The sequence below is a fragment of the Enterovibrio coralii genome (assembly GCF_001559595.1).
Classification (GTDB): domain Bacteria; phylum Pseudomonadota; class Gammaproteobacteria; order Enterobacterales; family Vibrionaceae; genus Enterovibrio; species Enterovibrio coralii.
The window spans coordinates 1-56385 of sequence record NZ_LNTY01000030.1 but is presented as its reverse complement, the minus strand read 5'-3'; the positions used below and the strand labels follow the sequence as shown (position 1 = coordinate 56385).

Here is a 56385-nt window from a genome sequence, read left to right as displayed (position 1 = left end):
GTTTCATCCAACGCATCATCTTTAGTAAACCACTCTTTTGGCGTCAGTTCTTCGAACCAGAATGTCAGTACGCTTCTGTACATTATCATCTCCTTGGCAAGCTCAATTACCTCAACTCTACCTTATCTTTTGCGAATTTTCTGTTACATCAAAGAAATAGTCGCATTGCGTTCACGCATTAATGATGGGTCTGTGGGTGTCCATTTCGATTCTCTCACTAATGGCACAAAGCCTACGCTGATAACTCCGGTCTATCGCTTTCGTGAGCAAAATAAAAAGGAATGAATCATGGATGCAGTAACAAGTTGGGCAACGCGCCTATTGGAAGTAAGTGCCGCGTTGTTCGTGTTTTTCATTGGTTGTGCCGTTTTAACGGTTATCTACGTTTACATTCGCGACATCACGCAAACACAACAAGCGATTCGACGAAACTATCCGGTGATTGGTCGCTTTCGCTATTGGTTTGAACACATGGGCGAGTTTTTCCGCCAATACTTCTTCGCCCTCGACCGCGATGAGTTGCCCTTCAACCGTGCTCAGCGTAGCTGGGTATATCGCGCCGCCAAGAATGTCGACAGTACCGTCGCTTTTGGCTCGACACGCCCCTTAAACCAACCGGGCGATGTGATTTTCCTCAATTGCCCGTTTCCGACGCTGTCTGAAGATGCCGTACCTGCCAGCACCGTGGTCATCGGTGAAGGCGTTGCGCGCACGCCCTTTGCCACATCGAGCTTTTTCAATATTTCAGGCATGAGTTTTGGTGCACTTAGTGTGCCCGCCGTGCTTTCTTTGTCTAAAGGGGCGAAAAAAGCCGGTATTTGGATGAACACGGGAGAAGGTGGCTTGTCGCCTTATCACCTTGAAGGCGGTGCCGACATCGTTTTTCAAATCGGCACCGCGAAATATGGCGTACGTGATGAAGACGGTAATTTGAGTGATGAAAAGCTCAAAGAAGTGGCTGCGCACGAACAAGTTCGCATGTTTGAAATCAAGATGAGTCAAGGTGCAAAGCCCGGTAAAGGCGGTATATTGCCGGGCAAAAAAGTGAATGCTGAAATTGCCAAAATTCGCGGCATTCCAGAAGGACAAGACTCCATCAGCCCGAATGGGCACACCGACATTCGTAGTGTCGATGAACTACTCGATATGATTGCGCGAGTCCGAGAAGTCACGGGTAAGCCGGTAGGGTTCAAAATCGTACTGGGTGCCTATGGCTGGCTGAACAACTTAATGGAAGCCATTCACGCACGCGGTATTGAATCTGCCCCTGACTTTATCACGCTAGACTCTGCCGATGGCGGTACAGGCGCAGCACCTCAATCTTTGATGGACTTTATGGGGCTGCCAATCAAACGAAGCCTGCCCATGCTCGTTGATGCGCTAGAGAGATATGGCCTAAAGCAAAGAGTGAAAGTCATTGTTTCCGGTAAGTTGGTAAACCCTGCGGAAGTCGCGTGGGCCATGTGTATTGGCGCGGACTTTATTACCTCCGCCCGTGGCTTTATGTTCTCACTGGGCTGCATTCAGGCGTTGCAATGCAATAAGAACACTTGCCCGACGGGCATCACCACTCACGATCCTAAACTCCAAAAAGGTCTGGTGGTGTCTGACAAAGCAGAACGTGTCGCCCACTATGCCAAGAATCTGATGTATGAAGTGGGTGTGATTGCGCATTCTTGTGGCGTGCAAGAGCCACGGAAGTTGAAACGCTTCCACGCGCAGATGATCAACGATCATGGCTTACCGCAATCATTGGATGAGCTGCACCCACCCGTAGAGGCGAAACCTGAATATCAAAGTAAGCTTTCTTGATTGCTTGGGTGCAGACAAAAATAAGGCCGCTCTTGTCAGCGGCCTTTTTACTATTTGAGGAGTGTTTTCAGCATCTCAATCAAGCGTTCTGCATGAACTTTCGCTCTACCTTCCACCGCATCTAAGGTGTTATAAACCCCTTCGATATACACCATGCCATGTGTGTAAACGGGGGCGTGATAGTTCATCTGCGTGAGATATGCCGTTTGTTGAAGCGGCTTCATCAACTCTTCAATTGGAAAGTGGTTAAAGCCCTGCGGATCATAAGACTCTTTCGGACCACCGATGGTGAACGACAAAACCATATCTTTGCCTTTAAGTTTGTCGCCTTGCGAACCATACGCGAAGTTGTAAGCCAATACATCATCAATCCACTTTTTCAACAATGCGGGTACCGAGTACCAATAGAATGGGAACTGAAGCACAACAATGTCTGCATCAATCAAGGCTTGTTGCTCTGCCTCAATGTCAATTGCATAGGTCGGATAGAGGGTGTCGAGACGGCGAACTTCCACGTTCTCCATTGACTCCTTCAATTCGTTGATAATAAGGCTATTCGTGTTGGATGCTTTTAAATCAGGATGACCTGAGATAACCAAAATCTTGCTCATGACTGACTCCATTGACGATGAATTCTGAATCGATGAAGCCAGTCTATCTGTCAACCACCCAAACTTTTAGATGAAAGATACCTAAAAGATTATTAGGCTAAAGCTAATAATCAAAAAGGGTAACAGCAGAGATGAACGGTGCCACTTACAACCAACTCGTCATGTTTCACACCATTGTTAAAGAAGGCAGCATATCTCAAGCAGCCAGAAAGCTAGAAATAGCACCACCTTCGGTCAGTCAGGCGTTAAAGACTTTAGAGGCCCAACTTGGGCTTCCACTTTTCACTCGCACCACCCGAAAGATGGAGCTCACTGAAGCTGGGCAATTGTTGTTAGAGCGCACCCTTGCGGCAACCTCAGAGCTTGCTGTTGCAGTTGAAAGCATCAGAGACTTGAGTATTCAGCCTTCGGGTAAAGTCAGGCTCACAACGCCACGCTTCTTTTATCAATACTGCTTAAACCTATCTACGCCGATTTTTGTAAACAGTATCCGGATATTCAGTTGGAAATATCTGTCTCTGACGCCGCTGTGAACATCATTGATGACGGGTTTGATGTCGGGATCCGATTTGGACACAAAATCGAAGAAGGCATGATTGCAAGGCCCCTCACTAAAGACTGTCGCGAAGCCCTGTTTGCGTCTCCCGCTTATGTTGAAAAACACGGCGCGCCGAAAACCTTGCAAGACTTGCAGCAGCACAAACAAATTCAATACCGCTTTATTACCTCCAATCAGCTCGCGCCTCTTGTACTCACTGACAATGGCGAGCAAGTGACCGTTGCGATGCCAGCCTCGCTGATCGTCAATGACACGGATTTGATGGTTGATGCCGCCACAAAAGGGCTCGGTATTGGTCGCTTAGTCGAACCTGTCGTTGAAGAGCAATTGAAGCAACAAACGCTTATCCCGATATTGGAGCAACACTGGCACACCTATCCTGGCATGTATGTGTATTTCCACCAGAACACTCAAAAGGCTAAACGCGTTAGGGTACTAATCGACTTTCTGGTCGCACGCATGAACGGATAAAAGAGGATATGAGAAGTTAAAAGCCAGTACTGGTACGTACTGGCTTTTCTCGCGTTACGGCAAAGCGATGAACTCACTGGAAACGAGCACTTTTTCACACAAAGTGCACAAAGCAAATCCCTCTTGAACCGCATTGGCAAGCAGAGTGCGGTCACCGCTTGTCGTCCACACGCTGCTGTTTCCGCCTGTCTGCCACCCGCCCGATTCACCCACAAAATTCGACAGTAACACTGGCATACTTGTCTGCTTCGCTATGTCAGAAAGTATCTTCGCGTCTGCTTCAAACCCACCGACAGAAATCAACGCGCTGACGAGATAGACATCGGCATTCTCTGCGATGGCATCCTTTTGGTGCTGCGGATGCGTAAAGTCCGCGCAAATCGCTAACGCGACTTTTACTCCATTGATAGCGATAAAACAGTTACCCTCGCCCGCCGCAGCATAAACCTCTTCACCACTGTGTAGATACTGTTTGGCATAGGTGGATGTTTGGCCGTTTGGGCACGCGATAATCGCACCAATAAACGGCTTCCCCGAGTCGTTTTGAAGTGGCGCGCCAGCAATGATCATCACGTTAAGATCTTTGGCTAATTGGCCGAGGTCGTGTTCCACATCACTGTGAGCAGGTAATGCATTGTTTTGCAGTAAAGCGAGCTCATACCCTGTCAAAGAGAGTTCGGGAAAAACGACAATATCTGCGCCGTGATCGGCAGCGTTTTGAGTAAGTTGTCTGTGCTTAGCGAAGTTGGCGAGCATGTCGCCTTTAGAGGGGGAGAACTGACAAAGTGCGATGGAGACTGTTTCGTTAGACATCCTATTTCCTTAGCGGGAAAGCGTGGAGTCTAATAGAAGGAAATGACATGACTACCGACTTACTCTCGAAGTGAGGGTTCTGTCATGTAAATTCCCGTCTTTATAACCATTGATAACAAGCCACTATCTTCCTGTTACAAAAGGTAGTCGTTTCGCTTTACCGGGTCATCAGAGAGGTACTCGATAAATTCGAATTCAAGGTTATTGCCGTCGAGGTAATAAACACTTTTTCGATAGGGATGCTCACCGCCCATGTGGTCGATTTCATACCCCGCAGTCGTCAAACGTTCAATGACATCATCAACACTCGGCACCACGATCCCAAGGTGTTTCACCCCCGCCCAATGTGCTTTCCAGTCACCGATTTCGCCTTCACCACCGCTTTGCAGTGTCACGTAAGAATCATCATCACCTACGTGATACCACACTACCGGTTTTCCAAACCAATCAAGGTCTCCCTGACCACGAATCGACCACTCGGGTATTGCAGACGTCAGAAAATGAATCGATGCCATCGGGTCGGCCAGTTGGATATTTGCATGCTCAAAGTAGCTCTTCATCGCCTATCTCCTTATTATTTTTATTAAGTAAAGCATTTAATTTACCAAATCCAAATAGCAAGGCATGTGAACTCGGAATCGCTTCACAAAAGAATGAAAAGAAAAGCAACAACGCTTCTGACGCTAATCAACCACAAACAGCGTCGCACCTTCTTTGGTGGACGAGCGATGCGCTTCAGCATTATCCGCCACTTGGTAACTCATGCCTGGCTTTAAGACATGCACGCTACCATCATCAAGCTCGGTGGACAGCTCACCAGACAGGCAGAAAAGTACATGTCCTTTTAAACACCAATGATCGGCTAAATAGCCCGGCGAGTACTCCACAATTCGAACGCGGATATCACCGAAATGTTTGGTTCGCCAGAGTGCAAATCCCGTTTCGCCTTGGTGCTTTGTTGGCTCAATCGTATCCCAATCGGTCACATTGAATGGAATGTCCGTCATTTTCATTGCTCGCTCTCCTTAGCAAAAATCACAGTGTCGGCTGTCGCCTCTCTCAGTCAACATACCGCGTTCAGCACACGACGTTGAGTATGCCGCTCCATGTTACATGTTTGCATTTCAGGCTTGTGCAATGCCGCAAAGCAATCAGGTTGAACGTGTTACAAGGCAGTGGAACAATGCAAAAGATAGGGAAAGTCTAGATATTTAGTCGTTGTTAGCGATAAACACCGAACACATATAAGGAAAGGAATGACAGATAGACGCGCCGAACTCTTGCTTGTACTCACCACCATACTCGCTGCAGGCGGATGGATTTTCAGTAAAGAATCCCTGGCTGAGATGCCAACGTTCGCTTTTCTCGGATCACGCTTTTTTCTCGCGTCTCTCATATTATTGGCTTTTTGCTACAAGGACTTACTGAAAGCATCCTTACAAGAACTCCGAAAAGCCTTTGGATGCGGCCTCCTGCTCGCCATCGCTATCTTGCTTTGGATTTACTCCTTGTCGATAAGCGATACGCTAGGTGAAGGGGCGTTCATCATGAGCTTAACCATGCTCTTCGTCCCTTTTATCGGCTGGCTTCTGTTCAAACAACCGCCTAATGCGTCGTTTTGGATTGCATTGCCTGTTGCACTTTTAGGGTTAGGCTTTTTATCACTGGCCAATGGCTGGGAGTTGGCAAGCAGCCAAGTCTGGTTTTTAGCGTCTGCTTTTACCTTTGCCTTTCAGTTCAACATTGTCAGCCGCGTCGCCAAAACCCTACCGACCATGTTACTGACATGCATTCAGTTGTTTGTAACAGGTATTCTTGGGCTGACCTTGTCATTCCTTTTCGAAGAAGTGCCTACGAGCATTAGCCCCGATATATGGTTGTGGTTTGCCATGAGCATCGTACTGGCGACATGCCTGAGATTTGTTTGCCAAACACGAGGCCAGAAAGGCACCACCGCCACCAATGCGGCGTTTATTATGATCCTTGAACCCATTTTTACAGTGATTTTTAGTGTGCTCTGGTACAGCGAACCCATGCCGCCACAGAAGGTCATTGGATGCCTACTGATTCTAACCGCCTTGATAGGCTATCGCGGCGGGTTCAGCTGGATTGGCAAGCGGATGTTAGCTGCGCGGGGAAGTTAGCTGATTTTTTGCCAACGCATGTACTTATGATCGGCCAAAGCAGCATGGCAAGATCTTCGTCGGTATCCCCATAGGCATACACAGAAACGTATTGAGATAGATTGACGCGATGTTTTATTCGTTCAACCTTTCTCGCTTTACTGCAATCACCATAAACATACCGACCTGTATAGCGGCCATCCACTGCCTCAAGTTCACTGCAAATCAGTTCAATGCCATTTTGCTGACACCAAATGGCAAGGTAAGGGTTTAACGAAGCAGAGACCACATAGATGTCATCACCGTTTTCTTTATGCCACGCCAAACGTTGTAAGGCTTCCTCTCTCATTACATGAGCTAAGAATTCATCAACAAACTGCTTAGCTTGGACATCGACGGTCTCTACCTTTCGACGCCAAAATGCTGCACCAGCTACAATCGGGCGTGTCTTACTCGCAGGCAAAATACCGAGCTTATAGAGCAGAACCACTGGCCAAATTAACGCAAAACCAGCGAGTTTCCGCTTTCCGGACGTAGCAAAGAGCACAAACGCCGTAAAGCAGTCATCGTTTGTCACCGTACCATCAAAATCAAATAGGGCTAGGTTCGCCATTTCATTACTATTACTTCTTCGCTTAGCGTTGTCTCTTAGCGAGTACCGTCTTTTTGCATGCGCGAAATATATACCCAAACATCAAATTTTACTTTCTTAAAATATGCGGCTCTGTCATTCTGTAATGCTGCGCTGATTTTACCGCAGTGGGCTGTTGCACAGCTTTCTACTTCTAATAGGTAAAATATGAAATATCCACATTCCCTTCCTCAAGCCCATAAGCAGCTATTGGACGACATTATCCGCGTTTTTTCTGCTGATCCGCGTGTTGTTGGCATTGGTGCCAGCGGCTCTTTCGCCTCTGATTCAATGGACGATTATAGCGACCTCGACATTGTTATTGCTGTCGAGCCCACGCACTTCGACGGCGTCATGAAAGAACGCTTCCAACTTATCGACAAAGTGAATGGCCGCGTATCAGGTTTCACTGGCGAGCATGTTGGCGAACCTCGCCTTATCATCACCATGTTTGAGCCAAACACACTCCATGTTGACTTCAAATTCGTCTCACTCCCTGATGCAGCAGTGCGCGTTGACGATACCCAAGTACTTTGGGAGAAAGACTCTTGTTTGACTGACACCTTTGCAACCCGAGAACCTCATTATCCGCAGCCAAATGCACAGTGGATTGAAGACAGGTTCTGGACTTGGATTCATTACGCCGGCACCAAAATAGCACGCGGTGAATACTTCGAGACTTTAGAATTTATCTCGTTTCTTCGTCATGTGGCGTTGTCGCCGCTGGCTCTGCAACAAGCAGGCTTAACGCCCTCTGGCGTAAGAAAAATTGAAACCAGACTGCCTGATTTTGCAGAAAAGCTTCGTAAAACCGTTGCCCTGCCAGAGAAAGCATCTTTGATCAGTGCGATGACGCAGTGTATTGAGATCTACCGCGAGCTAAGAAGCAAAGAGTCCGTGAAAAAGGATACCGATGCGGAAACCGCAGCAATGGCATTCTGGGACAAAGAATTCTCGAAATAAGACCATCATGAGGGGAGCAACTTGCTCCTCTCATTTGTTTACCTTCACCAGTCCAACCTATTGTGAACCAGGCTTCACATCTGTCTAAGTTGTGAGGCAGAAACGAAGATTTTTCCTCTCATCACCTCATTGAAATATTTACTTTTTTCTCGTGCTACACCACTATTGCGCACCTTTTTCTTTAGTTCCTCTTTTATCCGGTTCTAAAACACATTTTATGAAATCGATTAAGCTGAAAATCAGTGTCTTCACTGGTGTTGCTACCCTTGCCGCAATCAGTGCGATGACGGCCTTCTCGCTCTATTCCTCTTCCCAGTTGCAACAACAATCAAACCAACGCAATCAAACCCTGTTATTGGATATGTTTGATAATGGCTTGGAAGCAGAGCTCAACTTCGCAGCCCGTATCATTGCCTCAGAGCTGTCAGACAGCTTTCTTCAGACCGCATTGGTGGCCGATGCTTTTGCTCGCCAACAAGCGACCAGTTCGTTGACAACAAAAGGTGCTTTGCGCGAGAGTTTGAATTACCAGCTTCAAGGTGTTCTCAAAGCAAACCCGAACACATTGGGCGTATTCACTGCATGGGAACCAAACGCGCTGGATGGATTGGATTACCAATACAAAAACATGACGGGACACGATGAAACGGGCCGTTTCATTCCTTATTGGAACCGCGACAGTTTGGGTAACCCACAACTGGAAGCCTTAGCGGGATATAACGATGAATCCCGTGCGAACAATGGCGCGCGTGTGGGTGAATATTACCTTTGCTCGCGCGATACGCGTCAAAATTGCCTGCTGGAGCCTTACGTTTATCCGGTAAACGGCAAAAGCGTGCTGCTGACCTCTGTTGTTTCACCCATTATCGTGAACGGCCAGTTTGCAGGCGTCACGGGCTTGGATATCTCACTTTCCGCGCTCTCAGAAGTCGCTGAGTCGCTAAGCCAGCGACTGTATAACGGCCAAAGTCATGTCATGTTGGTGACAAACCAAGGCACGATTGCCGCAGACAGCAACGACCGCGCCTTGGGAGACTCGCTAGAGTCATTGGGTGTAGAAGCGAATCAATGGGCCAACAAGCTGGGTAGCAGTGACTTCCAAAGCTTTACCAGTGAGGATGGCCGTCGCATCACCGCCATGATCCCTGTTAACCCAAACAAGGATGTTGCGCCTTGGACCTTGATAGTGTCACTGGATAAAGAGCTGGTATTAAGCGAAATCGTTGCCCTCCAGTCAGAAGCAGACAGCGACCAAAAAGAGCAAACGCTGCTGTCTCTCGCCATGGGCCTGTTGGTCTTGGTGGTTAACCTGCTTCTGATCCAAGTGATTGCAGGACGCATTGCATCACCAATCCGTTCAACGTCAGATTTTATGCTTCAAGTCGCCAATGGTGATTTCACGCGTCGCTTAGGTAAAGAAGCCGAAGCGGATGATGAGACGGGTGAGCTGGCACGTGCGTGCAATACCTTCTTGGATAAAACACAGGAAGTGATCAAGCAGGTATCCGCAACCAGTCTGGCGGTGTCCGATAACGCGATTCAATCTTCTGCGGTTTCTCAACAAACCCTGGATGGTGTCAGTCGCCAGCTACAAATGGTCAACCAAGTATCAACGGCGGCGACAGAAATGAGTGCTACCGCGCAAACCGTTGCTGCACATGCTGGTAGCGCATCCGATGCGGCTCACTCTACCCAACAAGCCGCTAACCAAGGTCAGTTAAAACTAAACGACGTACAAGCAGCCATCGAGAAGCTGGAAGCGGAAGTTTCTGAAGCAGCAGTTGTCATCACGCGTTTGGGCGAGAATAGCCAGAGTGTGCACAGCATCATCGACGTGATCAAAGGCATTGCTGACCAAACTAACTTACTCGCGTTAAACGCCGCGATTGAAGCTGCGCGAGCTGGTGCAAATGGCCGCGGCTTTGCGGTGGTGGCTGATGAAGTGCGTTCACTCTCACTTAGAACGCAAACGTCGACGCAGGAAATTTACGAGCTGATCAACCGCCTACAAGCCGATGCGACAGAAGCCGTCACTGTGATGGAAAATGGCCGTCAGAACGCTCAAGATTGCGTCTCTCTGGCGAACGAAGCGGCGGAGCAACTTAATCAAATTACGGTTGAAGTGGACAACATTTCACAGTTAAACGATGAAGTCGCGAGCGTGGCCGTTCAACAAAGCATGGTGGCAGAGCAAGTAAACCATGACTTAGCTGACATCAACCAAGTAGTGAGTGAGCTGGCAAGTGCGGCCAGCCAATCCCAAAGAAGCAGTCAAACGCTTAAGGAAAGTGCAGCATCACTCGATAACATGGTGAGTCACTTTAAAGTGTGATGACGAAAAGGGAGGCTAAGCCTCCCTTTTTTGTCTGTCCGGAGAGGCAATAATACGGAAAAGAAAAGTCAATAATCTAGTGATACTTATAAGAATTAGTCTGCGCTCCAAATTTATCAACGTCCTTGTTTCCACCTTTTAGCAAATCCCCTCAACGCCTTTCACATCTTCATTTCGTGACTAAAACCACATGTATCCTTCTGATTTAACGCTTTTGCTTAGAAGATCACACTCCTAAACGAAATCCATAATCACTTGATACTTTTTTCTATCGAATGTGATCAACCACTCTATAACCCCTTTTTGTTTAAGTGTATTTTTCCATCACATTTTGTAAGTATCACATGATTACTTAATCAGAGGTTAGTATGGAAAAGGTAATGCGGTTCATCGAAAGTCGAATGATGCCGATTGCGGGCAAAGTTGCTCAGCAGCGTCATCTTGGTGCCATTCGCGATGCGTACATCTCGTTTATGCCCTTCATCATCGTGGGTTCGGTTCTGCTGGTCATCAGCTCGTTCCCAAGTGCTGGCTATAAAGAATTCATGGCATCTGTGTTTGGTCCAAACTGGGGTTCAAACATTGAAATTCCGTTCTCTGTTATTTTCTCAGGCATGTCTTTATTCATTGCCTTTATGGTCGCTTACCGCTTGGCTGAGCGTTACAAAGTTGACCGTATTTCTGCTGGTATTCTCTCTCTTTCAGCATTCATGGTGCTGACGCCTTTTGCCAGTGTTGAAGGTGTAGGAACGGTTATCCCAACGGAATGGTTAGGTTCTAAAGGCCTGTTTGTTGCCATGATTGGTGCGCTGCTTTGGACCGAGATCTTCCGCTGGTTCATCGAAAAGCGCATTACCATCAAAATGCCTGACGGCGTACCACCGGCTGTTGAAAAGTCTTTCGCGGCACTGGTACCTGCAACCGCTGTACTTTGTTTGGCACTGGCAATCCGCCTTGGCTTTGCGAGCACCCAATACGAAACCATCCACCAGTTCATTTATGAAGTGCTAGCAACGCCGATTCGCTCTCTGGGTACCTCTTTCTTCGGCGCGCTGATGACATCTCTGACCATCACATTGCTTTGGTCTGTCGGTATCAACAGTGGCTCTATGGTTAACGGCATCATGCGTCCAGTATGGGCTGAAAACCAACAAGACAACCTGACTGCGGTAGCGAACGGTATTGCACCACCACACGTAGTGACAGAGCAGTTCTTCGACATGATTTGGATGGGCGGCGCAGGTGCAACCTTGTCTCTTATCATCGCCGTATTGATTTTCGCGCGCTCTCAGCACATCAAGAAAGTCGGTAAGCTGGCTGCGGGTTCATCCATCTTCAACATCAACGAACCTGTGCTGTTTGGTCTGCCAATCATCATGAACCCAATCATGCTGATCCCGTTCAACTTGGTACCGCTGGTTCTGGTGACCTTCCAGTACGTGGCAATGTCAGTGGGTCTGGTTTCTACCACCACAGGCGCATTCATTCCTTGGACGCTGCCTCCTGTGCTCTCTGGCTTTATCGTCACCGCCGACATCACAGGTTCCATCATGCAGATCGTCAACCTGACCATAGGTGCGATGATTTATCTGCCGTTCCTGCGAATCATCGATAAGCAATACCGCGCAACGGAAATTCCGGTTGAGCAAACGCAACAAGACACCCCGCTACAACCAGCTAAGGCGTAAGAAATGGACAATAAAAACTGGGGCATTATCGCCACGTGGAGAATGGCCTTTGATGGCATCACTGAAGGCGCAACGATGCTCCAAGACAATAAGTCAGCGACCGATGCAGTCCTGACAGCAGTAACACGGGTAGAAGACTACCCGTATTACAAAAGCGTTGGCTACGGTGGTCTTCCAAACGAAAAAGGCGTTGTCGAACTGGACGCCGCCTTTATGGATGGCACCACCATGGCATTGGGTGCGATTGCAAGTGTGAAAGATGTCGCTAACCCAATCCTGGTGGCAGAGAAACTCAGCCGTGAACGCTTCAACAGCTTCATGGTAGGTGAAGGCGCAGAGCAATGGGCCTTTGAACAGGGTTTTGAAAAGAAAGAAATGCTGACTGAGCGCGCGCAGCAGCACTACATCAAGCGTTGCCGAGAAACCTTGTATCGTGGTCTGTCCCCCTATACGGGCCACGATACGGTAGGCATCGCTGCACTGGACTTAGACGGCAACATCAGTGTTGGCACTTCCACCAGCGGCCTGTTTATGAAACGTCCTGGCCGTGTGGGTGACTCGCCGGTATCTGGCTCGGGTTACTACGCGGACAGTGACATTGGTGCCGCTACCGCAACAGGCCTCGGTGAAGACCTGATGAAAGGCTGCATCAGCTATGAAATCGTGCGTCGCATGGGCGAAGGCATGACACCGCAACAAGCGGCTGACAGCACAGTGAACGATTTAGAGAAAAAGCTTATCGCTCGTTACGGCAGAGCTGGCGACCTATCGGTCGTTTGTATCAACAAAGACGGTGATTTTGGAGCCGCGACCAATATCGACAGCTTCTCGTTTTCTGTCGAAACCTCCAAGCACCCAGCAACGATTTACGTGTGTGAGCGCAAAGGTTCTGAAACGCATTATTCCCCAGCAACACAAGAATGGCTGGACGCGTATCAGGCGCGCATCACTGCACCTATTGAATAGTCCAAGGAGTACACAATGAACAAAATTCTACTTATCTGTGACATGGGTATGTCTACTAGCCTCGTTGTTAAGCGCATGCAAGAAGCAGCAGAAGCACAAGGCATCGAAACACTGATCGAAGCGAAAGGCTCTCAGGACTTTGAAGATTCTGCAGCAGATTTCGACTGCTACCTGATTGCCCCACAGATCAGCTACAAGTTGTCAGATTTCCAAGGTGTTGCTCAGTCACACGGCCGTCCAATCGCGCTCATCAACATGATGGACTACGGCATGACAGACGGTAAGAAAATCTTGGCTCAAGCACTGACAATGATGGAAGCGTAAGAACGATGGATCACGCACAATACGAAGAATACGTAATGACCCTGATTGTGCAGGCAGGCCAGTGCCGCAGCATGCTCATGACGGCGATCCGCGAAGCGAAGCAAGGCAATTTTGACGCCGCCGATACGCTTGTCGCACAAGCTAAAGAAGCCTTGAAAGACGCACACCACATTCAGACCCAACTGATTGAATACGATGAAGGCGAAGGCAAACTGCCAGTTCACATCGTAATGGTGCATGCCCAAGACCACCTGATGAATGCAGTACTGCTAATGGACTTGGCGGGCGAAATCATCGACCTGCGTCGCGTCACTCAGCAGTAAGCAGTACCCGTAAAAACAAAGGGGAGCATCAGCTCCCCTTTTTCCTGTGGATTCCACATCCAAAACCTCTAATCCACACCTCGTCAAGACACGCATGTGAGAACTTGACGAAGGCACAATCCAACTCAACACGCTTTCACAGCGCAACAGTCATTACCTTTTGAAATAACACATTAGATGTTTTTAGATTGAGAGATTGGCGTTCTTGATATTCCGTAAAATCCCACCTTAGTACTCATTTCCAAGACCAATATTTGGTGTTTGGTAATTCCACAAAAATTAAGAAACGGGAAGCAATATGACATACAAGTCACTCGCCTTGTATTTGGCTATTTTGCTGGTTGGATGTAACAACCAAGATAGCAATACCACACAAGTGACTCCTCCTATAGAAAAGAAAAAGGAGGAGATTTTTATAACATCTGAAAAAACAACTTATTCTAAAAATGAAAAAATTACACTGAATACCACTGAAAAGACCAATGATATCACTTGGTTTTTTTCTAACCCTTCTTTGCTATCGAAAAATACAGATGGAAGCTACTCAGCAAACCAAATAGGGAGCACTGAGGTTTACGCAAAAAAAGGAGACACCAAGAGTAATTCAATTCAGATTTCAATCAATGAACTTGTCACGTCCAAGACAAGCTCAACGCTAACGTTCAACCTCGACATTGAAAAGCCATCAAATACAGAGATAAATTTGGTGGACAGCAAGCCCGTAACGTACTCGAACATTCACCTTTTTTCGGACATTTACTTCACTAGAGATGGCGAGAAAGTCTATTTAGTCAACAACACACTAGGCCCCATCAACACCTTTTACGTATCCACATCTGAAAGCAACGGCGGCAAACGCTACTCAAAACTGACCTTGAATTCAGCACTCGATGCCAAACATGTTGCAGAAGTCGAAGGGGCCGTATTTTTGGAAGTGTTTGCGAAAGGAAACTTACCGAATATACATTTGCAAAATAGTTTGTTTTCGCCCAGATTGACGATTGGTCCAGAAAACCAAAATGCACAAGTATCAGATTACTGTTCAGATATAAGTGTAAGGTGTTATCGGCCTGTTCTTGGTGATGAAATTAATGATTATGCAGTCATGGCCGTTAACATTAAGAATATTTTCAACAGAAAAAGTTTTTTAGATACCGCTAGAGAGTATCTGAAAAGCCACTGCTCAGGCTTCCCTGATTGTGTAAATTATACAGGCCAACTCGATCATGACCTTTATACTTACCTCACCATGTCAACCAAAACACAAAATGTCATTTGGCAGGTGTTCGGTAATGTGTATGGAGCCCCTCAAGGTCTGGGCGTTGGTTACAAACCGACGTTAATGAAAACATACAATGACTCTTATTGTCTTTTCAATGTGCGGAGTTGTTGGGCATCAGTTCAAGATAGGTTTGTAGATAAAACATCCTCTTTTTACAAAGATCTCAACTTTACCTTGTATAACTACATTCTCCATGAAACCGCACATGCCTATGACCTAAACCATGAGAGTGGATGGGCCTATGGCATATCCGACGAGTTGGAAAATTATCTTCGGGATTACCTATCAACTGAGAAAGCCCAGAGCCTAAACAACATTGAAGTGGCCAAACATCTTATCCAAGTGAAGGAAGTCAGTGATAAAAAGATAAAATTCAATATCCTCAGTGAAAACGATGCGTTGGCCGAAGTGAAACTTATGTTGATTTCCGAAGCACCGGTCACGTATAGCGCTGATTTAGACGTAATGGGTAATATCACGCTATCGCTCAGCGAAGCACTGACTGCACCGCTTTACCTTATTGCTAGCGTTGGTGATGATGATTTCTTGACCACGTTAAGGTTTAACAATGAAGGTATTGGTTTGCAAAAAAATACATTTACGATAGGAAACCAAACCTTCTATGTCATGAACAATGACAATGAGGAAACTCAGCACCTAACGCCCCCACAGTTCTTCCAAAAGTGTCTGATTGGTGGAGGGAGACCTGCCTACAAGTCAGATGTGTTTAAACTGTATGACTTTGTGAAGGCAAACTTTCAGTCTTCTGCCCCTATTTCATACAACACAATCATTGCAGCGGATGGCCCTAGCAACAACAGGTTCCATTACATGCAGATTAGTGACAGTGGCATTGACTATCATCACTACTGGACCAACTCCAAAATTGGTGCTGATAAGTCCATCATCTGTATTCAGGAATCAGATGTTGTGTCTCTATCAAACACCCAATAGCCGCAGTCCAAGACGACGAGAAGGTTAGTGAAAAAAGGGGAGCATCAGCTCCCCTTTTGCGTTTTGCAGTAGCCTTGCGGCGTGGCATTTTTCAACCGATTGCGAAGCACGCGTTTGTTCAGCAAGTCTTCATAGCAAAGCAAAATCGAAGGAAGACCCAATCGCGCATCAAAGTATTCGCCAGCAAGGTATTCGCTAACGGGTTGCTCGAAGTCCGCTTCGGATTCTAACGCAATCTGAATAAGTTCGGAGGCGTCCATCTGAGACCATTCAATGCCCATTTGGTTGACCACATTTTTGACAATCTCATTATCCGCAATCACTGCTCGCCTAATACCGTAAGGCAGTGCATGTTGCAGGAAATCTGCCATACGCGTTACAGACTCTTGGCCTTCCGTGCCCATCAGCGCAAAACTCACATGCGTTGTAAAGGCCTCAGTGACCACAAGAAGATGCGTCGCTTTCGAAGAGAGAATCTGTGGCAATTGAATGCAATCGATCAACACCTCTCCAAACACATCAGGCGAAGGCTTTTTCACGCGCGGCACCTGATATTTTTTCAGGCAGCGGTTGAGTACGGCACGTGACAAATCTTTGTTGATGAGCAGTTGCGAAACTTCCAACAGCTCGTCTAAAGACAGCAACAATCTGGAGCGCAGATAGACGATCAGCAGTTCTTGTTCCGCACTCAGCCTGCGATGAATGACATTAGGACGGTGAGATTTATCGTAAACATCACTTCGATTGCGCCACTTTTTGACGGTATCGATAGAGATGCTCAGCTCACTTGCCAACTCAGCATCTGTCTTATCCGAATTCTTTATGTACTTGCGTGTTCTTGGTGTTGTACTCGCATTGGAATGCAGTTTGATTTCCATTTCGGGTAGCTGGCCACACTGTTTATATCGTGGGTTGATTGTATCACTAGATTATCGAGAGGTGGGAAGTAAAAACGGTAACAAACTTAATGACACATGTCGCAACATCATAATTTAAAAAGATTTTATTTAAATAACAGTTCAAAAAATCAATTACTTGATGGCATGAGACTTTTTAAAGCGTCGCACTTTTGTACGCATATTCTTCATGGGCGATGACGTGTTGAACTGAATCATCCTGCCCATCGTCCATTGTTCATACCATGGCTCACCATAAAGTGAACGATTACTCTCTGATGCAATGACCAAAAGGATGTCAGCGACAACATTTCTCCATTCATCCAGCAATGCACCATAGGACCAGGTTTCATAACGTTGATGAAAGTGCGTGGCGAGTTCGCCAAGCTGATTCCACTTGTACCCTGTTTCGGGAAAATCGACAGCTTGATTGGCTTTTTTCAGGGCATGCCATTTCAACACCAAGTGCCCCCAACCGATGAGATACGCGAGGGTATCGCAAACACTGATCTGTGTACCTTTGATGTTCCCTTCAACTTCCAGCAATCTCGTTCTTTCGGCAGGAATTGAGACGTAGTCTTTCTCAAGTTTTATAAAGGTATCTCGAATAGCGATTTCTAATTCTGATTTCGTGGTGGGTATAGACATTCTCTTTTCCCCTTCATATTCGTTCTATAAATATACAAAAATCAAAAAGGCGAATATTTAACCCGCATCGAATTTCCATTCATCATCTTATACAAAATGCATTAATTTTAACCACCCTAGAAATTTACCACTATTAACTCATTAACATGTGCAAACCTCTAAAGAGAAACATAATGAATTTATATCAATCACTTACAAAGGCCCCGTTGGCATGAATTAACAATTTAGATTGCAAATCAACCACTTGTATCCAGTTGTTGCACGCCACTCCTGTCATACAACAAACAACCCAACTTAAATAGCAAAATTAACAATTACAAAATAATTAGTGTGATTCATTTTTAATCAATGTATTACAATGTTTTATGCAACTCACACTTACACCTTTTATTTTCCTTTTCTCATACCGTTATTAATCGAATTAAAAATAAGATGACGTCAACCAAGCAACATTAAGATGCAGGTTTTTCGAGCATCTTCAGGTGGCTTGGCGTTATCCGTTAGTAATACATATAGGTACAATAATGGTTGCAATTCTCGCGCTCCCCATCATTTTTGGGGCTGGCTATCTGATTGTTAAAAAATACAATACGCAGGCAGCACTTTTCGGTGCAGGTATTCTGATGATGATCATCGGAGCTCTGGCTGGTCAAACTGACTTTCTACCGAAAGGCGTTAGCCCATCAGGTGCAGTCGTCGTCGATTTTTTCCTTGTTATCAAAGCACTTAGCTCTTCTACACTCGCCACGTTAGGCCTCATTATTATGGCAGTGGGTGGTTTCTCGAAATACATGGGTCATATCGGTGCTGCTAACGCACTGGTTCAAGTCACAACGAAACCTCTCTCTACCATCAAAAACCCTTACGTTATCCTCGCTTTCACCTACATTCTTGGCCAGTTCCTGAACGTCTTTATTCCAAGTGCTGTTGGCCTAGCAATGTTGCTTCTTGTCGCGCTATACCCAGTACTAGTCAACATTGGCTGTACACCTGCGTCTGTCGCTGCCGTGCTGGCAACCACAGCCTGTTTGGATTTGGGTCCTGCTTCTGGTGCATCGAATAAAGCGGCGGAAGTCATTGGCGTAGATGCTGCAACCTACTTCGTTCAGCATCAGTTGACCGTGGGTATTGCCGCAGCCATCGTGATTGCTATTCTGCATTTCTTCTGCCAAAAGTGGTTTGATAAGAAAGACGCTGAAAAGGGCGTGAAATATGAGTTGAATAGCACCCAAGACAGCGCGCGTGAAGCACCAACTTGGTTTGCCATTCTGCCAACACTGCCACTGGTTTTGCTGCTGGTATTCAGTAAGTTTGCTATCACATCTATCAAAATCGATGTGGTTACCGCGATGTTCATCAGCTTGGCTGTAGCGATGCTGTGTGATTTCCTCTACACCCGCAATGGCCGCGGTGTGGCGGACTCACTGAAAGTATATCTGCAAGGTATGGGCGACGTATTCGCAGGCGTTGTATCGCTGATCATTGCTGCACAAACCTTCGTGGTGGGTCTAAAAGCGATTGGCTTTATCGACGGCCTGCTAGGCATGGCCTCGGATCTGGGCTTGGGTTACACCCCAATGTTGCTGATGCTTGTGACCATTATTGGTCTGACGGCGCTGCTATCAGGCTCTGGTAACGCAGCATTCTTCAGCTTCTCTAACTTGGCACCTGACGTTGCAGCGCAAGTAGGTGTGGCAACAGCAGCAATGGCGATGCCAATGCAGCTGGCTGCGGGCATCTTCCGTTCATTCTCGCCAGTAGCGGGTGTAGTCATGGCGTGTGCGGGTGTTGCCGGTGTTCCACCTACTGAGCTGGTAAAACGTACCGCTATCCCAATGATGGGCGGTTTGATCACCATTTTGATCATCACCATCGTAGGTGCATAACGTGCACTCTCTGTATCGCTGATATGCTTTGGCTTAACTGCGAACGTAAAAAACCGGCTTAGGCCGGTTTTTTTATTGCGAAATTGTGACTAGGCCGGCGACTTTTCAATAAAGCCCATCCCCTCTTTAATACGTTCTACATTGGCTTTAGAGGTGAGCCTTTCCACCACCGCAAAAGCGACGTCCATAGCGGCACTTGGGCTTCTGGAGGTGATGATATTGTCGTCGATGACGACTGCTTCTTGGATAACGTTAACACCCAATTCGCGCAGTTGATCCTGACGAGTCTCACTCAAATGGTACGTTGTGCCATTTCTTCCTTTTAGCACACCACTTTTCGCGATAGGAATTGCGCCGACACAGACAGACGCTATCAGCTTTCCTGCTTCATCAAATTGTCGAATTAAAGACAGAAGCCGCTCGTCAAACGCATCTTCGTAAAACCCCGAGCGTGTCATTCCACCGGGGATCAGTAAGGCATCAAACTCTTCAATGTCGATATCATTCAATTGATACTCAGGCTCTATGGTGAAATTCCACGCACACTTAATCTTTGGCCTGATACCGACAGTAACCAGTTGAATCGGCTCTAGCCCATAGGTTGTGGTCCAACCCAATGCATCGGTGAATACGCTGGCTTCGTATTCTTCGAGCCCCTGACATAAAAAGAGAATGGCTTTTTTCAACGTAACGTCCTTCAATACTTCAGCTGTCCGTGTGCATCACGCCAGCAAGGGGGCAGGTTTGATTCACAATCTTTATTCGTTTCAATGCGGAAACCGCGAAAAGAGATAGCCAGCAATTTTAACCTGTTCTCAGTAAGAGAAATGCGGTGTTTGTCGACAACCAAAAAAGCGAAAAGCCGGGGCATCACACCCGGCTTTTCTCTCGAAATAACGTCAATCTATATACACTTACTTTATAGGCCATTCCCCTTCTGCTAGATACTTAGCCACCGCACGCACTTCCTCTTCGGAGAAAGGTTTCATCGCCGTTTCCATGGTCATGTAGAGACCGTTTTTGCGCTTACCGTTTTTGTAATCCATCATCTGGTTGAACAGGTACATTTCGGTCTGCCCACCAATTTTTGGATACAAAGGAATGACAGGGACATTGCCCCCTTCACCGTGGCAATTGATACAACCACCGCGTCCCGGATTCTTGTAAAGTTGCTCGCCAGACAAGGCATCCGCAAACACTGGCGAAGCCATCGATAGCAGGCTCACTGCCGCCAAAATATTTAACGCCTTTTTCACCCATTTCATGCTGACACTCCCAAGCATTGCAGCCATTGGTGAAGTTCACCTGCAGGCGTTTTTAAGTACCCTGTTGCGTGAAATTCCACTGCTCCATTCACCGTCACTAAGGTTGCTGGAAGGCCAACAAACCCCAACTCCCTGACCGCATCAAAATCATCAATGTGCGCATTGGAAAGGTTGGTAATAGAAAGGCGGCTGAACATGCCGTTGATGGCTTCATCGTTATCGCCAACATGCAGGTTTTTTACATCAAATGTTCGGCTTGAAGCGGCTAACTCACTCAGCATCGGCAGCTCTTTTAAACACGGGCCACACCACACCGCCCAGAAGTTCACTAGGCTGACATTTCTATCGCTCTCGACCGGTAAATTAGCAGGCAATGCATACGGTTTTACCGCATGAAATTCGGTTGGGAGTTTACACTGTGAATCGAACGCATAAGCCGAGCCGGACAAGAGCCAAAGTACCGCTGATAAAGCGTAACCTTGACGCACGAGAAACGTTCGCCTCATGGAATATTCCTTGAGATGTCAGCCGCTATTTTGTCACTACCCATGCCATAGCCGTAAACGTCCACCAGCATGCCCTCTGGGCTGTAGAGATACACATAGGCAGAGTGGAACACTTCGTATTGTTCAGGTAGTGGTGGGTAAACCGGTTTACCTTCTACGGAATAACCATACGTACCGCGCAGGGATTTCATGGCCTGTTTGGTTTGTTCCTCATTACCAACCAAGCCCACCATGTTCGCGCTAAAGAATTTCACATAGGTATCCATGTACTCTGCGGTATCTCGGTTCGGATCCACGGAAATAAAGAGCGGTGTCACCTTGCTGGATTTCTCGCCCAACTTACTGACAGTGGCCGCCATGTCGATCACTGTCGTCGGGCAAATATCTGGACAAGAGGTATAGCCGATGCCTATCAGCAAATATTGCCCGGGCCAGCTTTTCTCCGTCACGTTTCCGAGGGTGGCGTGTTGTAGGTCGAAGTCCAAATTCGCCAGTGCATGACCTGACACAAGCGCACACAGAAGAGCCGAAGAGGACAGCAGCTTTCTCATTGTTTCACTCCTAGTGACAGATAGTATTGGTGATACCCATGACCATGTGGCGTGGCTGGGTGAGTCCGGTTTCGATAGAAGAAAGCTGTGCTGCTGTGCGAATGTCATACACAAACAAAGAGGACGATTTCTCTTGGGTCGCAAATAGCGTTTTCGAATCTGACACCACTACAACGTCTTCCAGTGGAGCGTTCAGTGCCACGGTTTTCTCGGGTGTAGATTGGGCAATATCGAAGACGGACAGCGCACTATCTGACGACACGATCCCAATCGTTTCTAGCCAGCCAGAGCGCAGCGCGCCAGGGTTTGCGCCCACTTTGATATCACGCACTTTTTCGCCACTCCATGCATTAATCACCACCCCGTTTCCGTCGTCGGCGGCAAGAATGATGTGCTCACTGTCAGAGCTGACATAAGGACGATGTGGCGTTGCAGGCATCTCGAATTTGCCAAACTCCGCATCCATGAACAGATCTCGGACATACACAGAGTTGTCTTTGTATTGCGCCACCATGCCGAGACGCGCGTCCGGCGACAGGGTGATTTCAGACACACGTCCTTCACCTAACTGCATTTGAGAGCGATGGCCATCGTGAAAGCGATAGACAAAGGTATTTCCAGAGTCTTGTTCGGTAACGTAGAGGTTGTAGCCGCCGTTATCGAAGTTCAGGCTAAATGGGCTGTCGACGTCTTCAAACGTACCCATGATTTTCTTGTCGAGCGGCATAACAAAAACCAGCGCATCGTTGCCGCCAACCGCCAGTTGCGCGCCATCGGGATGGAACACGATTTGATTTGGTACGAAAGACAGCGGCATCTCGGTATGCTTTTCGTTAGCCAAGTCATACATGTACAAAGACGGCGTTTTTCCATCGATGTACACCAATAAATCTTGTAGGTCGGAGACTTCAAGTTCCGTAGGGATCGCGCTCAGGCTCAGCGTATCGACATGCTTTTGCGTAAAGGTATCCACCACCGCCAATTTCGTTGAAGCAGCATCCGACACAAACGCCCAGCGCGCACCATCCACGTAACGTTGTTCTTCCGCCGAAACCTGCGCGCTTAACGCGAAGGTAAGAGGTAACAGGATCTTCTTCATAGGGAAAAGCCCTCAGATTGTTAGCCTGAGGGCACTCATTATTGTTATGGGTTACGGATACAACGGGCGTAGAACAGGTTGTCTTTGGTCATGCCAAGACCTGAACCAATCAGGTAACCCTGAGCCCAGCCTTCGTTATCTCCGGTATGGCGAAGATCCAGCATTTCAGGGGTCTGATCTTTCTTGCGAAGACCCAGAGGACGCATGTGGATGGTCGGTCCCGCTACATCAGACGAGTTGGTCCAGAAGAAATACTTCACCGGAGTGTTCGGGAAAAACTCTTCATCAATCGACGGTGAGGTTTTGTTGTAGTTAACAATCGACACTGCTTCTTTGATGTTTGGCAAACGCCAATCGTCGTACCCTGCGTAGTTCAGGTTTTCACAGTACTGAATCGAGTCTTCCCAATTACGGCGTTGGTAATCGATGTTTTGTTGCCACATACGGTCTGTAATGCGCTCCGTCACCGTTCCATCTTTGTTATCGACATAATCCATGTTGTGGTAAGCCGCACCATTGTCAGCACGTACACAACGCACCAGCTTGGTGGATGCCGTGTGCTGACCCATGATGTGCGCATCCGGGAAGCCTACGTGCCAAACGTGGTCAGGGTGATCAGAGACTGGGAAGGTCCAGATACCTGAGTTCGCACGCGGCATGTTGGCAAACACATCGGTGTTGATGGCAGGACGGAATTCGCCCATGTCCGCAATACTCTGCAGCTCCTTCATCAACGGGTAACGCCAGTCGGTGTAACCGTCCAATTCCAAGCTGTCACAGTATTCCTGACCTTCTACCGCGGTCATCCAAATACGCGAGCTTTCACGTTCCCACATCAACTTAGTGTTGTTATCGAACACGGTTTTGCCAGATTCGCTAATGGTGTAGCTCATTGGGCTTTGCGGGTAATCGCTGTCTTCCCCTTTGATGTCGGTAAAGTTCTGGATTTGACCCGTATCCGGCAGAACAAAGTCTTTTACTGGCGGCATACCAATACCCGTGATGTATTCGCGACGCTCAACCGCACGGTACTCTTTGCCAGACACATACGCGATGATGTCTTTGTAATCCTCTTCGCTCAGCATACGCGCAAACGGTGCCATGATCGGCCCTTGGCGGTTGGTACGTTTGCCGTCACGATACGCCGTCATTTGTTCGAAAATGTATGCGGGCATCTGACCTTTCAGGGGCGGGTAAGCCGGATTGGTGCTGGCACCTTGCTCGCCATGACACATCTTGCACGATGCGTCGTACTTTTCCTTACCACGCTTGAACGCATCGCTTGCCAATACCTCAGGCTCTGGGTTGTAGGACATTTTTCGCTCGCCCAAGACCACCGCTACCGACGCCATGTCATGCGGAGAGTACTGATAAACGATTTCCTTCATCTGCGAAGAAATACCCGCTTTGCGCTCGTTATCCATATCGACCCATTGGTCATAGAAATACTGCGGGTCAAAACCTTCAAGTTTAGGACTCAGCGACTCGGTGACTTCTTCTCGCGCTGGACGGTGACACCCCATGTAACAGCCATAAATAATGCGGTTTGCGATGGCTTTGTCTTTTGGCGACATGGTCTCGAAGGTGCGGTTAATCGTGTAGTCTTCGTAGCCGTTATTAATGTCTTCCGCGGCCATCAAAGGTGACGACGTCACCAGCGACAAAACGGCAGCAGTCAGCGTTTTCATGCGCAGGCTCATGAGTTTGTTCCTTCTTGCAGAGCAGCCAGCGTCTCAAGAAGCTTTTCTTCTCTCAGGCGCATGTTGCGTTTTAGACCCGGGTGAGCAATGTCGTAGTGACAGGAAGAACATTGGAAGTTGGCGTCAGTCTCTTTGCGATTGAATGCCAGTTGGTGCGTTTGGTCAGCAATGGAAGATGCTTCCGTCGCTGCCACAGCACGTGGTTCGATTTGTTTGTGGCAACTTTCACAGCCGGAGTCGAACACAAAGTCAGTGCGCTTCTCATGCAGAGCTTGATAGTCTAGGTTTTCCATCCCCAGCACATACTCCCCCCAAAGGTGGCGCATGCCCGACGTACCTTTAACGTAAAGCTCCTCAACCACGTTAGACTTTGGCAAGTGACAATCCACACATTCCGCGACAAAGCCTTGCGAGTTATTACCGCCATGAATCGACTGCGCAAAGGTTTCTGCCATTGGCTCCATGGTGTGACACGATGAACAGAATTCATTGGTGCTCAATGCATGCATCACTTCTGTTGCAGGCAACGCAGACAACAAGCCTAAACCCATGCCCACTGCAACCAGCAAAGCGACCACGGCGCGCTTTACATTGCGCGCTTCAGCGAATAGCTTTTTCACTTGGTCGTCTCCTGCGCGGTTGCAATGTCTGCACTGCTCTTCACCACAGCGTCACATTGCAGATCTTCGGTGTAAGTCATCCACACCGTCACAGGGTAAATATCACCTGCTTTAGGCTGCGCCTTTAATCCCTTCAGCATGATGTGATTGCCACCAGGCTTTAGTGCGTTATCGCCTTCCAAAATTTTGATTTTGGGTACACGACGCATCTTCATCACGCCGTCAGCCATCTGCGTGGTGTGCAGCTCAACGATACTGGCCAAATCGCGCACTTCCGCACCAACCACATCTTCGTTAGCAGGCATACGAAGTGCCTTTATTTCGTCGGTGTTTTCAAAGTGAATGTTCAGGTACAACGCCGTCATATCCTTACCCGGCGCAGGCTCTCTGATCACGCAGTCCGACACCGTTAATCCCGCATGAGCCCCAAACGATAACGCTGAGGCTGCCAGCAACACTATCTTGCGCATAACAGCTCCTTAGAAGTGGGCAACAAGACCGACATTGATCTTGTCGTTTTGAGAATCTTCGAGGTACTCCGCCACTTCTGCGTAAAGCGATGCATTCGGGTGGAATTGGTAGGAAACGTTGGCCAGAAGAAGTGTTTCGTCTTCCTTGTCCACGTTCTTCGCATCGTCTTCCCATTGCTTGGTTTGGGCACCAAGGCGATAAGACATTTTGTCTGCGGTATATTTGCCTGAAACGGCGTAAACCCAGCTATCGCCGAGCGGATCTTTCTCGTTGTACTCAACAAGACCCGCCAAATACGCATTACCCATTTTGTAGCTTGAGGCTAATGCCCAGCGGGTATAACCCGTTGCGACTTGCTTTTCATCCATCTCAGCGCGGTTCAATACCAAGCTAAAGTTTTTGGCGTTATACAACGCACGCAAACCCAGCACATCGATATCTGCGCCGTTGGTTTCGTTAGGAGACATGGCCGCGACTTTGAAAGAGAAGTTATGAAAACTTGGTGACGCGTAAGCAAGGATGTTAGTGCCGTAATAGCCTTGACGGAACAAGCTTTCATTGCCGCCAGCACGCTTCATGTTGGTTGAATCGAAGATATCGACTTTGCTGTACAAATCTTGCCAAGAGCCCGTCGTGCCTTGCCCGACATACAAGCCACCAAATTGCTTTGAAACAAACAGCAGGTTTGCTTCGCTGACAATGATTTCATCCTGCTCTTCGGGATTTGGATTGGTCTCTGAATACTCCGCGGCCAGCTTGTAGCGCATGCGGAAATGTTCAGCGGGAATAAAACCGTGTAGACCCACTAATGCTTCTTGAAGCTGGGTTTGATGATCTTTGCCGTCTTCCCACGTCAATTGCCCTTGAATGGCACCGTAAAACTCTGGCTTAGGCAATTCCACTTGCGCATATACCGGAGCAATAAATAAACCTGCCACTAAGGAGGCCACTGCTTTAGTCTTCATTATTGACTCTTATATTAATTTTAGATTGGAATTGACTTATGGTATTCGATGGGGTTTATTTTTATGAGACGCAAAAATTGAATGACCCCATTTCAAAAAATGAATAACGAGATGGAGATCAACCCAAATGTATCTTGCTTGTTATTAGTGGTAAAAAGTAGGTTATGGATTTAGATTCTTTACGCATGTTTATTACGGTTGCTGAAAAAGGCAGCTTTGTTTCAGCAGCACGCCAACTCGGTGTTACTCAGCCCACCTTAAGTCGTAAAATTAAATTGCTTGAAGAACAACTCAATCTAAAGCTTTTACATCGCGGCAACCGAGAGTTATCACTCACGCCACAAGGAAAGAAAATATTTAAGACAAGCCTCGCAGTCACGCAGGCCTGGGACAGAGGCTTAGAGTCTCTGGGGAACAATGAGCAGGATGTGAAGGGCAAACTGAGACTTGGCTTGTTGCACCCTATGGCAAGATGGCTGAGCGAAAGTTTTATTACTGACTTTTTAAAACGTTACCCAAATATTCAATTGGATTTGGTCACACTAACGCCAAAGCAATTATTATCAATGCCTGATTGTGATTTAATGATTTCCCCTATCATGCCCGAAGACCAATCATTAGTTGCCATTAAAATATTTGAATGTAATTTCTGTTGTTATGCATCACCCGATTATTTAAACACATTTGGCATTCCGCAAACCCCAACTCAACTTTCTAATCATTTATGTATTGCCAATATAAATTGTCCGAACGCAGAAAAGAATTGGCCTTATATAGACATAGATGGCACCGAAAAGTCTGTCGATATATCTGGGCGAGTGACTTCGGATTCTATGGATATCGCTAGGTTGCTCGCCGCAAATGGACTCGGCATTGCCTTACTTCCTGAACTTCAGGTAACAGAGCTTGTGAACGAGCACAAATTGGTTCAAGTGCTTTCGGAATATCGCTTTAAGCGCGTAGACATGAATATTATTGTTCGCTCGCGCGATCATATGACGCAACGCGTGAAGGCATTTATTGATGCGTATAAAGCCTTTCTCACCGAACATCGCGGCGTCCAGTACTTATAAATAAAGAAAAGCGCATTTAGCGCTTTTCTTTTTCCGTTTTGGACACGCTCGGCTTTTTCCGACTCGATGCTCGCTTGCGCCTATTTGCGGGTTTGTCATCCATTAAGCCTGCAAGTTCAGAGAGCGAGTCAATAATCACGTCTGGTGCTGCATAGCGAATATCTACACCATAGTTATAGCCATGGCTGACGCAAACGACCGGACACCCTGCATTTCTCGATGCGTGAACGTCGTTGACGCTACCGCCTACCATAAGAAGCTGATCAGGTTTGACGTCTAGCAGCAACGCCGCTTCGAGCAATCCATCGGGTGAAGGTTTAGGCTCCTGCATCGCATCGCGACCCAGAACATGGGTAAAGTGGTGCCGAATACCTAACGCGGTCAGTAGCTCATTTGCCGCGAATGTCGCTTGGTTGGTCACGACGACAAGCGGCACCTTGCGACGCGTCAACTCTCGAAGACACTCTAAGACACCATCGAACAAGGTTGCGCCTTTGTATTCTCGGCGTTGGTAGGCTTTAAGGAATAGTGCGCTGCCTAAGCGGAAAATGGGGTCTGGCACTTTGCCATCAATTTGACGAGACAAAATGCGATGGATGAGCCTGTCCATCCCATCACCTACCCAATCGCTGACATGTTCAGCATTCAGGCTTGGCAAATTGAGATCGGCCAGCATTTCTTCTGCAGCGCAACGGATGTCCGGTGCCGTATCCACCAGCGTTCCATCCAGTTCAAAAACAACCGCCTTAACCTTTTCCGTCATCAACATGACACTCTCCTGTGTAAAAACAGTCGTAGTGATCGTAGGTGTCTCGAAAAGAGAAGGCGCCCTGCGTGCCCTTAAAGGACGAACAAGGAAGATGAAAAATCGCGACGAAAACACACCAAAAGATCATGAGATACGACGTTTTACACTGCGGATAAGAAGGCTGGCAGTCAATAAGAACTCACGTCGTATTTCTAATTTAGCAGAGACCCATGAAAAGCAAATACACGAAAAATACCGTATGTCGTCTATGTCTTTGATCTTTCCGTTGTCAAGTCGACTTTCAAGTTCAACTTATTGATATTAAGCGAGAATAAAAAAAGAAAAAGTTTCATTTTCTTTGTTGTCTAGCCGCGTATTAGGTCCGCCAAAAGAAACAGAACGATGTCCATGTTACGAATGAAACGCGCTTTCTGATACTGCGCTCACTATCAACATTTGACGACAAAATACTCCTTTGATGTCCACTTTTACCTATTTTTACTAAACGCTATCTATAAACAGCAAGGATCGCTCATTAGATGAAAACACCGGCACCTCACAAGGACGAAAGCCAACGACTGGTCACCCTCCAGCTATTTGGGCTGCTAGACACTCTACCTGAAGAGCGTTTCGACCGAATCACTCGCATGGCGAAGCGTTTGTTCAACGTTGAGATGTCATTAGTGAGCCTTGTGGATTCCGGTCGCCAGTGGTTTAAATCCGCACAGGGGTTAGATGCGAAAGAAACGCCAAGAGATATTTCATTTTGCGGGCATGCGATTTTAGGTGATGAGCCGTTTATTGTGTCCGACGCCTCAACGGATGCGCGGTTTTCTGACAACCCACTCGTCCAAGGGCATCCCAATATTCGCTTTTATGCAGGCTGTCCGATTAAGGCACCAAACGGCCTACCACTTGGCACCCTTTGCGTGATTGACGATAAACCGCGAGACGTGACAGATGAGGATTTAGAGGCCCTCATAGATTTAGGGCAATTGGTAGAAAATGAAATCGCCATGGCGGAATCACAGAGCATTGACGCGATATCGGGCATTTCAAACCGTAATGGCTTTATTGAACTTGCTCAGCAAACGTTACAAGTCTGCCAACGTTCCAATCTCAATGCGTCGCTTCTTTGCTTGACCCTAACCTCACTGCAAACTGACAGCGCGCTCCGCGAAAAACAGCTGTATGGGTTTGCGCGAGTACTTGAGAATGCGTTTCGAGAATCAGATATCTTTGCGCATCTGGCCGATGGGAAGTTTGTCATTTTACTGTCCAATGCCAATAAGAAGCAGGTCAGTGAAGTGATGTGCCGTTTCGACAATGAAGTGACCAGCTTCAACGCTCAACATGCAGATGAACTAGAGATTGAATATTTCTTTGGCGTTGTACCTTACGAGCCAACCCTGCACGCCAGTATTCATAGCCTAATGGCAGAAGCCGAAGATCTCATGCAGCAAATTGGAGCTTGATTGATACTAAAATGCCACGCCGTTGTTCGACGTGGCATTGGTCAGAATCAGCAAGCTCAGTTAACCTTCACCGCTTTTTCCATCATCTCTTCCGTCGCGTTTTTAAGTAGCGTGACGTTCATTTCATCGGTTTCTTGCATGTTGCTTGATTCAATCACCCACATGCCACCGGTCATCGGGTCAACAATCAACCAGCCAATCAAGCCACCAAAGAAGATGTTGCCGCCGATGTACCAGCCACTTGCTGTCGACATCAGCTCCAAAGTTTGGGTTTGGTAGCCTTCATAAGAGATTTCGAGTTTGTAGTCAGCACCTTCAAAGTAGCCCGTGCTGCGTTTCATTAGGTAATCCAAACGTCCTTTTTGCTCTTTTAGCACATCACCATTTTTATTTAGTAGGCGAATGGTCGCCGCATCGGGCGTTGCACTGATTTTCAACGGTTGCGTTGAGCCATTAACAATGCTTGAACAGCCCATGACGAAAAGCACTACAGAAACAAGTGCAGTTTTTATAAGTTTCATAAATAGATACCAAGTTACATATAAAGCGCGGACATTTTATTGAACAGTGTTTTTTATTCAACCCCAAATCGAGAAAATATTTAGAGTACGAATTGACATTTCCGTTAACTTGTTGCTGTGACAGCATTTATCGTTTCGGAAAACTTAGGTTGCAAACCAACAAGCGAGAGGCTTAAGTCACTGCAGAATCAAAGAAATAATGGAACTTGGAGCTAGGGCAAAGGTAGTCGTAGATATGTCGTGGTACGGATTTCAACTTCACCACCTGCTTGACGGTCAGGTCGGTGTTGCTGAGATCTAATATTGGGGCCTGATCGCGAGGTATCATTGCGTCATACACCACCACATTAGGCTTTAAAAGGGATTCAAGGTTGTTCGACAGCACCATGGCGGCACTTTGATCTGAGAGCAGCACGATAGAGCCTGGTGGGTAGACACCAATCATTTTCACGAAAAGCTCCATCAGGTCAGGGCGGAATTTCGCTTTCATGTTTTTGTAGAGCAACGCAATGGCTGAGCTTGGTTGGTAGGCTTTTCCAGATTTTTGCGGCTGGCAAAGGTCGTCATACATATTCGCGATAGAGACGATTTGTGACATATCGTCGACCGCGTCCCCTTGTAAGCCTTTCGGAAACCCACTGCCGTCAAAATATTCGTGGTGATTTTGAATAACGTTGAGAACATTCAGCGTAACACCCTCAAAGTCCTCAACCATACGTACACCAAAGATCGTGTGCTGTTCACGATGCTTAGCCGCCGACGTCAGTGCCAACTTACCGTCCGCTCCCATTGGCTGATGGATGTCGATAAGGCCAATGTCATGCAGAAAGGCTCCCATTAAAAGATCGGTCATTTCCGTTTCAGAATAGCCACGCATCTTACCAATCATCAGCGCAAAAACGGCCACATTGAGCGTGTGCGTGAAATGCTCGTCGTTATCGTTCTTCTTATCGATCAGATGCATCGTCAAGGGGCCCGACGTTGCAATCGCGGATAGCTCAGACGACAAGCCTTTTATCTCGGCACATGCACGTTCAGGGTTTCTCCCCATCTCCCCAATACCTTGACGAAGCTTGAGGATCGACTGTTTGTATTTCTGCTCACACTCAGAGTGACGATTGCGAAGGGCTGTCATCTCTTTAATTTGCTGTTGCTTTTGCTGATGAAGCTCAACAGAGAGTTGCACGACTTCCTCGCGGCTTGGTTCAACCTCTGGAGACACTTGTTTGGCTTTCGCTGCTTCTTCTACCGTTTTCAATTTCTCACTGCTTTTTTCAGGAAAATACAGCAAATAGTCCAAGGGGAGCTTTTTGATCAACGCGACTTCTTCGGCAGTGCGAACCTCGAAAGCACTTCTCAGAAAAGGGTGCTCATGCCAACGCAACGGAAGCTTTATGTATAAGCCTTTATGAAGTTGGGATTTTGTAATTCGTTGGCCTTTCATCGTTCACTCTTCAAGGTTTCGTCTCATAAATAAGATAGACCTGAACATCCAGACTTACCTTGCAACGACGAACGAGAAACGGCCTTTTTTACGAAAAAAATGCCTGTATCACACAGGCAAGAGAGAAGAGATAAAGAAGAAGCGAGTGAAACCGTTATGTATTTTTTTGAAAGGTCTAACCGTGTCGGTTTTGGGCTGTTCAACCTCAGGAAAACGCGCTGATCTCACAGGTGTTGTCGCGTAAATGTCGCCAACATCTTTCCAGTAAGTGTCACTGACTGCCACCATGTAGTAGCGGTCATTTTTGACATCCGCAACGAGCGCACGTCCAAAGCTCATCAGTTCACAGTGCACGTCATGGATAAACTCGCTACGAAGTGACTGTCGACTTGTCAGCTCAGAAATGTCCTTACGGGTAAGGTACACATCTGCGTGGGTTGAAAAACGGTTCATCAGCCATGCCGCAAACTCTTTGGCACTTTTCATACCGTCCTCCTTACTTCAAGGATTTACGATGGCATTCGACATCCAATGCCTGCATAAAGCTTACTGTGCAAAGGCTCTCTTTCTGTCTCGTTTTCACAACAAAAGCTATAAAGTTTTCTGACGGCATTAGACTAAAGTCGTAATCCTTTGTTTGTACTTAGCAATCCTACCAACACAATTTTTTCACTCAGAACGGGATTTAATCCCTTCACTCGTCCTTGTGTTGATCTTAGTTTTGCGTAAACTGTCCGGTCTTTTTCTTGCTGGAGATACGCCATGTTTATCGGCTTCGACTACGGAACAGCAAACTGTTCTGTGGCGACTTTAGAGAACGGTAAGCCCCGTCTAATAGCACTGGAAGGCGAAAGTCCTTTTATTCCTTCCACTTTGTGTGCACCGACACGAGAAGCGGTAAGCGAGTACCTCTGGCGACACTTTGACATCAAACCTAGCGATACAGTCGGTGAGCAATTACTTCGCCGTGCCGTCTCGTTTAACCGCGAAGAAGGCATTGATGTTGAACCTGGCGATCTGCGCTTTGGTCGCTCTGCACTTTCGACCTATCTGGAAGACCCGGAAGAGGTCTACTACGTTAAATCGCCAAAATCTTTCTTGGGTGCTACTGGCCTTCGTGATATCCAAATCAGCTTCTTTGAGGATCTGGTTTGCGCCATGATGGCGAACATCAAACAACAAGCTGAATCCGAGTTGCAGGAAGATATTCTGCAAGCGGTAATTGGACGCCCTGTAAACTTTCAAGGCATTGGCGGTGAGAAGGCAAACATTCAAGCTGAATCTATCTTGTTGGCAGCGGCAAAACGGGCAGGCTTCAAAGACGTTCAGTTCCAGTTCGAGCCCGTTGCGGCAGGTCTTGAATACGAAAGCACGTTAACCCGCGATAAAACGGTGTTGGTGGTCGATATCGGTGGTGGTACGACAGACTGCAGCCTTATTCAAATGGGTCCAAGCTGGCAAGGTCAAGACGATCGCAGAGCGTCGCTACTGGCGCACTCTGGCTGTCGTGTTGGCGGGAACGATCTAGATATTCATCTGGCCTTTGAGCAGTTAATGCCGCTCTTTGGAAAAAACTCTACGCTGCAACGTGGCATCGCCATGCCTATTCCACAGTTCTGGAACCCTATTGCGATTAACAACGTGGCTGCGCAATCTGATTTTTATGCCTCGGCTAACCGTCAGGTGTTGCAGCAATTGATGCGTGATGCGAGTGAGCCTGATCTGATTGCACGCTTGCTGAAAGTACAGCGCCACACCTTGGGCTACCAGATTGTACGCAGTGCAGAAGAAGCGAAGATTGCGTTGTCTGAGCAAGCTGAGTTCAGTGCCAACATCGCCCTGTCAGGTGAAGCCTTGTCTGCAAGTATTTCTACCGCACAGTTGTCTGACGCCATTGCATCACCGGTAGCCAAAGTGGCGGAGCTGGTGAATGAAGCGTTGGCGCAAGCAGAAACCAAGCCTGACGCTATCTTTATGACGGGCGGCAGTGCCCGATCACCTATCCTGCGAGCATTGCTAGAAACCACGCTACCAGGCGTGCCGATTGTTGCGGGTGACTACTTTGGTTCAGTGACATCCGGCTTGGTACGTCACGCAGAGAAATGTTTCCGCTAAAACGAAAAAAAGAGCCAGAAATGGCTCTTTTTTTTATCGTCAGTTTTCTACTTCGTTAGTTTTTCGGCACCAATCCCCAAGGCACAGATTCAATCACTGACGGCTCTTGATTCACCATTGGTGTAGCATTTGCCCCGTGCCAATCTAGCAGCATAATCGCCAGTACATTTCGATGCTCACCTTTGGCGATATCCGTGCCGCCAGATACGGAAGGGATCATACCCTCTTCACGATCAATGGCCTCTCGAATCAGCCTTTGACTCTTGGCGGCAACGGGGTCGTTTTCAAGCCCTGCGAGCATAAAGGTGATGCCAATTTCCGCAATCACATCCGGCTTAGAGCGCACCGCGATGGTATCGAAGTGTTGTCGGAAATAATCGTAAATCCACTGAAAATCGGCTTCATTGACCGGCTTTCTGTAATACTCGGAGGCAGCCAAAATAATATGTGTCATGCCGTAGAGTTTGTTGTTGTACTGCTGCACAGACAGCATGGGATCGTTCTTGTCTGGGTACGTTGCTTTGAATGCGAATTCAAATTGTTGAGTAAGGTCATCTTCACCTAACTGCTTTAGCCAATAGACCTGATTCGCCAATTGCGCGGCCCAGGCGCGAATCATCTCAGGGTTCGTCGCGTAGTCATGAAAGTCATACCAAGACAAGATTTCTCTCAGGTGCGCATCGTTTCGATGTTTAAGACCATACTCATTGGCTCTTGCCATACTGCTGATCAAGCCAGCGCCTAAAACGAGGTATTCCTCCCTACCCTGCGCTGCCTTGTGACGAAGCGCATCACGCTCACCATCGCCAGAATCGTAACTCTTCAAGCGCGCTTCACCTTCCGCTTTCACCTCGTCTTTCGAGTGAAGGGTGGCACTGTAATCATTTAACCGGCTCGCGATACGTGCCATATCCGTCCAAACCGCGGCTTGATAGTCATCATCCTGCGTTTGGCGATACATGCGCAAGCCATAGTGACCCAACTGATACGCGGACAGTTCAGAGAGATTGCTGTCATACGTTGCTTTGATCAGGGCAGCATCTTGCGCTGGTGTTGACGAGAGCGCACAGGCGGTCATCACCGTCAGCGATAAGATGGCAGCAATACCTGTTCGTAGCACTTTCATTCTTTTTCCTTCCTTTCTCGTTTTTCAGCACCTTAACGAATGGAAGTAATGAGAGAGACAAGGCTGTGTAAGAGTTTGGTTGACGATGTCAGAATTGATGGAGAAAAAATGAAATTCAGAGTGTAGAGAGCAAAGCTCAGGGGGAAAAAGGATGAAGAAAATGGAGAGAAAGAATAACACTCGCTAGTGTCACTTTACGCTAGCGAGTGTTCGTCAAGAAAGACGAGTGGCAGTTCTAAGCGACGCATCGCTAAGAAGAGTATCAGCATAAGGCAGTGGATAGCTGATCGTAAATGGCCTCTCTACAATCTGTTGAGAGACAGCATATTTATTGCATAAAGACGGTGCCAAGGGGCAGATTGACGCAATTTGTGCGGTTCACTTCTAACAACTAAATTGCATAAATAAGCATTCTAGACAGCGCAGATTGGTTTTGACTATTTTCATTGACACCAATGTTCAGCCAAGGCCTATACCTCTTTAATTCCCTTGTTATTCAAACCCGTTATTGTTGCTGTACACCCATCAAAAGCGTTCGTGTTGAGGTCGATGCGCCAGCCATATTTTCTCGCGATATCATTCGCGATAACCAACCCCAGGCCATACCCGTGGTTCGACGCACGATTCTGATCTAAGCCGATGCCCGTGTCTTCAATCGTCACGGCTTCGCGCGTAACCGTGATCGTGACATGGCCTTGGTCAGTGTAGGTAAAGGCATTTTTAATAAGGTTACCGATTAAAATACCCACCGCTTTCATCGATACCTCTAGTTCAGGAGCAGACTCCACCGACACTTTGACCTCAACCGGTTTGTCTTCAACCAATTCGTTGAAATGGGCAATCAATGTCGTAAGCTGCTGCTCATCTAAAGACCACGGAGGTGTCCTTTCCTCTTCCCGAGTTAAAGAAAGCAAAGCCTCGACATAGTCTTGCATGGCATCAACCGCACTGGACATCCTCACGCGTTGCTTTTCGACAAACGCGGGGTCGTTAGAGTGTTCGAGCAAGGTTAACGACCCTTTCATCACCATAAGCGGAGTTCTTAATTCATGACTGGCAAAGCGATTGAACGCCCTTTCGCGCTCCAGCATGCCACCAATTTGGGCTTGGTAGTCATTAATGCTGTCGGTCAAGGATACAAGCTCGACCGTTTTGCCGGTTTCAGGGACGGTGAGAGGTGACAAATCCCCTTTATTTTTTTGCTTTAACTGCGTCACCAAAGCGGCAAACGGCGACGTTAACCGTTCGGAAATTCGAAGTACCACCAACAGACTCAAAAACAGCAGTGCCAAAGAGAGAAAGATTTGATTGGTTTGCGACTTCAACGCCTGCTCTTCGCCCAACTCAAACACGGGATCTGAGTTAACGATATAGGCATCTACCGCTTGTCCATCTTGTTCGATAGCCACCCGCATCACGAAGTAATCCGTCTCTCTATCAACGCCTTCTTTATAAATCTCAAACGCTTGGTTGAGAGGAAGGTCAGGTGACACCGTCAGTGTTTCAGGCACATTTTTCAAACCGACATACGCGACCGAAAAACTGTCGAGTGGAATCACTGATTGGGTGATATCTCGCTTTTCCAAATTTTGCGCAATCTGTTCCAACCGATATTGCGCCGTGAAATGTTCCAAGTTTTCTACCGTGGACTCGAACACGGAAAAGTGGATAGCGATGATGGCAAAAGCGACACCCGAAAAGTAAGAAAAGGTCAGTTGCTTGGCAGACTTAATCTTACTCATTCACCTTCTCCTTGCGTTCTCACCAATTGATATCCCACTTTAGGCACCGTCTTGATATATCCAAATTCAAACGGTTTATCGATGAGGTTTCTTAGCTGGTAAACATGACTTCGAAGCACGTTACCTTCTGGCTCATCATCGCCCCATAGTGCCGCACTCAACTCTTCTTTGGTGACGATTTTGGGCGCTTTGCTCATCAACAATCGCAACACGATATACATGGAAGGGTTAAGCACAAATTGGCAGCCACGACGCGTCGCCGTGTTGGTGGAGGTATCCAGCGATAGCTCATCAAATGTCAGCAATTTTGCAGACACCGAGCCTTCGTTTCGACGATGAAGTGCATTGACACGCGCTTCTAAGATTTTCAGGTCAAATGGCTTTACGAGGTAATCATCTGCGCCGTTATCAAACCCAGAAAGAATATCGTCTCGTTCACCCATGGCGGTCAACATTAATACTGGGATGTCTACGCCCGTTTCTCGCAGCTTTCTGCATACCGTCATGCCATCCATTTTCGGCAGCATAATGTCGAGAATGATCACGTCGTAGTGTTGCTCTGTGGCAAGGGATAAAGCCTGAGTGCCCGACACTGCATGATCCATGGTGTGACCAAGCAGCTCAAAGTAATCAAAAATAACACCCGCGATATCGGCATGATCTTCTGCTAGGAGTATTTTCATTTTCCCTCTTATATCAACGTTTAACCGCTTCATTTTCACACAAAAAAAGTAGAAAAAAAGTCAAAAACAATTTTTCTACAGCGGGCGTTTTACCTTGGCGAAAACCCCCAAGGAGAGACGACATTGGCTGTTATTCGATATCTGCCCTCTGGCGACCGACGCCACAGAGAACCTTTGCTTTCCATTATCGTTCCTTTCTTCAACGAAGAAGAAGTTTTGGCATCTTGCCACCAGCGCATAGTGGACGTGCTCGATACCTTGTCCCACACATCTGAAATCATCTACGTGGATGACGGTAGTGATGATGGCAGTGCACACATTGTGGCATCGATGCCGCAAACCAACCATGACCTCATCGCACTGAGTCTTAGCCGAAACTTTGGCAAAGAAGCCGCCATGACAGCGGGTATCAAGGCTGCTAGGGGTAGAGCTGTGATTGTTATCGACGCGGACCTACAAGACCCACCAGAGCTTATCCCTGCAATGGTGGAAAAATGGCAACAAGGCTATGACGTTGTAGACATGCAGCGCCGTGAGCGACATGGCGAGAATGCCTTTAAACGCATCACTGCGTCTTTGTTTTACAAGTTAATCAATCGATTGTGCGATGTCCCCATCCCTGAGAATGTGGGAGATTTTCGTCTCATAGACCGTCGGGTCGTCAATGCCATCAATGCCTTGCCAGAGCGTACACGCTTTATGAAAGGTCTGTTTGCCTGGCCGGGCTTTCGACGCACCATCATTCAATTCGACCGAGATCCGAGGCTCGCTGGCACTACCAAGTGGAACACATCTAAGTTGGTTCACCTTGCTTCGAAGGCATTACCTCGTTCAGTACCAAACCGCTTCGTATTGCCACCTTTGCAGGGCTCGCCGCTGGCGCAGGCGCATTGGCGATGGCACTGGTTGTTTTGTTTAAGACCTTGGTTTGGGGTGAGGCCGTCGCAGGCTATCCGAGCATGATGTTCGTGATATTGACACTCGGCAGTGTGCAATTGCTCTCCATCGGTCTGATGGGGGAATACATCGGCAGATTGTTTATTGAAGCCAAACAACGCCCGCTTTATCTCATCGACAAGCAAACCACCAAGCCCGCATTCCAACACCTCAAAGATGTATCGAGAACTCACGCCGATGAAAACTAACACCCGATTTACCTTCACCTTTTCAAACCTTGCGCTCTTGGCTGCAGGACTTATCGTGCTTTCGCTTTTGGTTCGCGCCATCTCTTTGCCACTCTACCCACTGATGGACACCACCGAAGCACGTTACGGCGAAATGGCAAGAATCATGTTTGAAACCCAAAACTGGGTAACCCCCATGTTTGATTACGATGTGCCGTTTTGGGGTAAACCACCGTTATTTACCTGGCTCAGTGCCAGCGGTATCGCGCTATTTGGCAACACGGAGTTTGCCGTCAGGATGCCGCACTTATTAGCTGGCATGGGAATCTTGTTTTTGGTGTTTGGCTTTGCCACGAAAGCAGGAAAGCACCGCGCGGAAGCCTTGCTAGCAACCGCCATTCTGTCCACCAGCGCGGCCTTTATTGTCATATCTGGCGCGTGATGACAGACACCGCGCTGACGCTAGGCATTACCTTGAGCATGACCAGTTTCTGGCTGGCGATGAATCAGCAATCGCGACTTTTTGGCTATTTGTTTTTCGTTGGCCTTGCGATTGGTCTGCTCGCAAAAGGGCCACTTACCCTCGTGCTGGTAGGCATCAGTCTCTCGATGTGGCTTATTCTCGATCAGAGATGGCGACGTGCACTCTCGGTTTTGCCTTGGATGGGCGGCTCTGTGCTTTTGCTCGCCTTAACCCTACCTTGGTACGCCCTAGCAGAATTTCGGACACCCGGTTTTCTCGAATACTTCCTCATCGGCGAACACTTCATGCGCTTTGTCGTCTCTGGCTGGCAAGGCGATCTCTACGGCACGGCGCACAATGAAGTGCGGGGTACCATTTGGCTTTTTGCCATCCTTGCCGCGTTACCTTGGACCCCCTTATTCTTCTATCAACTTTTTAAGCGATTTCGTCACGGCACGGAAAGCATCAATAATGCCTACACCCAGTATTTATGGTGCTGGATGCTTGCCCCCATGTTGTTGTTTACCTTCGCGGGTAACATTCTGTCCAGCTATGTGATGCCCGCATTACCCGCCTTTGCACTGCTTTTATCCCAGTATCAGTCAGAAAGACCGGTTTCCAACCGCGCTTATACCGCAGGATTTATCACCCCTGCGCTGATTTTGGGTACCGCTCTGTTGCTTGCGTTTGGACTTTCCAGTAAATCAACGCAAAACAACTTGCTGGCTTTTTGGGAGAAGCAACCGGAAGCGAGATTTTCAGATCTCTATTACGTCGGCCAACGTCCTTTTTCCGCGCAGTACTATTCAAATGGTAAGGCACAATTGGTTGAAACCACCTTGGATGAAACCATTGAGCAACTGCTTCGACCGACGTTTGTGGTCTATCGCGCGCGCATGATGCGCATGCAGCGGGGGCATTCTGCCAGCATCGTGGGGAGTTTAACGAAAGAGTGTTGTTGTTTTGTCAGCCGAATAAGGCGGTATCACGCAACTAAGAGTGTCCCCTACTGACAATCTGAAAGCGTAATGCTGAATTCAGTAATGGGCTTGCCTTCGGCATCAATGTAGCTGTATTGGAAAACCACATCGTTTTCCATTAGCACCGTCATCGGGGGAGCAAAGCACGTATTTTGCTTCACCAGATCGGGCACCATGCGCCGGAAATGTGCCACATTAATGTCTTCAACCACATCATCGATAATGGTGTGGTTGAGACGCAGCGTTCTTCCTTGATGTTCAACCGAGTCTAAACGAGTTGCGTCGTCCACCATAACGGGCGTGTCGGCATTCAGCCGTGTTGCAGTCGCTTCGACAAGATAAGGTGTAATTTCATAAAACGACGAAGCTTGAAGCACGCCGGATTGAAGAAGGCAACGTTCTAAGGCGAGCGGATCTTTCTCTGTCGGATCCATTTGTTTGAGGCAACGCACCGAAAGTTCGTTAACAAATGATTGCGGAACCGGAGTTCCTTGAAGTGAAACCCAAAGTGTCTCGCTGAGCGGTGTTACACAACCTCCCAATGCCACCCCAAATAGGGTAATGAACAGTGCTTTCTCACTCAATCGAGACACCAACAATTCCTTAACAATCACACTTCATGACCAAATGTATGAGTTTCTTGAACAAAAAACTTCGGTTTGGCTCACAGAACAATCTTTCAGCTCTCTGACTTAATCCCACGATTTCGTCCAAAATAATGGACACAAACAAAGCAACGTCTCTATTTAAAAAAAGCAAGTGCCACAAAACACACTATTAATGGCTTGTTAAATTAAATGTTAATCTGTTTCTAAAATATCTCATCAATAGTCTGAAAAATAGAATAATGACATTTGTATTTCATCTAAAACAGCCCTTAAAAAGACACTCAAAAATATATACTCCCCTTATCTACAAAACTATTCATTACATGAATACTCTCAAGCGGAAACCTACCAGTTAAGCTAATAACAAGAAAACACTTTAGAGATGTAACTCTCAATTACACATTATTTCATACATTCTGAGTAATTGGTCACATTATCACACAATGGACAAAAAACTAGACACATGTATAACTCTTTGTTTTTAAAGGCTTAAAATGCTTATTTACACTTAATGCAAGTCGTTTTTGTCAAAATGTGACATTGAATCAGGTTTGTCTTCTCCGTATTATTTCGCTGTCAGTTGAGCATTAATAATAGGTTCTAACCATGATTGAAATAAGTATTGTTATACCAACCTATAACCGTTCCAAATTACTTTCACACACTCTTACGTCTCTCGTTGAACAAACTCTCCCTGCTGAGTGTTTCGAAGTTATTGTTATTGACGATGGTGGTTCTGATGACTCTGAATTTGTTGCCAAATCATTTTCAGATCGACTAAATGTCAAATACTTCTGGCAAGAAGACAAAGGTTTTCGCGCAGGAAAGGCAAGAAATGTAGCACCGCCATTTCTGAAGGCAAGTATGTTGTTTACCTAGACACAGGTGTGCTGTTGGCATCTAGCACACTAGAAGAGCACTTATTCCGTCATAAAGTATCGACGCACCCGATTGCGATTGTGGGTTACGTTTACGGCTTCGACCTTGATGAAGAAGGTGTGAAGAAAATGGAATCTGTTATCAGCCCTCACAATGTTGACCAAATTCTCGAAGAGCTTGACCAACAAGGTGCTCATGACATCCGTCAAGCTCAATATGATGAACTTGGCACCAACATTTGTGATTGGCCAGCCCCATTTGACCTATTCTGGACGTGCCACGTATCCGCAGAGCGCGAGCAACTCATTAAAGCGGGAATGTTTGACGAACGCTTCAACAGCTGGGGTGGCGAAGACGTTGACCTAGGTGTGCGTCTGTTCCTCAACAACAACATGTTTATTGTCGATAAATCGATGGCGTCTTTCCACTGGCCACACCCGAAAGAAGTGAAAGATACCGGCGAGAGCTCCAAAAGTGCTGCGCAACTTATCCACGGTAAATACAACATTTGGCAAACCAGCTACTACAACCTCGACCATGAGATTAACGATCTGCCGCTGAATAAGCTGATTAAGGTGTTAAAAGAAAGCCCTAATCACCCAATGACTGACCGTTCGCTTTACCTAAGTCGCCCAAAGAAGCCGACTCACATTGAGCCAATGGAATAAATGGGGACCGTTAATGCCTTGTGTTTACGAAAATATTTTTCCTGTTGCTGCTGGGAAAACGTTTGAAGACATCGAAGCCCAGTACCGCGATCAAATCGCGGTACATGAAGAAACACATTTTATCGGCGCGCCACACATTGCCTTTACCTTGGTGCGTGACTCGGATGACTACCATCGAGACATCAAGTTTTCTTTGATTAAGCAGAGCGACTTTAACGACTGCATCACCATTGGCGACGGTACCGTGCTGTATTCCGAAGATAACCTGTCTTTCGCAAACCGCCCAGTCAGGCTGTCAGCCATCAAAGTAAACGACAAACCACCAGGCAAAATCACCATAGGTAATGGTTGTGTTATGCAGGGAACAGCGATTGTTGCTTATGAGCATGTGGAAATTGGGGATCTGGTGTTGTTCGGCCCTCAAGTGACCATCATGGACAGCAGTGGCCACCCTATCACTAACCGTTGGCAAGACGACGATGCAGCACGCACGCGTTCAGCCAAAGTGACAATTAAAGACAACGCATGGATTGGAATGGGCGTCACCATTCTAAAAGGTGTCACCATTGGTGAAAACGCAGTGATTGGCGCAAACAGCGTTGTTTATCAAGATGTGCCAGATAACTGCATTGCGCTTGGCAACCCAGCCAAGGTCGTCAAGCAACTGGACAATGACAAACCTCGAGAAGAGGCGATTCGACAGCTAGATATCGCGTCTTAACCTATTCGCAGATCCTTCATTTTCTTCGTAATGAAAACCTTAGGCCCTGGATTTCACGGAAGGATCTGCGCCCCCTTACCTTGTATACATGGACGATACCATGGCGTATTTTTCTTCTCTTCAGCAATATAAAAGCTTGTTGGCACTCGCCCTGCCCGTTGCACTTCAAACGGCTATTTTTTCCAGTAAAAGCACAGTTGATACCTTAATGCTGGGTACGCTGAGCGAACTCGATATAGCCGCGATTGGCTTAGCAGCAAAAGCACAAATGATCATCAGCTTTTTTATCATTGGACTCAGTATTGGCGGAGGGCAAATTGCCGCTCAATGCTTCGGTATTCAATCCAAAGACGGAGAGCGAAAACTTAAAAACTCTGTCTTCATCACCTTGCTGCTAAGTATCGCTGTCTCCTTCATTTTCTTTATCGTGCTGTTTTGGTTCCCTGAAAGCTTAATGGCGTTGGGTTCGCAATCTGCCGAGGTTATTGGCAAAGGTAGCGATTACCTCACTATTATCGCCGTCAGCCTTTTTTGCTTTGCGTATGCATCAAGTATTGCCTGCGGTCTGCGTGCGATGCATCAACCTGGCATTGCCACCAAAGTGAGCTTTATCGCGTTGCCTTAAACCTTTTATTGAATTGGGTGTTCATCTTTGGGCATTTGGGTATGCCCGCCATGGGCATCAAAGGTGCCGCACTTGGCACCCTGCTTAGCGCACTTATTGAATGTGCCATTCTCTATTTATATCTCAAATCCAAACGCCACTTGCTCGCCAACATGCCGCTCGTCTTGCTGAAACAATTAAAGATCAGCGACGTTTTACTGGTCACACGTCTGTCTTCGACAGCGGCGGTGAACAGCGTGGTATGGGCGGCTGGTCTTTTCGCTTTTCATGCCATTCTCGGTTACAGCGATCCAAACCTTTTGGTCGCACTTTCTGTGCTGGCACCTGTCGAAGCCCTTGCCATGTCATTACTCATTGGCCTTGCGACTGCAGGTTCAGTGTTAGTGGGTAACCAAGTAGGCGCAAACCAACAAGACAGATTGCCAGCGACCATTCGCCAGCACATCATCGTCAGTGTTTTCTTTGGCATTATCAGTGCTGCGCTGCTTATGTTGGTTGAGCCTTTTGTCCTTTCGCTCTTTTTCCACAGTGATTTACCGTCGGCAGCGGAACAGATAACCGTTGGACTTTACGACATCATGGCGGCTTCACTCATTGTGAAAAGCCTCTCGATGATGTTGATTGTTGGCGTATTGCGTGCTGGCGGAGATGCGAGTTTCTGCCTGATCACAGACATCTTCGCGCAGTGGGTTTTCTTACTGCCGTGTGCCTATTGGTTAACCCATGTCCTCAATTTCCCACCCGTGTATTTGTTTGGACTGGTGTTGTTTGAAGAAGGCATCAAAGTGTTGATTTGTGTTTGGCGCCTAAATAGCGGTCGTTGGGTTAAAAACCTCGCCGCCAGCATGAATTAGATGAAGCAGCAAGTGCCAATTTGACCCAGTGACACCAACAAAAAAGCCCGCGTTCTTCGCGGGCTTGTCCATATTCGTTAAGGCTTATTCGTTACCTGAGCGTGGTTTCAAATTGCCCCAAGGATTCGCGTCTTCACGACGATTTTGATCTTTCGGCTTGTCACTGCGCTGAGGGCGTCGCTTCGCTTGACTGTCACGCGACTGGCGTGGTTTGTCTGCATCTGATTTAAACCCGCGACCTTTGGACTCAGGCGAGCGGCTCGGTTTTGCCTCTTTTCTCGGTGCCTTTTTCTCCGAGTCAGGTTTGCCTTCACGCTTATTTTTCGGCACATAGTTGAGGATAGAAATTGGCACAGGTTTACGTGGTGCAAAACCTTCAATATCACGACGCTCAATCAAGTGACCCAAACGGCTTTCAATCATGCAAAGGTTCTTGAAGTCATCTTTAGACAAGAAAGAAATTGCTTCACCTTTGGCACCAGCACGACCCGTACGGCCAATACGGTGAATGTAGTCATCCGCCGGGAATGGCAGATCATAGTTCACAACACGCTTCAGCTCTTCAATGTCGATACCGCGCGCAGCAACACCGGTAGCAATCAAAAACTGCAACTGGCCTGACTTGAACTCTTCCAACAGCTGCTCACGCATGGGTTGGCTTCGGCCGCTGTGGAAAGATTCCGCGGTGATACCACGCTTTCCTAACTGCTCAACAAGCTTCGCTGCACCATGCTTGGTTTCAATAAAGATCAGAGCCTGATCCCACGCATTTTCAGTAATAAGATGCGCAAGCAATGAAGACTTTTTGTCTTTGTCTACCGTCGTCAGCCATTGTTCAATCTCAGTTTTGCTGTTGCTTTCCGCCGCGATTTCCACAGGATTTGGCACTGCGGTTTTCGCAAGAAAACGAACTTTGTCAGACAGTGTCGCAGAGAAAAGCAAGTTCTGACGGTCAACAGGCAAGCGGTCGATGATCTTATTGATGTCTTCAATGAAGCCCATGTCCAGCATGCGGTCAGCTTCATCCAACACCAGCATTTCAAGTTCATCAAAGTGCACCGCGCGTTGCGTCATCATGTCGAGCAGTCGACCTGGCGTCGCCACGAGAATATCCACACCATCAATCAGACGCTGTTTTTGTTCTTTAGAATCTTTGCCGCCATACATAGCGAGCGTAGTCAGTGCGAGGTTTTTACCGTAAGACGCTGCATTTTTCTCAACCTGTGCCACCAGCTCTCGCGTAGGTGCCAACACAAGCGCGCGAACTCGCTTTTTACGCTTGGTTTCACCCTTGCTGAGCATTTCCATAACCGGTAACAGGAAGCTCGCGGTTTTACCCGTGCCCGTTTGCGCTGCCGCCAGCAAGTTGTGGCCTTCAAGGACAACAGGGATAGCTTTTTCCTGAATCGCAGTTGGAGCCTGATACCCCATTTCGTTGATTGCAGAAACAAGCGGCTGGCTTAAGCCCAGTTTGGAAAATGGCATGAGAGATCTCGGTAATAAAGATAGATAACGAGTATGGCAGCTAGGCTGCCAGATAAGGGCGCGAATTCTAGCATGATATCAGCAAAAATATACTGATTGCGGGGATCATTCGAACTTGAGACAGGCGCGGCATCAAACCCAAGATTTGCTGACGCGATGAGGATGAACAACGAACAGCCGAAGTTTCATCGCGGCTGCTCGTTGTAAGCAGAGTGTCTATTCAGAAGTTGTCTCTTCGCCGAACGCCGCTGCAATAACGGGGGCAAGAGAAAGCAATTGTTGGTGAATTTCAGGACCAACTATGTGCAGGTCTTCAACCAGCTTGTCGTAATGATGATAGTCAAACACACCATCGACAGTCGCGATTTCCTGATAGCCAAAGAACTCTTTCGTTCTACCGTTATAGACAGCCACGCCCACACTGGTGATTTTCGCATAAGCATTAAGCGCAGTTTGCGCATTGAAGAGAATTATCGGGCTGACTTGCAGCAAAATGTCGGTATCGACCGTCGGTAAATCTGCTGGGAATCGTTGTTGGAAACTCTCCCCTTTCCCTTTCGGTGCATCCCAACGGAAGTAAGGAATTTTGTGGCTCTGATCGGTGGCGAGATACACCTCGACACCTCGCTGTTCAAGCGCGTCAGTCAGGCTGTTTAAGAAGTCTTTACGAATGTTTAAGTCTGGATTTTTGTCAGCAAAAAGCGCATTGAAGTTCGCAGCCTTCTCGTTGGCTTTTCCGCCCATGGCATTAATCAAACTTGCGGTCATCGCCCCTGCTGCGCCCGTTACGCCTGCCTCGACGGGTGCCATTCCCGGTGAATTGAGTAATTGGTTATCCACCACGGCCGTGGCAAGGTCAGTATCTAACGGCTGGGCGTTGAGAGTCTGCTGCGCTTTCCCTGTATCATAGAACGCAGCAAGATCGTCAGAGAAGTGCACAATGCCATAGGTGTTTGGCAACTGCCCGACTAACGCATGTGTTCGAACCTCTGGAATATCTACGATGGTGACGCTTTTTACATTGGTGATCTTCGACGTATCGATAACCGGTACCGACGCACAACCTGCCAACGTGACTAGGGATGCAATAACCGCCGTTTTCTTCATAACTGACGAGAAGTGAAACATAAAGCCTCCATGCTTTGAACAACAGGAGGCATTGTTTTAGATGTTAATTTTTATAACAAGTGGCTATTGAGTCTTTTGTCTCTTCGACGTAAAAAGCGCACGCTAGGCTTTGATCTTCTCGATAAGCTGCTCACATTCACGCAAGGAGAGATAGTGAGGAACGGGGTAATTCCATCTCGCTTCTCGTACCGCGCGTTTGGCAATGTCTGGGACATCCATCTGCTGAATTTCTGCCATGGTTTTGGGTAGAGACATAGCATCTTGAAGGGAGACAACATAATCCACAAACGCTTGCGCATTGGTGACATCGTCCCACTGTTCATCCCCCACTCCCACAATCATCGCGAGCTTCGCCATTTTGGCTTTTGCCGACGGCACAGACGCTGACAACACATGAGGCAAGGCAAGTGAATTGGCAATACCATGCGGTGTGCCATATTTCGCACCGAGGTTATGCGCAATGGCGTGGGCGTAACCTAAGCTCGCTTTGGTAAACGCCAATCCCGCATAGTAAGAAGCCATCGCCATGTTCAGCCTGACCTTCAAGGATTTGCCGTCTTTGTAGGCGGAAATCAGGTTCTCATGAATAAGCTTCATCGCCGCGATGGCATAAGCATCGGTTTCTGTGGTGGCGTTGAGTGAAAGGTATGCTTCAACGGCATGGGTAAGTGCATCCATACCCGTTGCGGCAGTAATGTGTGGCGGGAGCTCCGTCATCAAGGAAGGATCCAACGCTGCCATCAAAGGGACCAATTTTGGATCCATCAGTGGCGTTTTTTTGTGGTCGACAGGATCAGAAACCACGGCGGCGACCGTCACTTCCGATCCGGTTCCTGCCGTTGTAGGGATCGCAAACAAAGGAGCAGGCGTTCGCCAGACCCTAAGCAGACCGGCAAGACGCTTAATCGGCTTATTGTTGGTAACACGTGCGGCGATAACTTTGGCGCAGTCAATGGGCGATCCGCCGCCGACCGCCAAGATCCCGTCACAGCCTTCACGCTGATAGAGATCCAACCCCAGCTCAGCTTGAGAATAGGTGGGATCGGGCGTCACTTTATCAAAGCGCACATGCGCGACGCCATGCTTGGTTAACTGCTCTTCGATCTTCCCAGCAATACCAATATCCACCAAGGTTGATCAGTGACCACCAGCAGTTTGCTGAAATTCATCAATCCGATCGCTTCACACATCTGTTCAGCACTGTCTGCTCCCGTGAACAGTGTTGGCCGCGGGATCGGAATCACCCTCGCCGCTATCTTGAGTGCTTTCATATAGGTTTTGTGGAAAAGGCGTGAAGCGTGTTCGGACATAAACGGTTATCCCCCATAACTGTCTTATCAGACTAGGTGTAACTCGGATCTCCTTCTAGATTTTTGCAATAAAAAACAGCCATTCATCACGAACCACTCATGCAGCTTGCTGCAAAATGCCATGGATTTTCACATTGTCAGTATTTACGAAGGAAATGTGTAAACAATGTGGCAATGCTTCTGTAAACCTTACATTTTTTTGTCTTCTTGCTTACTGTTTATATACCCAAAACAAGAAAAAGAAAGCAACAAGGAACCAAGGAGTAGGGAAACATGGCGCGCTTTTTTTCATCTATCACGCTAGCCACTGTGCTGGGGTTGTCGGTTAGCAATGCAAAAGCCGAGCAAGCATTGGATTACCCGATTGTCGATACGCACCAAACCGAGTGCTATGGTCTTTACCGCGCCACCACGTGTCCCGATATTGGCGAAAAAACCTTTGGTCAGGACGCCCAATACCAAGGTAATCCGCCGAGCTACACCAATAATGGAGATGGTACAGTGACAGACAATGTCACGGGGTTAATGTGGGCACCTCTACCGATTTGCACCGTGACGGCATCATCAACAGTTATGACAAACTGAGCGAGAAAAATGCCCGCACCTACGCTGAGCTACTCCGTTTGGGTGGCTACAACGACTGGCGACTTCCCACCATCAAAGAACTGTATTCATTGATACTCTTTGATGGCCAAGACCCAAGTGGGTTACGCCAATCTGGCAAGGTCAACCTACTCCCGTTTATCGATAACCTTACCTTTGAAATGAACAGTGGCGATGTCCAACGCGGCGAGCGTTTAATCGACAGCCAGTTCGTGTCTTCCACTCGCTATGTTTCTACAACGATGCGAAGAGATGAAACCGTTTTTGGCGTCAATTTTATTGATGGCCGAATCAAGGGCTATGGCATTTCAAACCCGAAAATGGGCGAGAAGAAATTCTATGTCTTGGTGGTTCGCGGCAATCCAAATTACGGTGTGAATAACTACGCAGTCCCAACTCGTGGCGTGGTTACGGATAAGGCAACCAGCTTGGTTTGGCAGCAAAACGACAGCCAGAAAGCCATGGACTTTCCTTCTGCCCTCGCCTATTGCGAGCGTCTTGAATTGGCAGGGAGAAATGACTGGCGATTGCCCAACGCCAAAGAGTTGCAATCCATCGTCGACTATACGCGTTCACCTGCCACCACAGATTCGGCAGCTATCGACAGCCGCTTTCAAGCAACGGTCATCACTAACGAAGCGGGCCAGGAAGATTATGCAAACTATTGGTCGAGCACCACACACCTGAATTTGAAAGGTGCCTCGAATGCAGTGTATCTCTCTTTTGGCCGTGCTTTAGGCAATTTGAAGGGTAATTGGATGGATGTGCATGGCGCAGGTTCACAACGGAGCGATCCAAAAACGGGCAGCGCCTCTCGCTACAAAGAAGGCCATGGCCCTCAAGGTGATGCGGTTAGAATTCAAAACTTCGCCCGCTGCGTCGCTGGAGGTAATGTCACTTTCGATACCTCCCCAGCCTTGATTGCCCGCACCAAGCAAGCGTTTGAGAGTGATGCACAAGGCACACAAGCGCAACAGCCTCAGTTGCGCAGAGACCAATTTTCATTCCAGCGTGCATCAGAAAAAGAACGCAGAGAGCCAGAGCAAGAACGTCCAAATCCTATGGTTGATTTAGACAGCAACAAGGATGGGAAACTCTCCTATGCCGAAGTGAGAGGACCACTTCAACGCGACTTTGAAAAGTTTGATGCTAATCAGGATGGATACCTGAGCGAGAGCGAAATGCCAAAAGGGCCTCCGCCAAAACACAAAAAAGAGAGATGATGATTTAAACGATAGTTGCAGGTGTCTATGCACTTGCTGCTTTCGTCAGAAAAGTGGTCACGCACGACTCTCTTTCTCGGTGATAACAATCACATTCCTCAATAAAGGAACTTCCTCGCAGCCCACCCCTTCGAATTACAATGATTTTCACTGAAGATGTGACAAAACCTTGCTCACATCCCTTCGCTGAATTTTGGGTAAACAATGACAACGAAAATCATCCTTGATACCGACCCCGGCATAGACGATGCAATGGCAATCCTGTTCGCCGAAGCAAACCCTGACGTAGAGCTTGTTGCGCTCACCACTGTCTATGGCAATGCGGAAATCAACACCAGCACGCGTAATGCCCTTTACCTAAAACAACGCTTCAACTTCGCATGTGATGTGGCAAAAGGTGCATCAGGCCCATTGGTTCGAGACCCCGTTGGTGCAAGCGTCGTTGTTCATGGCGAAAACGGGTTTGGTGATGTGCCTCTTGAGGAGCCAAGCATTGAAGCTGACCCTCGTTCTGCTCATCAATACATTATCGACACAGTCAAAGCGTCCCCTGGTGAAATCACCTTGGTTGCCGTAGGCCCTCTGACAAACCTTGCGCTCGCCATTGAGCACGCACCCGAAATCGCGAGTTTGGTCAAAGAAGTGGTCATCATGGGCGGTGCTTTCGGTACCCATGAACACACAGGTAACGTCACGCCTTTTGCAGAAGCCAACATTCACGATGACCCGCACGCTGCCGACATTGTTTTGACGGCAAACTGGCCAGTCACCGTGGTTGGTCTGGATGTGACTCACGAAGCCTTTTTCTCCTCTCAGTACCTCGATACAGTAAGAGATACCTGTGGCGATATTGGCCAGTTCATGTGGGACATTAGCCGTTTCTACCTGGCCTTTTATAAGGAGCGTATGGGCGTTGAAGGATGCTTTGTTCATGACCCATCGGCCATCGCTTATGTGATTAACCCCGCTCTGTTCGAGGTCAGAAAAGGACCGATTCGCGTCGTCTGTGATGGCCCAGCCGAAGGCATGACATTGCAAAAGTACCGCGAGACCAAACATAAAACGGACGAGTGGAAAGACAAACCTGCGCAAAATGTCGCTATCGCGGTAAACGACAGGGCGTTGCTCGACCTGTTTTTAGACTCGATGACACACTACGCAAGTGAGCAGTAAGGTGGCGATCAGCCACCTTTTACTCGGCTCTTACGCGCTAATCTTGCGCATAGTGTCATAGTATTTAACTGGATGCTTTTCATCGGATAAGGATTATCCTCATGAACAAAATCAACGCTCTATTTGTTTACGGTACGTTGGCTCCCGGTAAGCCAAACGAACACGTTCTCGCTGATATTCCGGGCCACTGGCAGCCAGGAAAAGTGCAAGGCGTGCTTCATCAAAAAGGATGGGGAGCCGCCATGGGCTTTCCCGGCATCGAACTGAAAAACACCGACGATCTTGTTCAAGGTAACCTGTTCACTTCAGATTCACTCGATCTTCATTGGGATATGTTGGATGAGTTTGAGGGAAACGCATATGAACGCGTTGTCACCCGCGTTATCTTGGAAGATGAGTCAAGCGTCGACGCATTTATTTACGCCATTAAAATGTGAGGATGAATCTGCACGGATTGCGAGTCACCCTTGCAATTTAGGTTGTCCGTTTGAGTAATGCTTTCACCTGCAAATGCAGGGCATTAGTCTTCAGCAAAACGTTGAGGAAAATGCATGAACGCTATTTCTGACAAACATAAATTCGCGCATTTCGCACCCGGAATGGTTGTCGCTTTCGGACAAGCTATTGACGCCCGTCCTCACAAGCACCCGCTTTGGCAGCTATGGTTGCCAACGTCAGAAAGTACCCTAAACGGGGAGATTCTTAATCACGGCTCTGTCATTGCCCCCAATACCATTCACCAACTGTCCATGCCTGAGGGTTGGGTGATCTTGGCCGAGCCAGAAAGTAAACTCGGTGAAGCCATAAAAGCACTGCAAGAGCCTTTGCCCACGGCACCAGAAATACCTTCCCTCTCCTCCCTTGCTGCTGCCTTTGTCGATCACCCCGCTACCGCACAAGCACTACAAACCAACCCGTATCAGGTCAAAGACCAGCGACTGCTGCGTTTGCTCAAACACCTCGATCATTGCTTTTCAGGTGATTGTCTAAAGCCGGAACAATGGCGAGCAAGAGAGGTGGCCGATTGGCTCGCTGTATCAGAAAGTCGATTCTTACATCTAGTGAAGGACGAGCTGGGTATTGCTTGGCGTCCCTATCTTCTGTGGCGCAGACTAATTTGTGCTGTCTCTGCCATCAAAAGAGGGGTAAACGCGACCGAAGCCGCCTATCTTGCAGGCTTCAGTGACAGTGCCCACCTTAGCAAAACCATCAAAGCCACGTTTGGCATGACAAGCAAAGAGTTAATCGCCAGCTTCGCCAAATCCCAAAATCGACGTTAGCAAGTTTATACAATTTTCATGACAGCAGATCACTTAGAGTTCAAATGAGCCCAAGGAGAAATGCACTATGGCAAATTATTTAGAAACAACACCTTTACTTGATTACACGCATCCCGGTATTCAATCTTTAATATCACTCAAAGGGGGAAAAACCTAAACGGCAAACACGCTATTAAAGCCGTGTATGACTTTGTCCGGGATGACATTGCGTTCGGCTACAACATGGACGATGCCATGTCTGCCAGCGATGTGCTGAGAGATGGTTACGGTCAATGCAATACCAAGGGCATTTTGCTAATGGCCTTATTGCGTGGTTTAGGTGTGCCTTGTCGGTTTCATGGATTTACCATTTACAACGCCCTGCAAAAAGGTGCGCTGCCGTCCTACGTGATGCCAATCGCACCGCGCCGCATTATTCATAGTTGGGTGGAAGTTTATTTCGAGGGCAACTGGATTAACCTAGAAGGCTTTATCATTGATACGCCTTTTCTCAAGCAAGTTCAGAAGGCCTATCCAAACGCGGAGGCGTTCCAAGGCTATGGCATCGCAACACCTTGCCTTCAATCGCCTCAGAATAGCTTTGATGGCAGTCACACTTATATTCAGGCTGAAGGAATTGCTGACGATTTCGGCACTTTCGACTCCCCCGATGCGTTTTTTCATCAATACGGCAGCAATCTTTCGGGGCTGAAGAAGTGGGCGTACAAAGCCTTTTTAAACAGGATAATCAATCGACACGTCAATATAGTTCGTGAGCACGGCATTTTGGGCGTCAGGCAATATCTCTTTGCCTATTTCGGCACTAAGAAAGATGCTTCAACACAAAGCGGCAGTGCGGCTCAATACTCTAAATAACAAATACCCTCACATATTTTTGAGGGGCTTAACAACAGCGTCCAATCCCTCAATTTTAGGGCTAGGCAAAGTGCCAACAACTGGCCTAGCCCTCCTTTTGGGAACCTCCATGTTCCGCTTGAATAAAACTTCCAGACAAAATGGCTTCACCCGTCTGGCGAATCGGATACCTGCTATCTCACCTAAAAACTTCTACTTGTGGGAAGTTGGCAGCCTTGCAAAGTGCACATAATGAAAGCCAAGAGAAACACTAGATAGCTGTTGTGACATACCTCTAAAAGATACCCATCCGCCTAATTTCCATCGATGGAGAGTTTGACTTAGAGCTTACTCAAACCCTTATTTCTAACGTCCTCGATTGGTCTTCATAATGCAAAAGGAAGTGGACATGGAAACAAAGATCCTTGGTAACTCAGATTTGAATATTAGCCGTCTAGGACTCGGAAGTTGGGCGATTGGTGGCGACATAGGTGATTGGGGATGGGGCAAACAATCAGAACAAGACTCAATCAATACCGTCCTTGCTGCATTAGACAGCGGCATCAACTGGATTGACACAGCAACAGCATACGGCTTAGGTAACGCCGAATCAGTGATCCAAAAAGCCCTGAAGCATGCGAACAGCAAACCTTATATTTTTACCAAATGCGGTTTGTGCTGGAACCCTGGTGAGACCGAACTGTTCAATCGAATTTCGAGAAAATCAGTGATTCAGGAAGTTGAAGACAGCTTGAAACGACTGGCGATTGAAACGATTGATCTTTACCAAATACACTGACCGCTACCCGAAGCCGATATCATTGAAGCGTGGGAAACCCTTGCCGATTTGAAGAAGCAAGGGAAAGTTCGTCATATCGGTGTATCGAACTTCTCAGCCGAGCAGTTAGCTATGACGCATGCGATCACACCGATTGTGTCCAACCAATCTGCCTACTCATTACTCAATCGCACCACTGAAAACGACGTACTGCGTGGTGCGCTCAGCATAATGTGGGCACCATCCACCATTCCACAATGGCATCAGGACTTCTTACCGGTTCAATGACCAAAACGAGATTTTCCCAACTGGATAAAAATGATTGGCGCCACAAAAACCATCTATTCCAAGAACCAGAGTTCTCAAAACACTTATTACTCGTCGAGTTACTGGAGGAAATCGCAAGGGATAGGAACTGTAGCGTTGCAGAGGTCAGTATTGCTTGGACGCTATCTCACAATGCAACCACAGGGTCAATTGTTGGTGCTCGCACTCCCGAACAGCTCGATGGACTTATTAACGCATCGGAGGTTGAGCTGTCAGACGACGATATTTCGAGAATACATGACTTTTTCGAAAGACAACGCATGACAACGGTGTCGTAACGCATACTAGAACTCAAAGCAGCAGGCACCTGCGGCCTGCTTTGCTAAAAGGCGACTATTTATGCTGTTGCAAAATCTCGCTGTAGTGATTGATTTTCCAATCAATATGCTTGAGAAAGTCTTGTGTCTCCGCAAGTTTGTTTTCAAGACGCGCTTTGTGTTTGAACAGGATCGTCAGCAACTGCTCAGCTTTATTTTCACAGTCCTCAACTTGTTCTGCGTATGATTTTATATCTTTAAGTGGCATACCAGTGATTTTTAAACACTGAACAAACTGTAACCAACGAATGTCGTGTTCGCGATAGTATCTATGCCCCGCACTATCTCTTGGAATGGGGTAGATTAAGCCACTTTTTTCGTAGTATCTGAGTGTATGGCAACTCAAGCCGCTCACTACTGACGCTTCTTGTATTCGCATAATGTCCCTTGATGACGACAAGCTAGAGCTACCGACAGGGCAAGAAACCAAGCAATGAACTCTAAGAAAGTGTATCAGTTACGTTATACATACGTTCGACGAAACCCTAGCGTACGAAGACCAAAATGCGAGCCTGATAAATCATCGCAGCGATGTCGCGTTGAATTGAACAAGCATTAAGCCTGGTCACTGAAATGCCTTTGTTTGCTTTTATTTTAGCGGCTTAATGACCTCGTCTAGCCCTTCGATTTTTAATGCCAAGCACAGCTGCATTAATTTCCCCAGCTCATTGTTTGGGAAACCTTGCTTCTCAAACCACAGTAAATACTCTTCCGGTAAATCAATCAGTACTCTTCCTGCATACTTACCAAACGGCATCTTCATGCGAGCAAGCTTGAGCATGTTTTCTTTTTCTAGCATCGTGACATCTACACAGTGGTATTAAAGTCTGGAGTCTACCATGAATACCAAACGCGGGCGGTGCTAGTCAGGTTGGCATGGCTCGCAGCCAAACAGCTTGTCGTACATCCAACACCCCACACAAAATCCCAATACTGCCTCCAGCCAAGTCAACATAAAGCACACACCCAAAACGGCGTATAGCCAAACGTTGGGTAGTGCCATCCACCAAAAAGCCAAGCAGGCCATGCCCATCAAAGCGCCTAAAGACCAAGCAAATCGTTTGGGTTGTGTGGGTTTCCAAACGGGCTTGGCTTTCAATGTTATCGCCGTGCCAATCAAGCCGCTCGGACTTAAGGGAGTCAAACCGAATAACGCAGCCATGGTCATGTCGAAGATGACATAAGGTGCGACATAGGCAATAGGGTTACTTTCCGGTGAAACGTAGAGGATGAACATGGTCAGGGCAGAAAGGATATTGAGCAGACCTGCCCTTGCTCGCGTCGCAGCTTCATTAATCCGAAGACCCTTTTCACCGGGAATAGACTCACCCATCGCAAAAATGGGCGAGGTGAGAAAGGTAGCTCTTGGTGTTGTCCCCTGAACTGGCATCGCTGTTTACTCGTTGTTTTCTTTAAACGTAGCAAACCTTTCTTAGTACGAAGCATTTTGTATTTCGACACACTGTCTACTTTTTGCCAGCCAGCAATTTCTTACTCACTCACCAAGCAACCCCTTGCAACACTCAGCGAGTTATCAATATATCTCCTTGTTTCTTATAGCCTTAGTAGCTGGCACGCCCCTTGCGATAACCCCTCGGATTGATTTTATCCCGCTAACT

At 47.5% G+C, this 56385-nt stretch carries 55 protein-coding genes and 5 pseudogenes (1 of these 60 only partly in view); 29 read left to right on the top strand and 31 right to left on the bottom strand.

The genetic code is table 11. From position 1 onward, the window contains the following. A pseudogene (locus ATN88_RS09670) lies at window positions 1-83 on the bottom strand (DUF924 family protein); it reaches 453 nt to the left of the window's first position. A 205-nt stretch (window positions 84-288) separates the two neighbouring features. On the opposite strand from ATN88_RS09670, the gene ATN88_RS09665 reads away from it, so the two are divergent. Further along, window positions 289-1812: an FMN-binding glutamate synthase family protein gene (locus ATN88_RS09665; RefSeq protein WP_067414784.1), complete on the top strand. Its 1524-nt coding sequence runs from the start codon at window positions 289-291 to the stop codon at window positions 1810-1812. A 50-nt stretch (window positions 1813-1862) separates the two neighbouring features. On the opposite strand, the gene ATN88_RS09660 is transcribed toward ATN88_RS09665, so the two are convergent. Continuing rightward, window positions 1863-2423 carry an NAD(P)H-dependent oxidoreductase gene (locus ATN88_RS09660; RefSeq protein WP_067414781.1) on the bottom strand — a complete coding sequence of 187 codons (561 nt, stop codon included), beginning with the start codon at window positions 2421-2423 and terminating at the stop codon, window positions 1863-1865. A gap of 131 nt (window positions 2424-2554) precedes the next feature. On the opposite strand from ATN88_RS09660, the pseudogene ATN88_RS28575 reads away from it, so the two are divergent. After that, window positions 2555-3453, top strand: a pseudogene (locus ATN88_RS28575) (LysR family transcriptional regulator). Window positions 3454-3507: 54 nt separating this feature from the next. Here the strand turns inward: ATN88_RS28575 and ATN88_RS09650 are convergent. The 3 genes from ATN88_RS09650 to ATN88_RS09640 all read right to left on the bottom strand — a co-directional run bounded on the left by ATN88_RS09650 (window position 3508) and on the right by ATN88_RS09640 (window position 5279). Continuing rightward, window positions 3508-4266: a carbon-nitrogen hydrolase family protein gene (locus ATN88_RS09650; RefSeq protein ID WP_067414778.1), complete on the bottom strand. Its 759-nt coding sequence runs from the start codon at window positions 4264-4266 to the stop codon at window positions 3508-3510. 134 nt (window positions 4267-4400) lie between these two features. Then, complete coding sequence (locus ATN88_RS09645) at window positions 4401-4826, bottom strand: VOC family protein (RefSeq protein ID WP_067414774.1); 426 nt, start codon at window positions 4824-4826, stop codon at window positions 4401-4403. Window positions 4827-4949: 123 nt separating this feature from the next. Then, complete coding sequence (locus ATN88_RS09640) at window positions 4950-5279, bottom strand: DHCW motif cupin fold protein (RefSeq protein WP_067414771.1); 330 nt, start codon at window positions 5277-5279, stop codon at window positions 4950-4952. 243 nt (window positions 5280-5522) lie between these two features. Here ATN88_RS09640 and ATN88_RS09635 point away from each other — a divergent pair, with 243 nt between their 5' ends. After that, the gene (locus ATN88_RS09635; protein ID WP_067414768.1) at window positions 5523-6410 is read left to right on the top strand and encodes a DMT family transporter; all 888 of its coding nucleotides are present in this window, start codon (window positions 5523-5525) and stop codon (window positions 6408-6410) included. Here ATN88_RS09635 and ATN88_RS09630 read toward each other — a convergent pair. Beyond that, window positions 6367-7002, bottom strand: coding sequence for an HAD family hydrolase (locus ATN88_RS09630; protein WP_232313041.1), 636 nt, complete (start codon window positions 7000-7002; stop codon window positions 6367-6369). The genes ATN88_RS09635 and ATN88_RS09630 overlap by 44 nt on opposite strands. Window positions 7003-7188: 186 nt before the next feature. Here ATN88_RS09630 and ATN88_RS09625 point away from each other — a divergent pair, with 186 nt between their 5' ends. The 7 genes from ATN88_RS09625 (at window position 7189) to ATN88_RS09595 (ending at window position 15852) form a co-directional block, all read left to right on the top strand. Next, window positions 7189-7983, top strand: a complete 795-nt coding sequence (locus tag ATN88_RS09625; protein WP_067414765.1) for an aminoglycoside 6-adenylyltransferase — start codon at window positions 7189-7191, stop codon at window positions 7981-7983. 217 nt (window positions 7984-8200) lie between these two features. Further along, window positions 8201-10315, top strand: a complete 2115-nt coding sequence (locus ATN88_RS09620) for a methyl-accepting chemotaxis protein (RefSeq protein WP_067414762.1) — start codon at window positions 8201-8203, stop codon at window positions 10313-10315. 380 nt (window positions 10316-10695) lie between these two features. Continuing rightward, the gene (celB, locus tag ATN88_RS09615; RefSeq protein WP_232313039.1) at window positions 10696-12003 is read left to right on the top strand and encodes a PTS cellobiose transporter subunit IIC; all 1308 of its coding nucleotides are present in this window, start codon (window positions 10696-10698) and stop codon (window positions 12001-12003) included. A 3-nt stretch (window positions 12004-12006) separates the two neighbouring features. Further along, on the top strand, window positions 12007-12969 hold the full coding sequence (locus ATN88_RS09610; protein ID WP_067414756.1) for a N(4)-(beta-N-acetylglucosaminyl)-L-asparaginase: 963 nt from the start codon (window positions 12007-12009) through the stop codon (window positions 12967-12969). Window positions 12970-12984: 15 nt separating this feature from the next. After that, window positions 12985-13293, top strand: coding sequence for a PTS sugar transporter subunit IIB (locus ATN88_RS09605; RefSeq protein WP_067414753.1), 309 nt, complete (start codon window positions 12985-12987; stop codon window positions 13291-13293). Window positions 13294-13298: 5 nt separating this feature from the next. After that, window positions 13299-13616: a PTS lactose/cellobiose transporter subunit IIA gene (locus ATN88_RS09600; protein WP_067414749.1), complete on the top strand. Its 318-nt coding sequence runs from the start codon at window positions 13299-13301 to the stop codon at window positions 13614-13616. A 298-nt stretch (window positions 13617-13914) separates the two neighbouring features. Further along, the gene (locus ATN88_RS09595; protein WP_067414745.1) at window positions 13915-15852 is read left to right on the top strand and encodes a hypothetical protein; all 1938 of its coding nucleotides are present in this window, start codon (window positions 13915-13917) and stop codon (window positions 15850-15852) included. A gap of 44 nt (window positions 15853-15896) precedes the next feature. On the opposite strand, the gene ATN88_RS09590 is transcribed toward ATN88_RS09595, so the two are convergent. Next, the gene (locus ATN88_RS09590) at window positions 15897-16730 is read right to left on the bottom strand and encodes a hypothetical protein (RefSeq protein ID WP_067414742.1); all 834 of its coding nucleotides are present in this window, start codon (window positions 16728-16730) and stop codon (window positions 15897-15899) included. A gap of 153 nt (window positions 16731-16883) precedes the next feature. Then, the gene (locus tag ATN88_RS09585; protein ID WP_067414739.1) at window positions 16884-17396 is read right to left on the bottom strand and encodes a ClbS/DfsB family four-helix bundle protein; all 513 of its coding nucleotides are present in this window, start codon (window positions 17394-17396) and stop codon (window positions 16884-16886) included. A gap of 524 nt (window positions 17397-17920) precedes the next feature. On the opposite strand from ATN88_RS09585, the gene dcuC reads away from it, so the two are divergent. Beyond that, window positions 17921-19282 carry a C4-dicarboxylate transporter DcuC gene (gene dcuC, locus ATN88_RS09580; RefSeq protein WP_067414736.1) on the top strand — a complete coding sequence of 454 codons (1362 nt, stop codon included), beginning with the start codon at window positions 17921-17923 and terminating at the stop codon, window positions 19280-19282. Window positions 19283-19371: 89 nt separating this feature from the next. Here the strand turns inward: dcuC and ATN88_RS09575 are convergent, their stop codons facing one another. The 9 genes from ATN88_RS09575 to ATN88_RS09535 form a co-directional block, all read right to left on the bottom strand. Further along, a complete protein-coding gene (locus tag ATN88_RS09575; RefSeq protein WP_067414733.1) occupies window positions 19372-19968 on the bottom strand; it encodes a DJ-1/PfpI family protein in 597 nt (198 codons plus the stop codon). 228 nt (window positions 19969-20196) lie between these two features. Beyond that, window positions 20197-20547 (bottom strand): c-type cytochrome, encoded by a 351-nt coding sequence (locus ATN88_RS09570; RefSeq protein ID WP_083539456.1) that lies wholly within the window; start codon window positions 20545-20547, stop codon window positions 20197-20199. Then, window positions 20544-21053 carry a TlpA family protein disulfide reductase gene (locus ATN88_RS09565; protein ID WP_067414730.1) on the bottom strand — a complete coding sequence of 170 codons (510 nt, stop codon included), beginning with the start codon at window positions 21051-21053 and terminating at the stop codon, window positions 20544-20546. The genes ATN88_RS09570 and ATN88_RS09565 overlap by 4 nt, the downstream gene beginning before the upstream one ends. After that, window positions 21050-21604 carry an SCO family protein gene (locus tag ATN88_RS09560; protein WP_083539455.1) on the bottom strand — a complete coding sequence of 185 codons (555 nt, stop codon included), beginning with the start codon at window positions 21602-21604 and terminating at the stop codon, window positions 21050-21052. Before ATN88_RS09560 ends, ATN88_RS09565 begins: the two co-directional genes overlap by 4 nt. Window positions 21605-21614: 10 nt before the next feature. Further along, window positions 21615-22703, bottom strand: a complete 1089-nt coding sequence (locus ATN88_RS09555; protein WP_067414726.1) for a WD40 repeat domain-containing protein — start codon at window positions 22701-22703, stop codon at window positions 21615-21617. 44 nt (window positions 22704-22747) lie between these two features. Then, on the bottom strand, window positions 22748-24403 hold the full coding sequence (locus ATN88_RS09550) for an Lcl domain-containing protein (protein WP_157490690.1): 1656 nt from the start codon (window positions 24401-24403) through the stop codon (window positions 22748-22750). Further along, window positions 24400-25023 carry a cytochrome c3 family protein gene (locus ATN88_RS09545; RefSeq protein ID WP_067414723.1) on the bottom strand — a complete coding sequence of 208 codons (624 nt, stop codon included), beginning with the start codon at window positions 25021-25023 and terminating at the stop codon, window positions 24400-24402. Before ATN88_RS09545 ends, ATN88_RS09550 begins: the two co-directional genes overlap by 4 nt. After that, complete coding sequence (locus ATN88_RS09540) at window positions 25020-25493, bottom strand: copper chaperone PCu(A)C (RefSeq protein ID WP_067414720.1); 474 nt, start codon at window positions 25491-25493, stop codon at window positions 25020-25022. The genes ATN88_RS09545 and ATN88_RS09540 overlap by 4 nt, the downstream gene beginning before the upstream one ends. 9 nt (window positions 25494-25502) lie before the next feature. Further along, complete coding sequence (locus ATN88_RS09535; RefSeq protein WP_067414717.1) at window positions 25503-26459, bottom strand: porin; 957 nt, start codon at window positions 26457-26459, stop codon at window positions 25503-25505. 164 nt (window positions 26460-26623) lie between these two features. Between ATN88_RS09535 and ATN88_RS09530 the strand changes: the two genes are divergently transcribed. Beyond that, the gene (locus tag ATN88_RS09530; RefSeq protein ID WP_083539454.1) at window positions 26624-27532 is read left to right on the top strand and encodes a LysR family transcriptional regulator; all 909 of its coding nucleotides are present in this window, start codon (window positions 26624-26626) and stop codon (window positions 27530-27532) included. 16 nt (window positions 27533-27548) lie between these two features. Here the strand turns inward: ATN88_RS09530 and ATN88_RS09525 are convergent, their stop codons facing one another. Then, window positions 27549-28301, bottom strand: coding sequence for an HAD-IA family hydrolase (locus ATN88_RS09525; protein ID WP_067414711.1), 753 nt, complete (start codon window positions 28299-28301; stop codon window positions 27549-27551). A 518-nt stretch (window positions 28302-28819) separates the two neighbouring features. Between ATN88_RS09525 and ATN88_RS09520 the strand changes: the two genes are divergently transcribed. Beyond that, complete coding sequence (locus ATN88_RS09520; protein ID WP_067414707.1) at window positions 28820-29755, top strand: GAF domain-containing protein; 936 nt, start codon at window positions 28820-28822, stop codon at window positions 29753-29755. A 56-nt stretch (window positions 29756-29811) separates the two neighbouring features. On the opposite strand, the gene ATN88_RS09515 is transcribed toward ATN88_RS09520, so the two are convergent. The 3 genes from ATN88_RS09515 to ATN88_RS09505 all read right to left on the bottom strand — a co-directional run bounded on the left by ATN88_RS09515 (window position 29812) and on the right by ATN88_RS09505 (window position 32206). After that, window positions 29812-30276, bottom strand: a complete 465-nt coding sequence (locus ATN88_RS09515) for a hypothetical protein (protein WP_067414704.1) — start codon at window positions 30274-30276, stop codon at window positions 29812-29814. A 172-nt stretch (window positions 30277-30448) separates the two neighbouring features. Continuing rightward, the gene (locus ATN88_RS09510; RefSeq protein WP_067414701.1) at window positions 30449-31720 is read right to left on the bottom strand and encodes an HD-GYP domain-containing protein; all 1272 of its coding nucleotides are present in this window, start codon (window positions 31718-31720) and stop codon (window positions 30449-30451) included. Between the two features lie 108 nt (window positions 31721-31828). Beyond that, window positions 31829-32206 (bottom strand): hypothetical protein, encoded by a 378-nt coding sequence (locus ATN88_RS09505; RefSeq protein WP_232313037.1) that lies wholly within the window; start codon window positions 32204-32206, stop codon window positions 31829-31831. Between the two features lie 276 nt (window positions 32207-32482). Between ATN88_RS09505 and yegD the strand changes: the two genes are divergently transcribed. Then, on the top strand, window positions 32483-33835 hold the full coding sequence (gene yegD, locus ATN88_RS09500; RefSeq protein WP_067414697.1) for a molecular chaperone: 1353 nt from the start codon (window positions 32483-32485) through the stop codon (window positions 33833-33835). A gap of 55 nt (window positions 33836-33890) precedes the next feature. On the opposite strand, the gene ATN88_RS09495 is transcribed toward yegD, so the two are convergent. The 3 genes from ATN88_RS09495 to ATN88_RS09485 form a co-directional block, all read right to left on the bottom strand. Continuing rightward, window positions 33891-34961 carry a DUF3541 domain-containing protein gene (locus ATN88_RS09495; RefSeq protein WP_067414693.1) on the bottom strand — a complete coding sequence of 357 codons (1071 nt, stop codon included), beginning with the start codon at window positions 34959-34961 and terminating at the stop codon, window positions 33891-33893. Window positions 34962-35431: 470 nt separating this feature from the next. Further along, entirely contained in the window at window positions 35432-36703 is a 1272-nt protein-coding gene (locus ATN88_RS09490; protein ID WP_067414690.1) for a sensor histidine kinase, read from the bottom strand. Then, complete coding sequence (locus ATN88_RS09485; RefSeq protein ID WP_067414686.1) at window positions 36700-37386, bottom strand: response regulator transcription factor; 687 nt, start codon at window positions 37384-37386, stop codon at window positions 36700-36702. Before ATN88_RS09485 ends, ATN88_RS09490 begins: the two co-directional genes overlap by 4 nt. A gap of 123 nt (window positions 37387-37509) precedes the next feature. Here ATN88_RS09485 and ATN88_RS09480 point away from each other — a divergent pair. From ATN88_RS09480 to ATN88_RS09475, 3 genes and pseudogenes are all read left to right on the top strand, one after another. Continuing rightward, window positions 37510-38531: pseudogene (locus ATN88_RS09480) on the top strand (glycosyltransferase family 2 protein). Next, a complete protein-coding gene (locus ATN88_RS27130) occupies window positions 38521-38952 on the top strand; it encodes an ArnT family glycosyltransferase (RefSeq protein ID WP_232313035.1) in 432 nt (143 codons plus the stop codon). Before ATN88_RS09480 ends, ATN88_RS27130 begins: the two are co-directional and overlap by 11 nt. Further along, a complete protein-coding gene (locus ATN88_RS09475; protein ID WP_232313033.1) occupies window positions 38952-39986 on the top strand; it encodes a glycosyltransferase family protein in 1035 nt (344 codons plus the stop codon). Before ATN88_RS27130 ends, ATN88_RS09475 begins: the two co-directional genes overlap by 1 nt. Here the strand turns inward: ATN88_RS09475 and ATN88_RS09470 are convergent. Further along, entirely contained in the window at window positions 39980-40546 is a 567-nt protein-coding gene (locus tag ATN88_RS09470; RefSeq protein WP_083539453.1) for a hypothetical protein, read from the bottom strand. The genes ATN88_RS09475 and ATN88_RS09470 overlap by 7 nt on opposite strands. A gap of 621 nt (window positions 40547-41167) precedes the next feature. Between ATN88_RS09470 and ATN88_RS27125 the strand changes: the two genes are divergently transcribed. The 5 genes from ATN88_RS27125 (at window position 41168) to ATN88_RS27115 (ending at window position 44308) form a co-directional block, all read left to right on the top strand. Further along, entirely contained in the window at window positions 41168-41440 is a 273-nt protein-coding gene (locus tag ATN88_RS27125; RefSeq protein WP_232313031.1) for a glycosyltransferase, read from the top strand. Window positions 41441-41454: 14 nt separating this feature from the next. Further along, the gene (locus ATN88_RS09465) at window positions 41455-42108 is read left to right on the top strand and encodes a galactosyltransferase-related protein (RefSeq protein ID WP_232313029.1); all 654 of its coding nucleotides are present in this window, start codon (window positions 41455-41457) and stop codon (window positions 42106-42108) included. Between the two features lie 13 nt (window positions 42109-42121). Beyond that, complete coding sequence (locus ATN88_RS09460) at window positions 42122-42829, top strand: acyltransferase (RefSeq protein WP_067414682.1); 708 nt, start codon at window positions 42122-42124, stop codon at window positions 42827-42829. 100 nt (window positions 42830-42929) lie between these two features. Beyond that, entirely contained in the window at window positions 42930-43454 is a 525-nt protein-coding gene (locus tag ATN88_RS27120; protein WP_232313027.1) for an MATE family efflux transporter, read from the top strand. Window positions 43455-43504: 50 nt separating this feature from the next. After that, window positions 43505-44308 carry an MATE family efflux transporter gene (locus ATN88_RS27115; protein ID WP_232313025.1) on the top strand — a complete coding sequence of 268 codons (804 nt, stop codon included), beginning with the start codon at window positions 43505-43507 and terminating at the stop codon, window positions 44306-44308. An 84-nt stretch (window positions 44309-44392) separates the two neighbouring features. Here the strand turns inward: ATN88_RS27115 and ATN88_RS09450 are convergent, their stop codons facing one another. The 3 genes and pseudogenes from ATN88_RS09450 to ATN88_RS09440 form a co-directional block, all read right to left on the bottom strand. Next, window positions 44393-45793 carry a DEAD/DEAH box helicase gene (locus tag ATN88_RS09450; RefSeq protein WP_067414677.1) on the bottom strand — a complete coding sequence of 467 codons (1401 nt, stop codon included), beginning with the start codon at window positions 45791-45793 and terminating at the stop codon, window positions 44393-44395. Window positions 45794-46009: 216 nt separating this feature from the next. Beyond that, entirely contained in the window at window positions 46010-46921 is a 912-nt protein-coding gene (locus ATN88_RS09445) for a hypothetical protein (RefSeq protein ID WP_067414673.1), read from the bottom strand. 102 nt (window positions 46922-47023) lie between these two features. Continuing rightward, a pseudogene (locus ATN88_RS09440) lies at window positions 47024-48231 on the bottom strand (iron-containing alcohol dehydrogenase). 273 nt (window positions 48232-48504) lie between these two features. On the opposite strand from ATN88_RS09440, the gene ATN88_RS27110 reads away from it, so the two are divergent. From ATN88_RS27110 to ATN88_RS27105, 7 genes and pseudogenes are all read left to right on the top strand, one after another. Continuing rightward, on the top strand, window positions 48505-48816 hold the full coding sequence (locus tag ATN88_RS27110; protein WP_232313023.1) for a hypothetical protein: 312 nt from the start codon (window positions 48505-48507) through the stop codon (window positions 48814-48816). Next, the gene (locus tag ATN88_RS09435; RefSeq protein WP_232313022.1) at window positions 48759-50057 is read left to right on the top strand and encodes an Lcl domain-containing protein; all 1299 of its coding nucleotides are present in this window, start codon (window positions 48759-48761) and stop codon (window positions 50055-50057) included. Before ATN88_RS27110 ends, ATN88_RS09435 begins: the two co-directional genes overlap by 58 nt. 204 nt (window positions 50058-50261) lie before the next feature. Further along, window positions 50262-51230 (top strand): nucleoside hydrolase, encoded by a 969-nt coding sequence (locus ATN88_RS09430; RefSeq protein WP_067414668.1) that lies wholly within the window; start codon window positions 50262-50264, stop codon window positions 51228-51230. 101 nt (window positions 51231-51331) lie between these two features. After that, on the top strand, window positions 51332-51667 hold the full coding sequence (locus ATN88_RS09425; RefSeq protein ID WP_232313020.1) for a gamma-glutamylcyclotransferase family protein: 336 nt from the start codon (window positions 51332-51334) through the stop codon (window positions 51665-51667). A 114-nt stretch (window positions 51668-51781) separates the two neighbouring features. Continuing rightward, the gene (locus ATN88_RS09420) at window positions 51782-52510 is read left to right on the top strand and encodes a helix-turn-helix transcriptional regulator (protein ID WP_067414664.1); all 729 of its coding nucleotides are present in this window, start codon (window positions 51782-51784) and stop codon (window positions 52508-52510) included. Window positions 52511-52690: 180 nt separating this feature from the next. Continuing rightward, window positions 52691-53365: a transglutaminase-like domain-containing protein gene (locus ATN88_RS09415; protein ID WP_232313018.1), complete on the top strand. Its 675-nt coding sequence runs from the start codon at window positions 52691-52693 to the stop codon at window positions 53363-53365. A 370-nt stretch (window positions 53366-53735) separates the two neighbouring features. Beyond that, window positions 53736-54727 (top strand): annotated as a pseudogene (locus ATN88_RS27105) (aldo/keto reductase). A gap of 55 nt (window positions 54728-54782) precedes the next feature. On the opposite strand, the gene ATN88_RS09405 reads toward ATN88_RS27105, so the two are convergent. From ATN88_RS09405 to ATN88_RS09395, 3 genes are all read right to left on the bottom strand, one after another. Then, window positions 54783-55145 (bottom strand): MerR family transcriptional regulator, encoded by a 363-nt coding sequence (locus tag ATN88_RS09405; RefSeq protein ID WP_067414660.1) that lies wholly within the window; start codon window positions 55143-55145, stop codon window positions 54783-54785. Between the two features lie 210 nt (window positions 55146-55355). Further along, window positions 55356-55565, bottom strand: coding sequence for a DUF3820 family protein (locus ATN88_RS09400; protein WP_067414657.1), 210 nt, complete (start codon window positions 55563-55565; stop codon window positions 55356-55358). 63 nt (window positions 55566-55628) lie between these two features. Then, window positions 55629-56156: a DUF4395 domain-containing protein gene (locus ATN88_RS09395; RefSeq protein ID WP_067414654.1), complete on the bottom strand. Its 528-nt coding sequence runs from the start codon at window positions 56154-56156 to the stop codon at window positions 55629-55631. Between the last annotated feature and the right edge of the window lie 229 nt (window positions 56157-56385).

Excerpts from the sequence above, each read along its gene's own strand:
- ATN88_RS09665 (WP_067414784.1), top strand. The coding sequence starts at position 289 with ATGGATGCAGTAACAAGTTGGGCAACGCGCCTATTGGAAGTAAGTGCC.
- ATN88_RS09660 (WP_067414781.1), bottom strand. The coding sequence starts at position 2,423 with ATGAGCAAGATTTTGGTTATCTCAGGTCATCCTGATTTAAAAGCATCC.
- ATN88_RS09650 (WP_067414778.1), bottom strand. The coding sequence starts at position 4,266 with ATGTCTAACGAAACAGTCTCCATCGCACTTTGTCAGTTCTCCCCCTCT.
- ATN88_RS09645 (WP_067414774.1), bottom strand. The coding sequence starts at position 4,826 with ATGAAGAGCTACTTTGAGCATGCAAATATCCAACTGGCCGACCCGATG.
- ATN88_RS09640 (WP_067414771.1), bottom strand. The coding sequence starts at position 5,279 with ATGAAAATGACGGACATTCCATTCAATGTGACCGATTGGGATACGATT.
- ATN88_RS09635 (WP_067414768.1), top strand. The coding sequence starts at position 5,523 with ATGACAGATAGACGCGCCGAACTCTTGCTTGTACTCACCACCATACTC.
- ATN88_RS09630 (WP_232313041.1), bottom strand. The coding sequence starts at position 7,002 with ATGGCGAACCTAGCCCTATTTGATTTTGATGGTACGGTGACAAACGAT.
- ATN88_RS09625 (WP_067414765.1), top strand. The coding sequence starts at position 7,189 with ATGAAATATCCACATTCCCTTCCTCAAGCCCATAAGCAGCTATTGGAC.
- ATN88_RS09620 (WP_067414762.1), top strand. The coding sequence starts at position 8,201 with ATGAAATCGATTAAGCTGAAAATCAGTGTCTTCACTGGTGTTGCTACC.
- celB (WP_232313039.1), top strand. The coding sequence starts at position 10,696 with ATGCGGTTCATCGAAAGTCGAATGATGCCGATTGCGGGCAAAGTTGCT.
- ATN88_RS09610 (WP_067414756.1), top strand. The coding sequence starts at position 12,007 with ATGGACAATAAAAACTGGGGCATTATCGCCACGTGGAGAATGGCCTTT.
- ATN88_RS09605 (WP_067414753.1), top strand. The coding sequence starts at position 12,985 with ATGAACAAAATTCTACTTATCTGTGACATGGGTATGTCTACTAGCCTC.
- ATN88_RS09600 (WP_067414749.1), top strand. The coding sequence starts at position 13,299 with ATGGATCACGCACAATACGAAGAATACGTAATGACCCTGATTGTGCAG.
- ATN88_RS09595 (WP_067414745.1), top strand. The coding sequence starts at position 13,915 with ATGACATACAAGTCACTCGCCTTGTATTTGGCTATTTTGCTGGTTGGA.
- ATN88_RS09590 (WP_067414742.1), bottom strand. The coding sequence starts at position 16,730 with ATGGAAATCAAACTGCATTCCAATGCGAGTACAACACCAAGAACACGC.
- ATN88_RS09585 (WP_067414739.1), bottom strand. The coding sequence starts at position 17,396 with ATGTCTATACCCACCACGAAATCAGAATTAGAAATCGCTATTCGAGAT.
- dcuC (WP_067414736.1), top strand. The coding sequence starts at position 17,921 with ATGGTTGCAATTCTCGCGCTCCCCATCATTTTTGGGGCTGGCTATCTG.
- ATN88_RS09570 (WP_083539456.1), bottom strand. The coding sequence starts at position 20,547 with ATGAAATGGGTGAAAAAGGCGTTAAATATTTTGGCGGCAGTGAGCCTG.
- ATN88_RS09565 (WP_067414730.1), bottom strand. The coding sequence starts at position 21,053 with ATGAGGCGAACGTTTCTCGTGCGTCAAGGTTACGCTTTATCAGCGGTA.
- ATN88_RS09560 (WP_083539455.1), bottom strand. The coding sequence starts at position 21,604 with ATGAGAAAGCTGCTGTCCTCTTCGGCTCTTCTGTGTGCGCTTGTGTCA.
- ATN88_RS09555 (WP_067414726.1), bottom strand. The coding sequence starts at position 22,703 with ATGAAGAAGATCCTGTTACCTCTTACCTTCGCGTTAAGCGCGCAGGTT.
- ATN88_RS09550 (WP_157490690.1), bottom strand. The coding sequence starts at position 24,403 with ATGAGCCTGCGCATGAAAACGCTGACTGCTGCCGTTTTGTCGCTGGTG.
- ATN88_RS09540 (WP_067414720.1), bottom strand. The coding sequence starts at position 25,493 with ATGCGCAAGATAGTGTTGCTGGCAGCCTCAGCGTTATCGTTTGGGGCT.
- ATN88_RS09535 (WP_067414717.1), bottom strand. The coding sequence starts at position 26,459 with ATGAAGACTAAAGCAGTGGCCTCCTTAGTGGCAGGTTTATTTATTGCT.
- ATN88_RS09530 (WP_083539454.1), top strand. The coding sequence starts at position 26,624 with ATGGATTTAGATTCTTTACGCATGTTTATTACGGTTGCTGAAAAAGGC.
- ATN88_RS09525 (WP_067414711.1), bottom strand. The coding sequence starts at position 28,301 with ATGTTGATGACGGAAAAGGTTAAGGCGGTTGTTTTTGAACTGGATGGA.
- ATN88_RS09520 (WP_067414707.1), top strand. The coding sequence starts at position 28,820 with ATGAAAACACCGGCACCTCACAAGGACGAAAGCCAACGACTGGTCACC.
- ATN88_RS09515 (WP_067414704.1), bottom strand. The coding sequence starts at position 30,276 with ATGAAACTTATAAAAACTGCACTTGTTTCTGTAGTGCTTTTCGTCATG.
- ATN88_RS09510 (WP_067414701.1), bottom strand. The coding sequence starts at position 31,720 with ATGAAAGGCCAACGAATTACAAAATCCCAACTTCATAAAGGCTTATAC.
- ATN88_RS09505 (WP_232313037.1), bottom strand. The coding sequence starts at position 32,206 with ATGAAAAGTGCCAAAGAGTTTGCGGCATGGCTGATGAACCGTTTTTCA.
- yegD (WP_067414697.1), top strand. The coding sequence starts at position 32,483 with ATGTTTATCGGCTTCGACTACGGAACAGCAAACTGTTCTGTGGCGACT.
- ATN88_RS09495 (WP_067414693.1), bottom strand. The coding sequence starts at position 34,961 with ATGAAAGTGCTACGAACAGGTATTGCTGCCATCTTATCGCTGACGGTG.
- ATN88_RS09490 (WP_067414690.1), bottom strand. The coding sequence starts at position 36,703 with ATGAGTAAGATTAAGTCTGCCAAGCAACTGACCTTTTCTTACTTTTCG.
- ATN88_RS09485 (WP_067414686.1), bottom strand. The coding sequence starts at position 37,386 with ATGAAAATACTCCTAGCAGAAGATCATGCCGATATCGCGGGTGTTATT.
- ATN88_RS27130 (WP_232313035.1), top strand. The coding sequence starts at position 38,521 with ATGAAAACTAACACCCGATTTACCTTCACCTTTTCAAACCTTGCGCTC.
- ATN88_RS09475 (WP_232313033.1), top strand. The coding sequence starts at position 38,952 with ATGACAGACACCGCGCTGACGCTAGGCATTACCTTGAGCATGACCAGT.
- ATN88_RS27125 (WP_232313031.1), top strand. The coding sequence starts at position 41,168 with ATGATTGAAATAAGTATTGTTATACCAACCTATAACCGTTCCAAATTA.
- ATN88_RS09460 (WP_067414682.1), top strand. The coding sequence starts at position 42,122 with ATGCCTTGTGTTTACGAAAATATTTTTCCTGTTGCTGCTGGGAAAACG.
- ATN88_RS27120 (WP_232313027.1), top strand. The coding sequence starts at position 42,930 with ATGGCGTATTTTTCTTCTCTTCAGCAATATAAAAGCTTGTTGGCACTC.
- ATN88_RS27115 (WP_232313025.1), top strand. The coding sequence starts at position 43,505 with ATGGGCATCAAAGGTGCCGCACTTGGCACCCTGCTTAGCGCACTTATT.
- ATN88_RS09450 (WP_067414677.1), bottom strand. The coding sequence starts at position 45,793 with ATGCCATTTTCCAAACTGGGCTTAAGCCAGCCGCTTGTTTCTGCAATC.
- ATN88_RS09445 (WP_067414673.1), bottom strand. The coding sequence starts at position 46,921 with ATGTTTCACTTCTCGTCAGTTATGAAGAAAACGGCGGTTATTGCATCC.
- ATN88_RS27110 (WP_232313023.1), top strand. The coding sequence starts at position 48,505 with ATGGCGCGCTTTTTTTCATCTATCACGCTAGCCACTGTGCTGGGGTTG.
- ATN88_RS09430 (WP_067414668.1), top strand. The coding sequence starts at position 50,262 with ATGACAACGAAAATCATCCTTGATACCGACCCCGGCATAGACGATGCA.
- ATN88_RS09425 (WP_232313020.1), top strand. The coding sequence starts at position 51,332 with ATGAACAAAATCAACGCTCTATTTGTTTACGGTACGTTGGCTCCCGGT.
- ATN88_RS09420 (WP_067414664.1), top strand. The coding sequence starts at position 51,782 with ATGAACGCTATTTCTGACAAACATAAATTCGCGCATTTCGCACCCGGA.
- ATN88_RS09405 (WP_067414660.1), bottom strand. The coding sequence starts at position 55,145 with ATGCGAATACAAGAAGCGTCAGTAGTGAGCGGCTTGAGTTGCCATACA.
- ATN88_RS09400 (WP_067414657.1), bottom strand. The coding sequence starts at position 55,565 with ATGCTAGAAAAAGAAAACATGCTCAAGCTTGCTCGCATGAAGATGCCG.
- ATN88_RS09395 (WP_067414654.1), bottom strand. The coding sequence starts at position 56,156 with ATGCCAGTTCAGGGGACAACACCAAGAGCTACCTTTCTCACCTCGCCC.